A 54345-nucleotide genomic window follows, 5' to 3' on the forward strand; every position below is an offset into this window, starting at 1 on the left:
GTCGCCCATGCGCTGAGTGGGGCCCGTGCCGGACACGGACCAGCCTGGCGGCGGACCGCCCGGTCGATCGGGTACACCGGGTCGCGGCTGCACGACGGGCCGATCGCCAGCGAGCTCGCACCGTGGGTGGGCACCTGCCCCGCCGGCCACGAGCACTACCGCTACCGGACACCGACCCGGCCCCTGGCCTGTGCGAAGTGCTCCCGCCGGTTCGACGAGCGCCACCTGATCACCTGGGCCCGCCAACAGGAGCGTCAGACGACCCATTAGCCCGGCCGGATGCACCCCTTCCGGACCCGGCAGCACGATCCGCAGGTCACCCATTAGCCTGGCCCGATGCACACGGGGCAGCACATCCGCACGGACTCGGGCTCGTCGTGGTTCTTCGACGCCGGACGGATCGCGCTCGACTTCGCGCACACCGGCGGCTTCGCCGACGACCCCGACGGCCGCCGCCCCCGGTCGCGGCTCGGCGAGCTCCTGATGACGCCAGCCGACCTCGACGAGTGGCTCAGCGAGCACACCGAGCCCATCGACGTCGGCGCGAACGCCCGCGAGCTCCAGGACGCCCGCGCCCTCCGCGCGGCGATCGGCCGCCTCGCGGTCGCGGCTGCCCCGGGACCGGCCCCGTCGGCGGCGGAGCGGGCCGCCGTGGCAGCCGGGCTCCGCGCCGGCACGGGCAGGACGCGTCCCGCGCCGGACGACATCGACACCGTCAACCTGTTCGCCGCCCTGCCGGACGTGCCGCCGAGCCTCCCGGGTGGACGACGCCGCGCCGGCGCCAACCGGGTCCGGCTCACCCAGGCCCTGTCGAGCGTCGCCCGCGACGCCGTCGCCCTGTTCACCGAGGTCGGCTTCGACGACGTCGAGGCCGACGGCCGGCCCACACGGCTGAGCCGGTGCTCGGCGCCGGACTGCGGGCTGGTGTTCTACGACTCGTCGCGCGGCGGCACCCGTCGCTGGTGCGCGATGCAGCGCTGCGGCAACCGCGCCAAGGTCCGCGCACACCGCGCCCGTCGCGCGGCCGCCTGACCCGTCGCGCGGCCGCCTGACCCGTCGCGCGGCCGCCTGACCCGTCGCGCGGCTGCCTGACCGCCTACGCCTCCGGTGCGCGCCAGGTGATCGTCGCGTCGCCCTCGAGGCCCTCGTCGACCGGTGCGGCGCGCAGGTAGCTGACGGCCTCGACGGTGCTGCCCTCGGGTGCGAGGAGGACGGCACAGACGTCGGCCGTGCCGTCGGAGGTGAGGGCCTTGGCGATCGCGGAGCGGTCGAACGGGCAGGCGTCCTGCAGGACGGCGTTCCGGTCGGCCGCGTCGAGCTCGGGTCCGGCCTGCAGCCGGTCGTCGGCGCGGAGCCCCCAGGCGTCGTTGGCCAGGTCACCGACGGCATCCGTGTCGAAGGTGCCCCGTTCGGTCCGGACGGTGAAGTGGGCGAGGTAGGCGTCGTCCCCCTTCGGGTCGAGCCCGAACTGGTCCATCGCCCGGGCGGTCACGCGCTCGACCTTCGTGGCCCGGATGTCGAGCTGGCCGTGGAACGCGGAGCCGTTGAGCTTCGTGGTCACGGAGTCACCGATGTCGTGGCCGCCCTGGGCGCACCCGGCGAGCGTCATGGCGGCGGCGACGGCGAGCGCACCCGCCGTGGTCAGTCGTGCTGCGGTCCCCTGCATGGTCGTCCACCGTAGTCAGCCGGGAGGCCCGGGGCACGTCCTCGACGACGAGCTCGGCTGTCCGTCGGGTTGCGAACCACCGAATTCCTGGATTCGGTCCCCCGAATCCTCTGGCATGCTCGGCAGCATGACCGACATCGTCACCCCGCGCCGCGCCCCCGCCGGCGGTCCGCGGAAGCGTGCGGCCGGCCTGACGCTCCTCGGGCCGGCGTTCGTCGCCGCGATCGCCTACGTCGACCCGGGCAACGTCGCCGCGAACCTCACCGCGGGGGCGCAGTACGGCTACCTGCTGCTCTGGGTCCTCGTCGCCGCGAACGCCAGCGCAGTCGTGGTGCAGTACCTCTCCGCCAAGCTCGGGGTGGTCACAGGCCGGTCGCTGCCGGAGCTGCTCGGGCTGAAGATGCGCCGGACCCCGCGGCTGCTGTTCTGGGCACAGGCCGAGGTGGTGGCCGCCGCGACCGACGTGGCCGAGGTCATCGGTGGAGCACTGGCCCTGCACCTGCTGTTCGGCCTGCCGCTCGTCGCCGGGGGCGTCATCACCGGGGTCGTGTCGATGGCGATCCTCGTGCTGCAGAACCGGCGGGGTGCCCGCACGTTCGAGGTCGTCGTCACGTCGATGCTCGCGATCCTGACCGTCGGCTTCTGCGCGGGACTGCTGTTCGCGCAGGTGTCACCAGGTGAGCTGGTGTCCGGCCTGGTCCCGCGCTTCGAGGGCACGCGGTCGGTGATGCTCGCCGCGTCGATGCTCGGCGCGACGGTGATGCCGCACGCGGTGTACCTGCACTCGGCCCTCGCCCGCGACCGGCACGGCGACACCCCCGCTGGGCCGGAGCGCCGCCGGGTCCTCGTCGCGACGCGGTGGGACGTCGCGTTGGCGCTCATCGTCGCGGGCGGCGTGAACGTCTGCATGCTCGTGCTCGCCGCGGCGACGCTGCCGGGGGTGGAGGACACGGACACGATCCCGGGCGCCCAGGCCGCGATCACCGCCAACGTCGGGCCGGTCGTCGGGGTGCTCTTCGCGGTGGGGCTGCTGGCGTCGGGGCTGGCGTCGACATCGGTCGGGTGCATGGCCGGCGCGGAGATCATGCACGGACTGCTGCACGTGCGGGTCCCGCTGCTCGCCCGGCGCCTGGTGACCCTGGTGCCGGCGCTCGTCCTGCTGGCCGTCGGTGCCGACCCGACGATGCTGCTCGTGGTGAGCCAGGTCGTGCTGAGCTTCGGCATCGCCTTCGCCCTCGTCCCGCTCGTGGTCTACACGTCCAGGCGGAGCGTCATGGGCACCGACGTCAACGCCGCGACCACCCGCGTCGTGGCGTGGGTGATCGCGGCGGTGATCGTCGCGTTGAACGTGGCCCTGGTGGTGCTCACGTTCGTCGGCTGAGCCGGGGGCTACTCGACGACGCGGACGCCCTTCCAGAACGCCACGTAGCCGCTGTAGTCCTTGCCGACGCGGTCGAACGACGACGGGATCGGGGTCGGGTACGACCAGGCGTTGTCCTTGAACGACTGCCCGTCGACGTTCACGGTGTAGTACTGCGTGTCGCCCTTCCACGGGCAGTGGTACTGCGTGTCGGTCTCGGTGAAGAGCTCGGTCTTCACGCTCGACGGCGGGAAGTACCAGTTGCCCTCGATCTTGATGAGGTCGTCCTCGGATGCCTCTGCGATGACGGTGTCGCCGACGACTGCCTTCATGATGTGCTCCTCGTGCCGTGCCCGCGATCCGGTGACCGCTGGCGTGATGGTGGGAACGCTACGCCGCGCCGGTGTGTTCCCCGGGCCGGACGCTCAGGAGCTCCGGCCCCGCGGCGAGCGCCGCGTGCACCCGCTCCGGTCCGAGCTCCCGCGCGGCCTCGGACGCGGACACCAGGTGTCGGACGGCGCGCCGGAGCCCGGTGAACGCGGCGCACGCGGCCGCGGCCTCCGGCGAGCAGTGGTCGATGCCGACCGCCGTCAGCGCGTCCACGACGGCGCCGGCACCGAGCAGGTCCTCGACGGCGAAGCCGGGCGCCTCCGGCACGTCGACGGACTCCCCGGCCGCCTCGGCGGCGTCGTCCCCGACGGGTGTCGGAGCGGTGCCGGCGGCGATCACCGCGACGACGCAGCGGTCGCCCAGTGCGGCCTGGAGGCTCGTCACGCGGTCCGCCACCGTCGTCGCGTTGCCGAGGTGGCCGAGCACCACCTCGGCCCCGGCGGGCACCGCGCGGCGCAGGGCCCGGTGGGTGCCCACGTCATCGGCGCCCGGCGTCGGCAGGACGTCCGTCCACACGACCAGGTGCGCCCCGCTCGCGACCCGACGGGCATCGGCGATGCCCCAGCCGAAGCGGACCTGGTACTGCTGCTGGCCTCGTTCACGCACCTCGTCACGATAACCGCTGTGGAGGACCTGTCCCTTTCCACAGGTGCTGCGCTCTGGAGCCGTTCGTCAGGAGGGCCGCCAGTACGATCGACTCCCATGGAGATCGCCCCCGCACCGACCCTGACCGGTGACCGCGTCACGCTCGAGCCCCTCGGCCCGGAGCACGCGGACGACCTCCGCGCGGCGGTCGGCGACGGGGACCTCTGGCGCACCTGGTACACCGCGATCCCGTCCCCGGCGCAGGTCGACGACGAGATCGAGCGCCGTCTCGCGGAGCAGACCGCGGGCCGGATGGTGCCGTTCGCCGTGCGCGACCGACCCACCGGGCGCGTGGTGGGCTCGACGACCTTCATGGCGATCGACACCGCGAACCGTCGGGTCGAGATCGGGCACACCTTCCTGGCCAGGTCGGCCCAGCGCTCCGGGATCAACACCGAGTCGAAGCTGCTGATGCTCTCGCAGGCGTTCGACGTGTGGCAGTGCATCGCGGTCGAGTTCCGCACGCACTGGCACAACCAGCAGTCCCGCGCCGCGATCGCCCGGCTCGGCGCCAAGCAGGACGGCGTGCTCCGCAACCACCAGATCGGGCGCGACGGCACCCTCCGCGACACCGTGGTCTTCTCGATCACCGCGTCCGAGTGGCCCACCGTCCGGCTGTCCCTCGCCGAGCGTCTCCGGCAGCACGACCGCGCCGAGGGCTCCCGCCGTCGGTCCGCCCGGCACGCCTGACCTGCACGGCACGCCTGACCCACTCGCACGCCTGGCCCGCACGGGCCGGCAGCAGGGCCGCGGCGTACGGTCGGCGTCATGCACGTCGGTCTCCGCCTCGTCCTCGACGCCCCGGTCGCGTCCGTCCGTGACGCCCTGATGGCCCCGGCGGTGATGGTGGGCGTGACCAAGCCGTTCCTGGTCTACCGCTCGCTCGCACCCGAGGGCTTCCCGCGCCGCTGGACCCCTGGGCAGCCGCACCCGATCGCCGCGAGTGCCTTCGGCGTCGTGCCGAGCGGTGCGAGCCACGTGGACATCGACCGCTACGAGGTCGACGGTGTCCCCGTGCAGCGCGACAACGGTGGTGGCACGAGCGGCCTGTTCGCCCGGATGGACATGCGGCACCGGATGGCCGCGACGGAGCTCCCCGACGGGAAGACCCTGTTCGTCGACCGGCTGGACTACCGGATGCGCCCGGCGCTGCTCGGCGCCGCGCTCTGGCCCGGCATGTGGGTCATCTGGCAGTGGCGGGCGATCCGGATGCGGGCGCAGGCGCCGTCCTGGCCGCCGGCCTGAGACCCACGCCACCCGGGGAACGCCGACGGCCTGGGACCGACGTCGGACCAGCCCGGCCACGTGCCGGACAGGACCGGACACGCCGACCGGACCCGGGCCTCCCGTCTGCCCTGGTGCCCGGCAACGCGACGGGCGTAGCCTCGACCCTGTGAGCCAGACGCGCCCCCAGGAGCCGACGACCGACGACCGCGTGCACAGCACGATGGCGACCGTGGACTGGCGGCGCATGACGTTCGACCTGTACCGCCGGGTCCGTGCGACAGCCGACCCGGAGACCGCGCACGCGATGTGGCGCGAGACCCGTGACGCGATGTTCGCCGAGCACCCCGCCAGTCCGCTGCTGGACGAGGACGCCCGCGACTTCGAGGAGCTCCCCGTGCCGGCCTACGACCCGGAGTGGCGCTTCCGGGCCCGCATCGAGACCGCCGAGCCGCAGGTGCTCGACGTCGAGACGGGCACCGACGGCATCGTGCACTTCGACCGTCTCGGCGTGGTCTCCCTGCCCGGCATCGGCACGCTCGACGTCTGGTCGCACGGCGGCTACGCGGGCGGTGTCTTCGTGCCCGTCAAGGACGCCAGTGCCGGCAAGGCGCGCGGCACGTACGGCGGCGGGCGCTACCTGCTCGACACGATCAAGGGCGCCGACCTCGGTGGGGACGACGGCGAGCTCGTGCTCGACTTCAACTTCGCGTACAACCCCTCGTGCGCGTACGACCCGGCCTGGGCGTGCCCGCTCGCGCCCCCCGGCAACACCGTCGCGGTGCCGATCCCCGTCGGCGAGCAGTACGACTTCTAGGAGCTCCGGACATGTCGACGACGAGCCTCGTGGCACTCGACCCCGGCGGCCGCATCCCGCCGTTCGAACAGGTGCGCTCCCAGATCGCGGCGCAGATCACCGCCGGCTACCTGGTCGACGGCCAGCGGCTGCCGAGCGTGCGGTCGCTCGCGGACGACCTCAAGCTCGCGCCCGGCACGGTCGCGAAGGCGTACCAGCTGCTCGAGGAGTCCGGGCTCGTGCAGACCGCACGGGGAGCCGGCACCCGGGTGGTCCGGCCGGCAGCGGTGCCGGACGAGGTCGCCGCGGCGATCCGCGGCGTGGTCACCGAGGCCCGTGCAGCCGGGCTCTCCGCCGACCAGGCGGCAGCGGCGCTCCGGGACGCCTGGCCCGCGTAGGCAGCACGGCCTCACCGTCCCGTCGACTGCTGCTGCGCTCAGCAGTGGTCGAACACGTACGCCGGGTCGCCCTTCGGCACCAGGTCGCGGTCGCGCAGGATCGTCATCGCGGGTCGGTCCCGCATCGCGCACACCGACGACCACGAGGGCTTCAGCGTGTCCGCGTACTCGACGTCGATGACGCGCTTGCCGTAGACGTCCGTGTACGCCGAGCACTCCCGGTACTGCACGCACTCCTCGGCGACCGCGAAGTCGAACCCGGCGGTCCGCTTGCCGGCCGTGCCGAGCTGCGGGGTGTTCTTCTGCGCTGCCGCCATCCCCTCGCGGTGCACCGCCGCGACGAGGGACGTCGCCAGCGCGACGTTGTCCGCCCGCGTCAGCGCGCCCTTCGACCGGGTCCACGAGTCGAGGTTGTCGAACTCGACGGCGTCGAAGCCCCGGTCGGCACAGCGGGTGATCGCCTTCCCGATGACCTTCGTGACCACGGCACGCTTCGCCGCGGTGCGGGTGTCGAGGAGCATCTCGTCCGGCCAGCCCGGGTCGGACACCGGCTTGCCGGCCGCGGTGCGCAGGATCGCGGACGGGTGCTGTTCCTTCCACATGGCAGCGTCGCCGGGCTGCGTCTGGAAGCCGTTGACGTAGCAGATGCCGTAGGTGCCCTTCGCCGGGCGCTCGGTGCTGTCCCGCTCGACGACGGTCACGCCGGCGGGCGGCGCGTAGGCCCCACCCAGCTGGTAGTCCGGCACGCCCGAGGTCGGGAGGTCGCGGTGGCCGTCACCTGCGGCCGTGCCGGTGTCGGCCGCGCAGCCGGCGGTGCCGACCAGGGTGACGAGGAGGACGGCGGGCAGCAGGAGGGAACGGAGGCGCACGACGTCCAGGGTCCCACGGGGGACCTGCTCTTCCGCCGGGTCCCGTCGGAGCGCTACACTGGCTGTACTCGAGGCGCCGATCGCCTCGTGCGTCGTACGGACGCCCCCGAAACCTCCCGGTCGAACTCGACCGATGCGTATCGCGCACCACCGCTCCCCCGGAACCCGTCCGGGTGGGACACCGGTGCCAGGCTCTCTGCTGCGGCGACAGTGCCCGCACCTCCACGTCCTCTCCAGCAGAGGACACGGCCGCTCCCCGAGCGGACGACGGACGCGGACATGCTCCCGCCCGCGCGCCGATCGAGCGCGCACCACGGCCGAAACCGGCCCGAAAGGTCGTCATGACCAACCCCATCGAAGACATCCGTTTCTCCGACCTCGGCGTCCCCGCCCCCATGGTCGACGTGCTCGTCAGCCAGGGCAAGGAGAACGCCTTCCCGATCCAGGCGGACACGCTCCCCGACTCCCTCAAGGGCAAGGACGTGCTCGGCCGCGGTCGCACCGGCTCCGGCAAGACCATCGCGTTCGCGATCCCCCTCGTCGCCCGTCTCGCGGCGAACCCGCAGAAGCGTCGCCCCGGCCGCCCCCGCGCCCTGGTGCTCGCCCCGACCCGTGAGCTCGCGACGCAGATCGACGCCGTGCTCGCCCCCCTCGCCAAGGCGATGGGCCTCACCACCACGACGATCTTCGGCGGCGTCTCGCAGGGCCGTCAGGTCGACGCGCTCCGCAGCGGCGTCGACATCGTCGTCGCCTGCCCGGGCCGCCTCGCCGACCTCATGCAGCAGGGTCACGCCCACCTCGACGCGATCGACGTCACCGTCCTCGACGAGGCCGACCACATGGCCGACATGGGCTTCCTGCCCGGCGTGACGAAGATCATGCAGGCCACGCCCGAGCGCGGGCAGCGCATGCTGTTCTCCGCGACGCTCGACAACGGCGTGGACAAGCTCGTCAAGAAGTTCCTGCACAACCCGGTCATGCACTCCGTCGACGACGAGTCCAGCCCCGTCGAGGCGATGACCCACCACGTGTTCGAGGTCGCCGACGCCGACGGCAAGAAGGACCTCGTCCAGACCCTCGCCTCGGGCACCGGTCGCCGCATCCTCTTCATGCGCACGAAGCACCACGCCAAGCGCCTGGCGAAGCAGCTCTCCTCGCAGGGCATCCCCGCGGTGGACCTGCAGGGCAACCTGTCGCAGGGTGCCCGTGAGCGCAACCTCGCCAAGTTCTCCGCCGGTGAGGCCCTCGTCCTCGTCGCCACCGACGTCGCCGCCCGCGGTGTGCACGTCGACAACGTCGAGCTCGTCGTGCACGTCGACCCGCCGACCGAGCACAAGGCGTACCTGCACCGCTCGGGCCGTACCGCCCGCGCCGGTTCGTCCGGTGACGTCGTCACCGTGGTGATGCCCGCCGAGCGTCGCGACGTCGCACAGATGATGCGCAAGGCCGCGATCTCCGTCGCGCCGCAGCAGGTCACCCCGCGGTCCGCGCCGGTGCTCGAGCTCGTCGGCGAGATCGCCCCGCTCCGTCACGAGGACCCGGCCGCCGTCCAGCAGCAGCAGCCGCAGCGTCGGCAGCAGTCCTCCGCGGGCGCGTCGTCCGCCGGTCGTGGCCGTGGCCGCGGTGGCCGCTCGGGAGGCTCGGCTCCGGCCGCGCAGTCCAGCTCGGCCGGCAACGGCTCGGGTTCGGGTCGTCGCGGTGGCCGTGCCACCGAGGGCTCGTCCGCCTCGTCCGCCGGCTCGACCGGTCAGCGTCGTTCCGGTGGCGCCCCCCGTCGCGCCGGCAGCGACTCGCCCCGCGGCGGGTCCGCCCAGGTCTGGTCCTCCGACGGTGGCTACGCCCCCGGGCGCGCAGCCGGCACCGAGTCCAGCGGCAACCGCCGTGGTGGCTCGCGCCGTGCCTCCCGTCCGGCCGGCACCGGCCGCTGACCCACGCTGAGTCGGGGCGTTCAACCCCCCGCGAAACACCGGTGTTCGGTGGTCGCGCCGCGGATCTCCGCGGCGCGACTGCTGAACACCGGTGTCTTGCGTCGGGGGGGGCGAGTCCAACCTGGGTGGGGACTGCGAACGCATGTCCGCAGAGCGCGTAGGTTCCTGGTCATCGGCGGGCGCGCAAGCGACCACCGGTGGTTTTGTCCGACGACGGAAGGAGCCGCCACATGGCAGGCATCGACGACATCAAGAACGCCGCTGAGAAGGCGGCCGGCAAGGTCAAGGAAGCCGTCGGCAACACGACGGACAACGACCGCCTGAAGGCCGAGGGTCAGACCGACCAGGCCAAGGCCTCGACCAAGCAGGGTGCGACCGACGTCAAGGACGCCGCGCACGGCGTGGCCGACAGCTTCAAGGACAACAAGTAGGACCAAGCCGGTCTCGACAGACCGCGCTGCGAAGCCCCCGGGACCATCGGTCCCGGGGGCTTCGTCGTGCCTGGGGCTAGAGCAGGGCGCCGACCGAGGCGAGCCCGGCGCGCATCAGGGCGCCGCGGCCACCCTCCATCTCCTCGGACACCGCGATCGAAGCGGCCTCCATCGGGCTCATCCACGTCAGCTCGAGGGCGTCCTGCCGCGGCTCGCACGTCCCGGTGACGGGGACGACGTACGCCAGGGAGATCGCGTGCTGGCGCTCGTCGGTGTAGACCGAGGCACCGGGGAGCGGGAAGTACTCCGCCACGGTGAACGGCGCCGGGTTCGACGGCAGCTGCGGGAACGCCATCGGCCCGAGGTCCTTCTCGAGGTGCCGGAACAGCGCCGTGCGGATCGACTCGCCGAACATGACGCGACCGGACACGAGCGTGCGGGCGATCGACCCGCTCGGGGCCACGCGGAGCAGCACGCCGACCTCGGTCACGACGCCGAGTCCGTCGGTGCGGACGGGGATGGCTTCGACGTAGCAGATCGGCAGGCGACGGCGGACCATCGCGAGCTCCTCGTCGGACAGCCAGCCGGAGTCAGGATCGGGATCGGGGGTGCGCGTCGAGGCCATGCTCCGTGTCTACCAGGCGGCGGGGCGAAGCAGGTGGAAGGGCGCGGGGTCGTGGAGGGACACCGGGTGCGCGTCGCTACTGTCGGCTGCATGATCGACCCCGACCTCGTCCAGTGGACCCGCCCGACCGGTGACCGCGCCGGCACACCCCTGCTCGTCGCGCTGCACGGCGTCGGCTCCGACGAGCACGACCTGCTCGCGCTCGCGCCGGCCCTGCCGCCCGCGTGGACGATCGCCTCGCTGCGGGCGCCGCTGCCGTGGGGCGGCGGACACAGCTGGTACCCGCTCGGCACGCCGGGGTCGCCGGAGCTCGGACCCGTCGACGCGGCGGTCGAGGAGGTCCTCGGCTGGGTCGACGGCGTCGCGGCCGACCACCCGCGCATCGGGCTGCTCGGCTTCTCGCAGGGCGGGTCGATGGCGCTGCAGCTCCTGCGCGCCCGGCCGGCGGGCTTCGCGTTCGCGGTGTCGCTGTCGGGCTTCGTCGTGCCGGGCGTCACCGACTCCCGGGACGAGGCGGTCGCGGCCGTCCGGCCCCGCGTGTTCCTCGGTCACGGTGACCTCGACCCGGTGATCCCCGGTGACGCCACCGCGCGCACCGCGGTGTGGGCAGCGGAGCACACGGACGTGACCGTCCGTGCCTACGAGGGGCTGCCACACGCGGTGTCGGCCGCGGAGCTGGCCGACGTTTCCGCCTTCATCGGCGGCTGACGGCGTCGCCGCCACGTGACAGACGGGAGGCTCCCCACCAGCTGGTGGGGAGCCTCCCGTCCGTCGTGTGGCACGGCTCAGTCGGCGAGGATCTGCAGGAGGTCCTTGCGGAGCTGGTCGACCTTGGCCGCGGCGGCCTTGACCTGCTCGTCGGTCGCACTGGTGCGGTACATGTGCAGGACGCCCATGGTCTTGCGGAGCGCCTCGACGAACTCGCGCTGCGAGTCGGGCATGCCGGGCGTGGACTCCCACGCGGCGGCGATCTCGTCGGCCTTGGCCGCTGCCTCGGCCCGGCCGGCGTCGGTGAGCTCGAAGAGCGTCTTGCGACCGTCGCCGGTCGAGACGACGAGGTCCTCGTCGACGAGCTGCTGGAGCGTCGGGTAGACCGAGCCGGGGCTCGGCTTCCAGGCGCCACCGGTGCGCTCGGCGATCGTCTTGATCACGGCGTAGCCGTTCTGGGGGCCCTCGGCCAGCAGGCCGAGGATGGCGAGGCGGACGTCGCCGCGGCGGCGGCGCTCCCGGCCGAAGCCGGGACCGCCGAACCCGGGACCGAAGCCCATGCCGGGCCCGAAGCCGCCGCGGCCGCCGAAGCCCGTCGGGCCGGGCCCGAAGCCACCGCGCCCGCCGTGCTCGCCGCGGTCGCGGCCGGGGAAGCCGACGCCGTGGTGCGCGCGCCCGCCGCCGAAGCGGGGGCCGCGCGGTCCGGAGCCACGCTGGTCGTGGCGGTGGTCGTGCATGTTCTCGTGGTCGTCCATGGGGTGCATGGTGACTCCTCTCGAGGGTCGTGACGGAAGTGGGCTCGCGATCCGTTCCGAACTGTTCCGGCACTGTCGCGATGTAGTAACGATAGATCGGTACCTATCGCTCTGTCAAGCGTCTGGTCTGTCTGGTGCTCGTCGGCTCCTTGTCGGGGTCTTGTCGGTGGCGGCGGGCAGGATGGGACGGACCATGACGGACGTCCTCGAGCGCTTCTCCCCCGCCACCGCTGCGTGGTTCCGCGGTGCGTTCAGCGCACCGACCGCGGCACAGTCCGGTGCGTGGGACGCCATCTCGACCGGCCGGCACGCGCTCGTCGTCGCCCCGACCGGCTCCGGCAAGACGCTCGCATCGTTCCTGTGGTCGATCGACCGCCTCATCAGCTCCACGGACCACCCCGAGCCGAAGCAGCGCACGCGGGTGCTCTACATCTCGCCGCTGAAGGCCCTCGGCGTCGACGTCGAGCGGAACCTCCGCAGCCCGCTCGTCGGCATCACGCAGACGGCTCGCCGGCTCGGACTCGAACCGCCGGACGTCACGGTCGGCGTCCGGAGCGGTGACACCCCGTCGTCCGACCGACAGAAGCTGCTGCGGCTGCCGCCGGACATCCTCATCACCACGCCCGAGTCGCTCTACCTGATGCTGACGTCGAAGGCGCGGGAGACCCTGCTGAACGTCGACACCGTCATCGTCGACGAGGTCCACGCCGTCGCGTCCTCCAAGCGCGGGGCGCACCTGGCCGTCTCGCTCGAACGGCTCGACGACCTGCTCGACAAGCCGGTGCAGCGCATCGGGCTGTCCGCCACCGTTCGTCCGGCGGAAGAGGTCGCCCGGTTCCTCGGCGGCCGCGCTCCGGTCGAGATCATCGCCCCGCCGGCACAGAAGACCTTCGACCTGCGTGTGGTCGTGCCGGTCGACGACATGTCCGAGCTCGGGTCGCCGCCCGTCGGCTCGGACTCCTCGGACGCGCCGTCGAACGGGTCGATCTGGCCCCACGTGGAAGAACGCGTGGTCGACCTGATCGAGGAGCACCGGTCGACGATCGTGTTCGCGAACTCGCGGCGGTTGGCCGAGCGCTTGACCGCCCGGCTGAACGAGATCCACGAGGAACGCGTGGTGGCCGCCGCGGGTGACGGCGTCCTGGTCCCCGCCGGGGCGTCACCCGACGACGTCGGGCTGCCGGGTGGGCGGGCGCAGTCACCGGGGCGGGCATCGGCCCACGCCCCCGTGCCGCAGCAGACCCGGCCGCCAGCGGAGATGATCGGCTCGTCCGGCCAGACCGCCGGCGCCGTGCCCGTCCTCGCCAGGGCCCACCACGGCTCCGTGTCCAAGGACCAGCGCGCCATCATCGAGGACGACCTGAAGTCGGGCCGCCTGCGGTGCGTGGTCGCGACGAGTTCGCTCGAGCTCGGCATCGACATGGGCGAGGTCGACCTGGTCGTGCAGGTCGAGGCCCCGCCGTCGGTCGCCAGCGGCCTGCAGCGCGTCGGCCGCGCCGGGCACCAGGTCGGGGAGATCTCCCGAGGAGTCCTCTTCCCGAAGCACCGCGCCGACCTCGTGCACAGCGCCGTCACGGTCGAGCGCATGGTGTCCGGGCAGATCGAGTCGATCTCGGTGCCCGCGAACCCCCTCGACGTCCTGGCGCAGCACACCGTCGCCGCCGGTGCCGTCGACACCCTCGACGTCGAGCACTGGTTCGAGCTCGTGCGCCGCAGTGCGCCGTTCAGCGGCCTGCCCCGCTCGGCGTTCGACGCCACGCTCGACCTGATCACCGGGCGGTACCCGAGCGACGAGTTCGCCGAGCTCCGTCCGCGCCTGGTCTGGGACCGCGTCCACGGCACGCTCACCGGACGTCCCGGTGCACAACGCCTGGCCGTGACGAGCGGTGGCACGATCCCCGACCGCGGCATGTTCGGCGTGTTCATGGTCGGCGAACGGGCGTCCCGCGTCGGCGAGCTCGACGAGGAGATGGTCTACGAGTCCCGCGTGGGCGACGTCTTCGCGCTCGGTGCCACCAGCTGGCGCATCGAGGAGATCACGCACGACCGCGTCATCGTCAGCCCGGCGTTCGGGCAGCCCGGCCGGGTGCCGTTCTGGAAGGGCGACGGCATCGGGCGTCCCGCCGAGCTCGGGCGCGCGACCGGCGCCTACATCAGGGAGGTCGAGTCCGCCTCCGACGCCGATGCCCGTGCCCGGGTCTCCGCCGGCGGGCTCGACGAGCGTGCCGTGACGAACCTGCTGACCTTCCTGCGCGAGCAGCGGGCAGCCACCGGACACGTGCCGAACGACACCACGCTCGTGGTCGAGCGCTTCCGCGACGAGCTCGGCGACTGGCGCCTGATCCTGCACTCCCCGTACGGCATGCAGGTCCACGCGCCGTGGGCCCTCGCCGTGGCCGCACGACTCCGCGAACGGCATGGCATCGACGGCGACGCGATGGCCGCGGACGACGGCATCGTGGTGCGCATCCCCGAGACCGACGCCGAACCCCCTGGGGCCGACCTGTTCGTCTTCGAGCGGGACGACCTCGAGGCCGTGGTCACGGACGAGGTCGGCGGGTCGGCGCTGTTCGCCGCCCGGTTCCGTGAGTGCGCCGCCCGCGCGCTGCTGCTCCCCCGCCGCGACCCCGGCCGACGCTCCCCGCTGTGGCAGCAGCGGCAGCGGGCGTCCCAGCTGCTCGAGGTCGCCCAGAAGTACCCGACCTTCCCGATCGTGCTCGAGACCGTGCGCGAGGTCCTGCAGGACGTCTACGACGTGCCGGCGCTGCTCGGCATCGCGGACGAGATCGCCCGGCGCGGCATCCGGCTCGTCGAGAGCGAGACCGCGACGCCGTCCCCCTTCGCCCGCTCGCTGCTGTTCGGGTACGTCGCCGCCTTCATGTACGAGGGCGACTCCCCGCTGGCCGAGCGCCGGGCCGCGGCGCTCTCGCTCGACTCGACGCTCCTCAGCGAGCTGCTCGGTCGCGCGGAGCTCCGTGAACTGCTCGACCCGGCCGTGATCGCGTCGACCGAGCAGGACCTGCAGCGACTCTCGCCGGACCGCCGCGCACGGGACACCGAAGGCCTGGTCGACGTCCTGCGCCTGGTCGGTGCGATCGACCTCGACGAGGCGGTCGACCGGAGCTGGCTCGCCACCGACTCCGATCGTCCGGCGGCTCGGGACACCCTCCGCACCACGCTCGAGGCACTCGAACGCGACCGCCGGGTCCTGTCGTTCTCCCACGCCGGAGCCACCCGCTGGGCCGTGATCGAGGACGCCGCCCGGCTCCGCGACGCCCTCGGGGTCCCGCTGCCGATCGGCGTCCCCACCGCGTTCATCGAGCCCGTCGCCGACCCGCTCGGCGACCTGGTCGGCCGCTACGCCCGGTCGCACGGGCCGTTCGCCGCGCAGGACGCCGCCTCGCGCCTCGGGCTCGGCATCGCCGTCGTGCAGGACACCCTGCGTCGTCTGGTCGCCGACCGTCGCCTGGTCGAGGGCGAGTTCCGCCCGGACCGCCAGGGCGCCGAGTGGTGCGACGCCGAGGTGCTGCGACGGATCCGCACGCGGTCGCTCGCAGCGCTCCGACACGAGGTCGAACCGGTCTCCTCGGACACCCTCGCCCGGTTCCTGCCCGCGTGGCAGCACGTCCGGACGCCCGGCACCCGCGGTGGTCTGCACGGGATCGACGGCGTGCTCCAGGTCATCGACCAGCTCGCCGGGGTCGCCCTGCCCGCCAGCGCGTGGGAGTCGCTCGTCCTGCCTGTCCGGGTGTCCGACTACGCGCCGAGCATGCTCGACGAGCTCACCGCCACCGGCGAGGTCCTGTGGTCCGGGGGTGGCACGCTGCCCGGCAACGACGGCTGGGTCCGGCTGCACCTGGCCGACACCGCCGCGACGACGCTCGCCGAGCCCTCGGGCGACGAGACCACCGAGCTGCAGCGCGACGTGCTCGGCGCCCTGGCCGGTGGCGGCGCGTACTTCTTCCGGCAGCTCGGGCAGGCCGTCGGCAGCACCGACGACCAGGCCCTGACGACGGCGCTCTGGGACCTGGTCTGGGGCGGACAGATCACGAACGACACCTTTGCGCCGCTGCGGGCGATGCTCGGCGGACGCGCCAAGAGCACCACCGCGCCGCGCACCCGGGCCTACCGCGGACGTCGTCGTCCGACCCTGCCGACGCAGTCCGGACCGCCGAGCGTGGGCGGCCGCTGGTCGTTGCTGCCGCTCGCCGAGGCCGACGCCACCGTGCGTGCGGCAGCCACGGCGGAGCAGCTGCTCGAGCGGTACGGCGTGGTCACCCGCGGCGCCGTGCAGGTCGAGGGCGTCCGGGGCGGCTTCGCCGGCGTGTACCGGGTCCTGGCACGGTTCGAGGAGTCGGGTCGAGCGCGCCGCGGGTACTTCATCGAGGGGCTCGGAGCGGCGCAGTTCGCGACCAGCCCCACGATCGACCGCCTGCGCACCTACGCCAGGGACCTCGACGAGGACGAGCGGGCGAACCCCGACCGGGTGCGTGAGGTCATCACCCTGGCGGCGACCGACCCGGCGAACCCGTACGGGGCGTCGCTGCCGTGGCCGACGGACGGGGACACGGCGGACCCCGACGGCACCGAGCCTGCCGCCGGTGCCGCCGTCGCCGTTCCTCGCGCTTCCGCTGAACCGGTCGCGAAGACGGCGCGCGGGCACCGACCCGGGCGGAAGGCCGGTGCGCTCGTGGTGCTCGTCGACGGCGAACTCGGCGTCTACGTCGAGCGCGGCGGCAAGTCGGTGCTGACGTTCACCGAGGACCCGGCCGACCTCACCGCGGCCGCGACCTCCATCGCCACGACCGTCCGGACCGGGCTCGGCAAGCTCTCGGTCGAACGGGTCAACGGCGTCTTCGTGCTGGAGTCCCCGTTCGGTGACGCCCTGCGCGCTGCCGGCTTCACCGCGACACCCCAGGGGGTGCGACTCCGTGCCTGAGGGCGACACCGTCTACCGCGCCGCGCACCGCCTGCACACGGCGCTGGCCGGCAAGGTCCTGACGCGCAGCGACTTCCGCGTGCCGGCGTTCGCCACGCTCGACCTGGTCGGCCGCACCGTGGACGAGGTCGTCCCCCGGGGCAAGCACATCCTGCACCGGATCGGCGACCTGACCGTGCACTCCCACCTGAAGATGGAGGGCCGCTGGGACGTCTACGCGCCGGGCGACCGCTGGCGCCGCCCGGCCCACCAGGCCCGGGCCGTGCTCGACGCCGAGGACGTCTCGACCGTCGGCTTCACCCTCGGGGTGCTCGAGGTCGTGGCACGCGACCAGGAGTCCGAGATCGTCGGGCACCTCGGACCGGACCTGCTCGGGCCCGACTGGGACCCCGCCGTCGCCGAGGCGAACCTGGTCGCCGATCCCGCACGACCGATCGGTCTCGCGCTGCTGGACCAGCGGGTGTTCGCCGGCCTCGGCAACGTCTACCGGAACGAGCTCTGCTTCCTCCGTGGCGTCCTGCCCACCCGCCCGGCCGGAGAGGTCGAGGACCCGACGCGGATGATCGCCCTGGCGCACCGGCTCATCCTGACGAACCGCGACCGCAGCGCCCGCGTGACGACGGGCGTCGACCGGCCCGGCCGCCGCTTCTGGGTCTACGGTCGGGACCGCAAGCCCTGCCTTCGCTGTCGGACGCCCATCCGCCGAGGTGAGCTCGGCGAGTCCGACCTGTCGCTCCGCGACACCTACTGGTGCCCGCGCTGCCAGTCCTGACGGTTCCGTCGACTCCGGCCGGGATCAGACGGCGGCGGGCCGGTCCGCGACGGGACGACGACGGAGCTCCGCCCGCCTGATCACCGGCGGCTCGTACTGCTGGTCGAGCCGCCCGACATCGGTGCCCGGCGGGACGATGGCGTCGATGCGGTCGAGCACCTCGTCGGAGAGCACGACGTCGGCACCGGCGAGCAGGTCGTCGAGCTGCTCCATCGACCGCGGGCCGATCAGTGCGCTCGTGACGCCCGGGTGGGCGATCGCGAACGCCAGGGCCAGGTGGGTCATCCGGATGCCGGTCTCCTCGGACAACGCCACGATCTGCTCGACGGCGTCGATGCGCCGCTCGTCCTGGTTGTGGCGGAACATGCCGACGCGCGCCAGGTCGCTGTCCTGGCCCTTCCGGAACCGCCCGGTCAGCATCCCACCGGCGAGCGGGCTCCACACGAGCGTGCCCATGCCGTGGCGCTGGGCGACCGGCAGGACCTCGCGCTCGATGCCGCGGTTGAGGATCGAGTAGGTCGGCTGCTCCGTGCGGAAGCGCTCCAGGCCCCGGCGTTCCGACGTCCACTGTGCCTCGACCTGCATCGCCGCGGGGAAGTCCGACGTGCCGATCATCCGCACCTTGCCGCTCCGGACCAGGTCGGTGAGGGCGGACAGCGTCTCCTCGAGGTCGACCGTGTCGTCCGGTCGGTGCGCTTGGTACAGGTCGATGTGGTCCGTCTGGAGTCGGCGCAGGGAGTCCTCGACGGCACGCATGATCCACCGGCGCGAGTTGCCCTGCCGGTTCGGGTCGTCGCCCATCGCCCCGTTGAACTTCGTGGCGAGGACGACGTCGTCGCGCCGGCCCTTGAGTGCCTTGCCGAGGAGCTCCTCCGACCCGCCCTGTGAGTAGCGGTCAGCGGTGTCGATGAGGTTGATGCCGGCGTCGAGCGCGCGGTGCACGATGCGGATCGAGTCCTGTTCGTCGCCGTTGCCGATGCGGCCGTCGGTGCCGAGCATCATGGCTCCGAGGGCGAAGGGACTGACCTGGACACCGGTCGTGCCGAGGGTGCGGTACTGCATGGGTTCCTCCTGTCGATGGCGTCCCGAGTCGCCGTGCCGTATCGTGGGCCGAACTGGAACGTCCTTCCGGAACTATACGGAACGCTGTTCCGTTTGTGCAAGACCCCGTTGTCCGACCCGTCGACCAGGAGCCCCATGCGCGCCGACGCCCGCCGCAACCTCGACGCCCTGACCGACGCCGCGAAGGCCGTGTTCGCCAGCGACGGTGTCGATGCCCCCGCGAAGGTGATCGCCGATCGCGCCGGTGTCGGTGTCGGCACGCTCTACCGACACTTCCCGCAGCGCTCCGACCTGGTGGTGGCGGTCTTCCGGAACGCGGTCGAGGCCTGTGCCGATGCGGCCGACGACCTGGCCGCTGCCCATGCACCCGACGCGGCCCTCGCGCTGTGGCTCCAGCGCTTCACCGAGTTCGTCGCGACGAAGCGGGGCCTCGCCGCCGCACTGCACTCCGGCGACCCCGCGTTCGAGGCGCTGCCCGCCTACTTCATCGGCCGACTGGGTGACGCCCTGACGCGGCTGCTCGACGCCGCTGCGGCCGCCGGCACCATCAGCGCCGACGTCGACGCCCCGCAGCTCCTCCGCGCCGTCGGGGACCTGTGCCACGGCTCGCCCAGCCCGGAGCAGAGCCAGCGCATGGTCGCCCTGCTCGTGGACGGCCTGCGCTACCGCGCCACCGCCTGACGTCCGCCGGACACCGGCGGGTGCAGCCGCTCGGCCGCGGTCGCCCGCACCGCGTCGGTCACCCGTTCGAGCAGCGGGGACGCCAGGTTCCACCGCTGCCACCACAGCGCGACGTCGGCCCGACGCCCGGGCGTGAGCTCGACCAGGGCGCCCCGCTCCAGGGCGTCCAGGCACTGGGCCTCCGGCAGGAGCCCCCACCCGAAGCCGAGCGTCACCGCGCGGGCGAAGTCCGCCGACGTCGGGACGAAGTGTCGAGGACCCCGGGGAGCGTGCCCGACGACCCGGCGCAGGAAGCCCTGCTGCAGGTCGTCGTCGTGGTCGTAGTCCACGAGCGGCACCCGGTCGAGGCGCTGCAGCATCCGCCGCTCGGAGTCGGCGCCGTCGAGGTACCGGTCGACGAACGCGGGCGAGGCCACCGCCCGGTAGCGGTCGACGCCGAGCGGCACCGACGAGCAGCCCTGCACGGGGTCGGACTCCGCCGTGACCGCCGCCATCACCGTGCCGGAGCGCAGGAGCTCGGCCGTGCGGTCCTGGTCCTCGCGGTGCAGGTCGAAGACCACCTCGGTGTCACGACGGACGATCGCCAGGGCGTCGAGGAACCACGTGCCGAGCGAGTCGGCGTTCACCGCGAGCGGGATCGACGGGACGCGGTCACCGTCGTCCGTCGCCGCTCCGCCGAGATCACGTGCCGTCTCCTCGTCGAGCAGGCGGACCTGCCGGGCGTGCCGCAGCACGACGGCTCCGTCGGGCGTCGGCACGATCGGCGTCGTCCGCTGCAGCAGCACTCGTCCGACGAGCTGCTCCATCGCCTTGACCCGCTGCGAGACCGCCGACGGGGTGATCGACAGCGCGCGAGCCGCGGCGTCGAACGTCCCGAGGTCGACGGCCGTCAGGAGCGTCTCGAGGTGTTCGCGCTGGAAGCGGAGCATGAGCAGAGCTTACGGCGCGACAGGAACGTGAGCTGTTCTGAACGCGCGGGATCTCCTACGGTCGGCCTGTGACCGTCCTCCTCCCCGCGCTCTCCGGCCTCGGCACCGGACTCGCCCTCATCGTCGCGATCGGCGTGCAGAACACGTACCTGCTCCGGTTGGCCGTCACCGCGCGCGTCCGGGTGGTGGCGGCAGCGGTGCTGGTGTGCGCGGTGTCGGATGCGCTGCTCATCCTGGCCGGGGTGCTCGGCGTCGGGGCCGTGGTGGAGCGGTTCCCCGCGGCGCTCGTCGTGATCCGGTACGTCGGGGCCGCGTTCCTGCTGACGTACGGGGTGCTGGCGGCGCGGCGGGCGCTTCGCCCGTCGGGCGATGCGATCCGGGTCGCGGCCGAGGACGACGGGGTCGCCGTGGTGGGGGTGGGAGCGGACAGGGCGGCGACGACCGTCGTGAGCACGTCGACGCCGCAGACGGCGGGGCGGGGTCAGGCCGAGCCTCCAGGCCGGACCGGCCAGACCGACCGGACCGACCGGACCGACCGGGCCATCCCCGCCGCCCCTGTCATGCGCACCGCGGTGCTGACCATGCTCGTCTTCACGTGGGCGAACCCGCACGTCTACCTGGACACGCTGGTGTTCCTCGGGTCCGTGGCGAACCAGCAGGGCGTCGACGACCGCTGGTGGTGGACGGCCGGCGCGGTGGCCGCGAGCTGCCTGTGGTTCGGCGCACTGGGGTTCGGCGGACGGCTGCTCCGACCGCTGTTCGCGCGGCCCCTGACCTGGCGCGTGTTCGACGGGTGCGTGGCCGTCGTCATGCTCGTGTTCGGCGTGCTGCTGGTCGTCGGCGCCTGACGGCGCGCGCCGCGCCGGGCCGTGCCGTGCCGTGCCGGGCCGCGCCGGTGGGATGCCGGGGGTGCAAAACACCGGTGTCTGCCGTTCGCGCCGCGGGAGATCGCGGTTCGAACGACGAACACCGGTGTGTTGCGACGCCCGCCGGCCCCTACTGCTCCCGGCGACCCACCCGGCTGTGGCTGCGGCTGTACCCGAAGTAGATCGCGAAGCCGACGACGAGCCAGACGATGAAGCGCAGCCAGGTCTCGACCTCGAGGTTGAGCATGAGCCAGAAGCAGAGCACGGCGGACAGGATCGGGATCACGGGCGACCACGGCACCCGGAAGGACCGCGGTGCGTCCGGGCGCGACTTCCGGAGCACGATGATGCCGATCGACACGAGCACGAACGCCGAGAGCGTGCCGATGTTGATCAGGCCCTCGAGCTTCTCGACCGGCGTGAACCCGGCGAGCACCGCCACCACGATGCCGGCGATGAGCTGTACCCGGACGGGCGTCTGCGTCTTCGGGTTCGTGACCGAGAACCAGCGGGGCAGCAGCCCGTCGCGGCTCATCGAGAAGACGATGCGGGACAGACCGAGGAGCAGCACCATCACGACGGTGGTCAGGCCGATGAGCGACCCGATGGCGATGATGCCGGCGGCCCAGGGCAGTCCGACGATGTCGAAGGCCGAGGCCAGGGACGGGGCGTCCTCCTGCGCGAGCTGCTTGTACGACACCATGCCCGTGATGACGATGCTGACGCCGACGTAGAGCAGCGTCACGATGCCGAGGCCGATGAAGATGCCGCGGGGCAGGGTCTTCTGCGGGTTCTCGGTCTCCTCGGCGCTGGTGGCGACGACGTCGAAGCCGATGAACGCGAAGAACACCAGCGACGCGGCGGCGAGCAGCCCGAAGACGCCGTACTGCGCGGGCTCGGACCCGGTGGCGAACGACACGAGCGACTGGGTCCAGACGCTGCCCTCGGCACCCTTCGCGGGCTCGGCGGCGGGGATGAAGGGCGTGAAGTTCGCGGCCTTGACGAAGAAGGCGCCGACCACGATGACGAAGAGGACGATCGCGACCTTGATGACGGTGATCACGGCGGACACGCGGCTGGACAGGCGGGTGCCGAACGCGAGCAGCGCGGTGAAGACGCCGACGATGAGCACCGGGCCCCAGGTGAAGGCGACCGGGCCGATCGCGATGGTGCTCGGGAGCGTGATGCCGAACACGTCGAACGCGGTGCTGAGGTAGATGCCCCAGTACTTCGCGATCACGGCGCTGGCCGTCAGGGTCTCGAGGATGAGGTCCCAGCCCACGATCCACGCGAGCAGCTCGCCCATCGTGGCGTACGTGAACGTGTACGCCGATCCGGCGACGGGGATCGTCGAGGCGAACTCGGCGTAGCACATGATCGCCAGGCCGCACGTGACGGCGGCGAGCAGGAACGACACGATGACGCCGGGCCCGGCGAAGTTCGCGGCGGCGTTCGCACCGACCGAGAAGATGCCGGCACCGACCGCCACGGCGATGCCCATCGCGGCGATGTCGAAGGTCTTCAGGGAGCGCTTGAGCGAGCGGCCCTGTTCGTCGGCGTCGGCCAGCGAGGCCTCGATCGACTTCGTACGGAGCAAGGATGCCATGGGGTCGTTCCCGTCATCGGCTGGCGTGGGACCCGGGAAGCGTAGTGGTGTACCAACTCGGGGCGCAAACAGGTGACACGGACGGGATCGTGCGTGGCCGCGGTCCGGCCGGTGGCCGTCGGCACCCGGACGGGAGGCCCGGCCCGGCTCAGACGGACCGGCGCCAGTCAGTCAGGAAGCGGGCTCCGGCGTGGTCGTGGATGACGCCGTCGGGAGCGGTGAGGACCGGGTACGGCGTCGCCGGGACCCCGTCGGACGGGCGGACGTCGACGTGGGCCACGTCGTGGCCGTTCGCGTGCAGCCAGTCGGCCATCGCGTAGTCGCTGCGGGAGTCGCCCATCGTGCGCCACGTCAGCGGGAGCTCGCCGTCCTCGGCCAGGAGCTCGAGGGAGCGCTCGGCGCCCATGTCCTTGCCGCTGCGGTCGGACTCGACGTCGGTGGAGATGATCGTCGGGTCGATCCGCCACTGCACGGCGCCGGACGCGTCGGGGCGGACGTCGTCGAGTCGGCGCACGCCGAGGCCGCGCCGCACGAGCGCCGCCATCGCCTTCGCGTCGAACTCGGGCTGTCGTGCCAGGTAGGCGTCGTTCGGGACCTCGACGCGCTGCTCGATCGACACCATCGCGCGCTTGGTCTCGTCGAAGAACACCAGGTCGGCGTACTCGTCGCGGACCAGCTCGCGCATCTCGTCGGCGTAGTCACGCGGGAGCGCCAGGTCCTCGGCGACCGTGACGTCGCCCATGCCGTCCTCGTACTGCGGGCCGATCGAGCACCAGACGGCACCCTTCTCGCACACGGCGTGCACGCGGCCGCCGGGGGCGAGGCCACCGGCGAGCAGGGGGCCGACGACCTGTTCGCGGATGAAGGCGTCGCTCCGACCGGTGTTGAACACGACCGGGATCCCCTCGGCGGCGAGCGCGATGAGGTCGTCGATGATGCTGGGGATCGCGATGGTGCGGGAGACGGGACTGGCGATGGGGCCGTCGACGTCCAGGAGGAGTCCGAGTCGGGGTGCGCTCACAGGTCCATCCTCGCAGCACCGTGGGCCGTGGTGGGCGTCCGCCGCGGGGTCAGTGCTGCGCCGTCCGGACGCGGTCGAGCAGGGCGGCGAGGGCCTCGGCGTCGGGGACGTGGCCCTGCCCGGGGACGACGGTGTGGTCGGACCCCGGGATCGCCTCGGCCGCGGCACGGGCAGCGGGGCCCATCCAGTCCGGGGACTCGGTGCCCGAGGCGACGAGCACGGGGACACCGACCGAGGAGAGCACCCGCTCGGGGATCGCGAGGCCGTTCAGCATGCGGACGTCCCGCGGGAGCACGTGCGCGTCGACGAGCAGGGCCCGCCACAGCGCCGGCTTCAGGCGGACGCCGGCGATCTGCCCCATCGGGATGCCGAGCACCTGCGCCAGGAACGCCCGCACGGCGGCACCACGGCGACCGGCCGCGACGTGTTCGTCGAGCGTGTCCGCGAAGACGACGTCCTCGGCGTGCGGGTCGACGCTCGCGCGGTACGGCGGTTCCCACAGCAGGGCGCCGTCGAGGGGGACGCCGGCCGCGATGCCGTGCAGCACCACGCCCACGCCGACGCAGACGCCGAGGCCGGTGACCGGTCCGTCGACGCTCTCGACGACGGCACGGAGGTCGTCGGACTCGCGCTCGATCGTCCACGGGTCGGTGTCGCCGCTCGCGCCCCGGCCACGACGGTCGTACGTGATGACCCGGTGCCGCTCTGCGAGGACGCGGGAGACGGCCTGGATGTACGGGGTGCCGCGGTGGTCGAAGGCTCCGGCCGCCACGACGACGGCGGGGCCGCTGCCTGCCTCGGTCACCGCGATGGGTGTGCCGTCGGCGGAGGTGACCGTTCGGTCGACGGGAGCGTGCATGGGGTCCTTCGAGGTGTGTCGACGAGGCTGCGTCGGGCCCTCGACTGGGCCGTGCGGATGTCGGTGGTCCGAGTGTGACAGTTCGCAAACGGTACGTCTCCCCCCGCTTCCAGGGGCAGACGCACCGCTCGGCCCCTCGACGCGGGTGGTGCCGCGGGCTCAGTGCTGGACGAGCGCGGTGGTGCCCACGGCCTCCCGTTCGAGCAGGGAGCGCTTGACGTCGAGCCCCCACGCGAAGCCGCCGAGCGAGCCGTCGGACCGGAGGACCCGGTGGCACGGCACGAACAGCGCGGGGGCGTTCCGGGCGCAGACGCTCGCTGCCGCCCGCACGGCGTCCGGTCGGCCCATCGCCGCGGCGAGCTCGGTGTAGGTCAGCGTCGACCCCGCGGGGATCAGGCGGAGCTGCCGCCAGCCCTCGGTCGAGAGCTCGGTGCCGACCTGGCGTACCGGGACGTGCATCGCCGGGTCGATGTCCCCGGCGTAGAAGGCGTCGACGGCCTCGGCTGAGGACACCGTGCCCGTGGACACGTGCGCGGGCCGGTGCTGCGCGGGGATGCGGGCCAGGATGCGGTCGAAGGAGTCCGTCCAGCCCGAGGCGAGCACGCGCCCCTGCACGTCTTCGAGCACGGTGAAGGACCCGTCTGGGGTGTGGAGTGTGGAGATCACGGCGTCGGTCATGGGGTGTCCTTCCGGGAGTTCGTGTGGGCGACACGAGCGGCCACCGTGGCGCGGTCGACGATCGGCCGCCAGCAGTGCATCGTGAGGTAGCTCCGCCAGGGCGCCACCTGCTCCGACCATAGGGAGAGCTCACGCGCCCCACCGGGCAGCCCGAGTTCCTGTGCACCGTTCCGCACGGCGAGGTCGCTGTGGAGGAACACGTCGGGGTGGTGCCGGACGCGGAGCGCGACGTAGTCCGCCGTCCACGGCCCGATGCCCTTGACGGCGAGGAGCCCGCCGCGGAGTTCGTCGAGCGACTGTCCACCGTGCACGACGAGCGACCCGTCGGCGAGCGCCGCCGCGACCCGGATGATCGTGTCCACGCGGGCGGCCGGCCCACGCAGGACCTCGTGTCCCGACGCCGCGATGACGGCGGCGGTCGGGAAGAGGAGCCCGTCCGGGGCGATCGCCGTGGGCACCGGAGCTCCCAGTGCCGCGACCAGCCGGGTCTGCGCCGTGCGCGCGGCCGCGACGGACACCTGCTGGCCGATCAGGGTGCGGAACACGATCTCGTGCGCGTCCACCGCCCCCGGCAACCGGAGTCCTGGGACACGGGCGACGGCAGGGGCCAACGCGGGCACCGCGCCGAGGACGGTGTCCACCGCGACCGGGTCGGCGTCCAGGTCGAACAGCGCCCGGACCCGCGCGACGAGCGTCGGCAGGTCGCCGAGGTCCGTGACCCGGATGGTCAGGTCGATGCCGGCCCTGGGGCCGGCTGCGTCGGGGAGGGCGGCCGACGCGCGGAACCAACCAGGGCCTCCCGGCAGGTCGACGAGCCGTTCGTAGGCGGTGACGACACCGGCATCGGAGGTGACCACCCGCTCCAGTCCGGCGAGCGCGTGCAGTGCGTGCCAGTCGAGCAGGCCCTGCGCGTCGAACGGTGCCCGCGCCGGCAGGTGCACGTGCAGGCCGCCGTCGGGGGCGGAGAGCGCGCGGCGCCGGGCGCGGAGTTCCGTCGGGGTGAGGGCGAAGACCTCGCGCACGGTGTCGTTGAACTGGCGGACGCTCGTGAAGCCGGCGGCGAACGCGACGTCGGCGATCGGCAGGTCGGACGAGGTGAGCAGCGTGCGCGCGGTCTGTGCGCGGTGCGCGCGGCTGAGGGCCTTCGGTCCGGCGCCGAGCTCCTCCGTCAGGATGCGGCCGAGCTGTCGTTCGGAGTAGCCGACGCGGGCGGCGAGGCCGGGCACGCCCTCTCGTTCGACGACGCCGTCGAGGACCAGGCGCATGGCGCGGCCGGCGACGTCCTCGCGCAGGTCCCACTCGGGGCTGCCGGGCGTCGCCTCGGGCAGGCAGCGCTTGCACGCGCGGAAGCCCGCGAGGTGCGCCGCCGCACTCGTCCGGTAGAAGGTGACGCCCGTCGAGCGCGGGGTGCGCGCGGGGCAGCTCGGCCGGCAGTAGATGCCCGTCGAGTGCACGGCGGTGACGAACTGGCCGTCGAACCGGGCGTCGCGCGAGGCGGCGATGCGGTGGCGCTCGGCGTGCAGCGCGTCGGGGTCGTGGGTGGCCATGCCGTCAGCCTGACACGGGCCACCGTCACGCAACTGGCGGGAATCGGACGGCGTGGTGGGAGGCCGGCGGGTCCTCCGCGTGCACTGCGGACGGGAGGCTCGGCTAGCGTCGTGCGCATGGCTCCCGGTCCCGACGCGGTCACCCCCGCCGTGCTGGGGCACGTCACGCAGGTCGAGGTCGCGATGCTCCAGGTGTCCCGACGGCACCGCTACGAGGGACGGCCCGCCGACGGGGCACTGCCCGCGGACGAGGACGAGCTGCGCGACCGGGTCGAGCTGCGCGCGGGCCTGGGGATCGTCGGCGACCGGTACTTCGCCGCGCGGGCGCACGTGCACGCCTCGGTCACCGTGATCGGGCTCGAAGCGCTCGAGGACGTCGGCCGTGCACTCGGCGTCGACCTCGACCCGACGCGGACCCGGCGCAACGTGTACCTGCGCGGCGTCGACTTCGAGGCGCTCCGTGGGGAGCCCTTCTCGCTCGACGCCGGCCACGGCCCCGTGCTGTTCCGCGGGTACCGCCCGGCGAACCCCTGCGCCTGGATGGACCACGAGATCGCCCCGGGTGCCTTCCGGGCGATGCGGGGACGGGGCGGGGTGCGGTGCGACCCGGAGTCCGACGGCGTGCTCAGCCTCGGTCCCGCGGTGCTCCGCACGGCCCGCCCCGTGCCGGTCCCTCCGGCGCGCTAGGCGGAGGTGCCGGTGAGCGACGCCTCGATCGCGTCGACGAACGCCGGCAGGTCGTCCGGCGTGCGCGACGTGATCAGGGTGCCGTTGGTGTCGTCCACCTGGACCTCCTGGTCGACCCACTCGGCGCCGGCGTTGCGGACGTCGGTCTGCAGCGACGGGTAGGACGTGATCGTGCGGCCCTGCAGGACACCGGCCTCGACCAGGGTCCACGGACCGTGGCAGATCGCGGCGACCGGCTTGCCGGCCTCGGCGAAGCTCGTCGCCAGGCGCACGGCGGACTTGTCGAGCCGCAGGTTGTCGGCGTTGATGGTGCCGCCGGGGATGACGAGGGCGTCGAAGTCGCCCGCCGAGACGGTCGCGAGCGTGGTGTCGGGGTCGAGCGTCGTGCCCGGGTCCTTGTCACCGACCAGCGTCTGGATGGTGTCGGTCTCCTGGGCCGCGACGGTCACCGAGGCTCCGCGCGCCCGGAGCTGGTCGACCGGGACGACGATCTCGTCCTGCTCCACGCCGTAGTTCGTCGCGATGACGAGGATCTTCTTGCCGTCGAGGGTTGCCATGACTGCTCCTTCCACGGACCGGGGTCTCCGGCCGCGGGATCCAGCGTGCTCGGCGACGCTGGACACCGGCACAGCCCTGCGCTTCGTGCACACCATCGGTGCGTGGCTCGGTCGTCCCGCGGCGGGACCGCTGTCAGCCGCGGATGCGGAACGCGGTTCCCTCGGGCATGACCTCCACGCCGTCGAAGCCGTGGACGCGCGGGATCCCGACCGTGACGTCGGCTTCGAGCGGCCCGACGACGACCGTCGTGGCTCCGGAGGCGATCGCGGACTCGACACCCGCAGGGGCGTCCTCGAACGCCAGGCAGTCCGTCGCCGCCAGGCCGAGGAGCTCGGCACCGCGGAGGTACCCGTCGGGGTGCGGCTTGCCGTTCGCGATGTCCTCGGAGGTGACGACCACGTCCGGCACGGTGACGCCGGCGGCACGCATCCGGTTGAGGGCGAGGTCACGCGGCGCACTCGTCACCAGCGCCACGGGGACGCCGGCGTCGACCAGGCGTTGCAGGAACGCCGCTGCGCCGGGGACCTCGACGATGCCGTGGGTGTTCTCGACCTCGTCGGCGACGAGCTCGTCCGCCAGCCGGCGCTGCTCCGCGGGGTCGAGGTCGGGCAGGAAGTGCGCGACGGTGTCGATCGTCTGTCGCCCGTGCGAGAACGCCAGGATCGTCGACGGTGCGAGGTCGTGCGCTGCGCCGAAGCGGCCCCACGCTCCCTCGACGACCGAGGTGGAGTCCACGAGCGTCCCGTCCATGTCGAAGAGGACCCCGGACGCCACGATGTCGATCACGTGCCCGACCCTACCGGCCAGCACACCACCGGGAACGGGCGGCCCACCTCACCGCGAGCGGACGTACCGCGTCAGCAGCAGGTCGCCCTCGCCGCGCAGCACGTGCGCCAGCCGCATCCGCCGCAGCTCCGGCGAGGACCCGCGCACGATGCGGGGCCCCTCGCCGCCCTCGAGCGACGGGTCCACCGACAGGCACAGCTCGTCGACGAGGTCCGCCGCCACCAGGGACCCCAGGAACGACGGCCCGCCCTCGCAGTGGATGCGCCCGAGACCGCGGGACACCAGGGCCTCCCGCACGAGCCGGACGTCGACCGAGTCCGTCCCGCAGGACACGACGTCGGCCACGGCGGACAGGGCCTCCCGGGCGGCGGGATCGGCAGCATCAGAGGTCAGCACCAGCGGACGCACGGGTGCGTCGGTGAAGACGGACGACGCCGGGTCGAGCGAGAGCGACCCGGTGACGATCGCGAACACGGGGTGGTCCGGCAGGCCGTGCTCGCGGCGCCAGGCGACGTCGGCGTCGTGCAGGCGCATGGGCCCGTAGCCCTCGTCGCGGACGGTGCCGGCGGCGACGAGCACCACGTCCGCGATGCGGCGGAGCAGGTCGAACACCCGCAGGTCGTCCGGCCCGCCGAGCGACCCGGTGACGCCGGCGGCCGATGCGGCGCCGTCCAGCGTGCTGACGAAGTTGACCCGGATCCAGCCGGCGGCCGACGCCTCGGAGCCGGTCCGGGCCTCCAGGCCGACACCCGGACCAGCCACAGCCGGAGCCGGCGCCGCGCTGTACAGGGCGACCAGGTCGTCGTCGGACAGGTCCGCGACGGACGGGGGCAGCAGGTTCACGTGTTGTGCCTCGATTCCAGGGGTGCGCGCCAGCCGAGGGTGGCCTCGACCATCCGCATGGCGTCGACGGACTCGACGACGTCGTGCATCCGCACGATGCGGGCGCCGAGCATCGCGCTGACCGTCGCCACGGCCAGGGACCCCGACAACCGTGCGCCGCGGGGCCGACCGAGGGACTCCCCGACGAAGTCCTTGTTCGAGACGGCCGCGAGCACGGGGTAGCCGAGCGCGACGACCTCGGGCAGACGGCGGGTGAGCTCGAGCGTGTGCACGGTGTTCTTGTTGAGGTCGTGGCCGGGGTCGACGATGATCCGCGCGTCGGGGACGCCGGCGGCGAGCGCCCGGTCGACGCGTTCGCGCAGGAAGCCGACGACGGATCCGGTGACGTCGTCGTAGACGGGCGGTGTCGGGAGCCGCTGGCGGGGCGGGGCCGTTGAGTGCGTGATGACGATCGTGGCGTCGGAGTCGGCGACCACGTCGGCCATCCGCGGGTCGGACAGCCCGGTGGTGTCGTTGACGACGCTCGCGCCGGCGGCGATCGCGGCGGCCGCGACCTCGGGGCGGAAGGTGTCGACGCTGATGACGACGTCGGACTGCTGGGCGAGCTGCTCGACGACGGGCACGACGCGGTCGATCTCGTCCGAGGCGGGCAGCTCCGGCCCCGGCGCGAACTTCACGCCGCCGATGTCGACCCAGTCAGCGCCCTGCTCGGCGGCGAGGACGGCGGCCTCGACCGCGCGGTCGAGCGCGAACGTGGCGCCCTTGTCGTGGAAGGAGTCGGGGGTGCGGTTGACGATCGCCATCACGGCGATGCGGTGGTCGAAGTCGATGGTGCGACGGCCGATGGTGCGGACCGGGTCGCGCAGGTCGGGCACGACCCAGCCGGGTGACGAGCCGGCCTGGAGGCTCGTGGCGCGTCGGTCTGGCGTCATGCGTCCGCCTCGGGCTGGCGTGCGGCGGCCTGGGCGTCGTGGTCGGCGCCGGCGGCGTGGTCGGCGTCGGCGTCGGCGTCGGCGTCGGCGCCGGTGCCGGCTCCGAATCCGCTCCCGGCTCCGGCTCCGCTCCCGGCTCCGATCAGGGCGATCGCCTCGGCCCGCCCGGTGGCCTCGGCCAGGGAGCCGCTCGCGGCGACCGTCACCGTCGTCGAGCCGGTCTGCCGTTCGCCGCGGGTCGTCACGCACTGGTGCTGGGCGTCGAGCACGACGAGGACGCCCTGGGCGTCGAGCCCGTCCTGCACCGCCCGCACGACCTGCTCGCCGAGACGCTCCTGCAGCTGCGGGCGCGACGCGAGGGCGTCGACGACCCGGGCCAGCGTGCCGAGGCCGATCAGGCGCTCGCCCGGGGCGTAGGCCAGGTGCGCGACGCCGAGGAACGGCAGCATGTGGTGCTCGCAGACGGACCGGAACCGGATGTCGCGCACGACCACGAGCTGGCCGCGCTCGTCGGCCTCGGCCGGGACGGTGCCGTCGCGGGCGATCGCGGCGGCGTCCTCCCCCAGGCCGGCGAAGAACTCGGCGTAGGCGTCTGCCACCCGCTGCGGTGTCCGTGCGAGTCCGGGACGGTCGGGGTCCTCCCCGATGCCGGCGAGGAGCTCGCGCACGGCGGCCTCGATGCGTGCACGGTCCATGCGGTGGTTCACGGACCCCATCAAACACCAGTCCCCCGACGCTGCCAGGTTCCTTTAAACTTCGTCAGTGAGCGCCACGAAGACCACCGAACCGCCCCGGAACCGCGTCGCGTCCGGCCTCGACCGCTTCTTCTCCGTCACGAAGCGTGGATCGACCATCCCCCGCGAGGTCCGCGGTGGCCTCGTCTCCTTCGTCACGATGGCGTACATCGTCATCCTCAACCCGCTCATCCTGGGTGGCTTCAGTGCCGACCAGGCCGCGAAGGACGTCACCGGCGGCTGGCTCGAGAACGCCCAGGTCGCCGCGGCCACCGGCCTCGTCGCCGGCATCATGACCATCGCGATGGGCATGATCGCGAACCTGCCGTTCGGCATCGCCGCGGGCCTCGGGATCAACTCGTTCCTCGCCGTCAGCGTCGTGCACCAGGTCACCTGGGCCGAGGCGATGGGGCTCGTCGTCATCAACGGCGTGATCATCGTCATCCTGGCGTTGACGGGCATCCGGACGATGATCTTCACGGCGGTGCCGGCGCAGCTCAAGGCCGCGATCACGGTCGGCATCGGCCTGTTCATCGCCTTCATCGGCCTGGTCGACTCCGGCTTCGTGCGCTCATCGGGCCTGGCGTCGCCGCCGCTGCAGCTCGGCGAGGACGGCTCTGTCGGGGCCCTCCCCACGATCGTGTTCCTCATCGGCCTGGTCATCATCGGCACGCTCATGGCGCGCAAGGTCAAGGGAGCCCTGCTCATCGGCATCATCGCGACGACCATCATCGCGATCATCCTGCAGGCGGTCTTCCACGTGCCGACCTCGGTCGACTCCAAGACCGGCTGGAACCTCAACGCCCCCGGCCTGCCGAGCGCACTGTTCGCCCTGCCCGACCTGTCGCTCGTCGGACACTTCGACTTCGGCGCCTTCAGCCGCATCGGCCCGCTCGCCGCGTCGATGCTCGTCTTCACGCTGGTCTTCACGAACTTCTTCGACGCGATGGGCACGATGACCGGGCTGGCGAAGGCCGCCGGGGTCGCGAAGCCCGACGGCACCTTCCCCCGCCTCCGCTCGGCGCTCGTCGTCGAGGGTGCCGGTGCGATCGCCGGTGGTGGCGCCTCGGTCTCGTCGAACACCGTCTTCATCGACTCCGCTGCGGGCATCGGCGAGGGTGCCCGCACGGGAATGGCCTCCGTCGTCACCGGCCTGCTGTTCCTGGCGTCGATGTTCCTGACGCCGCTGACCCAGGTCGTCCCGCTCGAGGTCGCCGCCGCCGGGCTCGTCGTCGTCGGTGCGCTCATGGTCGCGCAGGTCAAGGACATCGACTGGACCGACTTCGGGTCGGCGCTGCCGGCGTTCCTGACGATCGTCGTGATGCCGCTGACCTACTCGATCGCGAACGGCATCGGCGTCGGCTTCATCAGCTGGGTGCTCATCAAGGCGCTGTCCGGCCGCGGCCGCGAGGTCTCCTGGCTGCTCTACGTCGTCGCCGCGGGCTTCCTGCTGTACTTCGCGCGCGGGCCGCTGGAGTCGGTGCTCGGCGTCGGCTGACGCCGGGCGGTGGCGGCTGCGGCTGGCGACGGGCGGTGGCGGGCGCGGGGGTCCCGGACCGCAAAACACCGGTGTTCGTCGGACGAACCGCGGATGATCGCGGCGCGGAACACGAACACCGGTGTCTTGCAAGATCTGTCCGGCGCCGGGCGTCCGGCCGGGAGGCTCGGGGCTACTCCGGCAGGTCGGCCGGCGTCGCCTCGTGGTGGCGCCGGGCGCGCGTGCGCCGGTCCTCCTTCATGCCCGCCTCGAGCAGGTGGCGGCGGCCCCCCGCGAGGTCGTCCCGCGCGGTGCGCTCCAGGTCCTTGGCGAGCGCGTAGTATCCGTCGTCGTAGTCCTCGACGATCTGGAACGTCCACCGGCCCTCGATGACGTTCCGCCCGATCAGCTCCGTGTCGATGCGGTCAGCGAGCTCGGTGTGCCCGGCCTTCCGGAGCTGCTCGACGGCGTCCCCGAAGCCGAGGTCCGCCTTGCCCGTCAGGCGGTGGAACCCGTAGAGGTAGCCGCGAGCGTGCTCGAGCACCTCGAGCGCCGCGGAGAGCGTCCCGAGTGCCTCGACGGTCTCCTCGGACACCCCCTCTGGCACCTGGTGGGCGGCGTCCGGTCCCTGTCCGTCGTTCGTCATGTGACCCCGTCTACACGAGCAGTCCCGGAACCGCTCCCGGGATCCGACGGCGGTTGCAGGAGCCTCGACCGACGCCTACCATTCGAACACACGTTCGAATGAGGAGGACCCGATGATCGTCGTCGACGCAGCCACCACGGTCTGGTGGACCCAGGGGATGCCGGTGCGCATCGTGTGGCAGGGACGCCGCTGGCGCGTGTCCGACGTGCCGACACGACTCACCGTGACCCCGTCCGACCTGCCCACCGCCATCACCCACGCGCCCGAGCGGACTGCGGGGTGGCGCTTCCAGGTCACCGCCGAGGACGGCGAGACCCTGGTGGTCGACATCGTGCCCGACGGTGGCGGTTGGACGGTCGCGCGGACGTGGTCGTGACGCCGACTCGAGGTCCCGACGGGCCTCAGCGCGCCGACGTCGACTCGGTGGACGTCACGGCGCTGGTGGGCTGCTCTGGTCGCTCGGCTCGCTCTGGGCGCTCCGGTTGCCCCGGTCGCTCGGCTCGCTCCGGTTGCCCCGGTCGCTCCATCAGCCGCCAGGCCCCGCCCGTGAGCGGCGCGAGCGTCACGACCGTGTAGACGGCCACCACCACGCCGAAGGTCGCCGAGACGCCGATGCCCTCGGCAGCGAACCCGGCGAGCAGGCCGCCGAGCGGGATGCCGGCCCACGAGCCCGCCCCGAGCAACCCGAACACCCTGGCCCGCATGTGCACGGGGATCCGCTCGAGCTCGACCGCCCCGAGGATCGGGTTGAGCGACCCGGCCGCCAGACCGGACACCGCCGACGCCGCCAGCATCCACGGCAGCCCGAGCCCGAGCGCCGGCACGGCCAACGACGGTCCGCCGGCCAGCACGAAGCACAGCACGAAGGTGATCCGCCGTGGAACGCGATGGGCAACGTACCCGAACGCCACGGAACCGAGGAACGCCGCCCCGCCGAAGGTGCCCGTCACGAAGCCCAGCGCCTGCGCCCCGCCGAGACGTTCGTCGGCGTAGAGCGGCAGGAGCGTGGTCGACCGCGCCGCATCGAGCAGGTTCGTGACGAGGACGAGCGCGATGACGAGTCGGAAGAACGGATCGCGGACGCAGAACCGGAAGCCCTCGGCGATGTCGCGCCAGTACCCGGCGGACGGGACGGTTCCGTCATCACCCTCGGTCGCTGGGACGACCGACGCCTGCCGCACGAACAGCGCGGTCAGGACCGCCGCCCCGCCGAACGCGAGTGCCGTGCAGGCGAGCGCCGGCAACGGGCCGAGCAGCGCGACGAGCACTCCGCCGACGGGTGCACCGACGAGCACGGACAACCGGGCCGAGGCCTCGAAGTGCCCCACCGCTCGCTCGAGCGGCACGCCGGCCTCGGTCGCGAGCCCCGGCAGCAGCACCCGTCGGGCGGACTCCCCCGGCAGGTCGAACAGCCCACTGACGAAGACCAGCGCGAGCAACGCCCAGAACGGCAGCCCGACGGTCCATGCGAGCACCGGCATCGCGAGCAGGGTCAACCCGCTGACCACGTCCGAGCCGATGCTCGACCGCACGAACCCCACCCGTTCGATCAGCGCGCCGCCGAAGGGACCACCGAGGACGATCGGGACCGTCGCCATGAACGCCGCGATGCCGACGTCGGTCGCCGAGCCTCCGCGGGCGAGCACGGCGAACGGGACGCTGACGGTCGTGACGACGTTGCCGATGCGCGAGACGACCTGGACGGCGAGGAGGGCCCGCAGCCGCCCGCGCGGCGTCATGCGCGAGGCCGTCGGTACGCCTGGACGAGCACGGCGACCTGCTCGGAGCCGTCACCCTCGACGTGCTCGGCCCCGATCTCGCGGTACCGCTCCAGCACCTGCCACAGGTCGGCGCTCAGCTCTTCGAGCTCCGGCACGGTCAGCCGCATCACCCGGTCCGAACTGCTGCCCGCCGCGACCCACTCCCGCCCGAAGGTCGCCGCCTGGTCGACGTAGGCCTCGTAGTTCGCGGCGTACGTCCGCGCGACGGCTCGGTCCAGGGCGCTGACCGCGAGGGTGCGCTCGGGGTCGTCGAGCGCGTCCTCCAGCGACCACGACGAGGACCGGTGCACGGAGCGCCACCACCGCTCGCGGCGGTCCACGCCGAGGTCCGTCGCCGGCTCGATCAGGCCAGCCGTCGCGAGTCGACCGCAGTGGTAGCTGATGGTCCCGGGTGCTTCGTCGATCAGCTCACCGAGCATCGCGGCGGTCTTCGGGCCGTCGGTGCGCAGCAGCCCGAGGATGCGCAGGCGTGTGGGGTGCGCCAGGGCCCGCATGTGCGCCGGGTCGTCGATCCGTCCGTCGTCGTCCATCTGCCCACCGTAGAACCACAAGAGGTGTTGCGCAAGACATGTTGTGCAGTTGTCGGCGCAGCCGGGTCGTACCCGCGGTACGGTCGCGACATGACCCGGTGGATCGCGCTGCTGCGCGGCGTGAACGTGAACGGCATCACGATCCGATCGGCCGACCTCCGGACGCTGTTCGAGGAACGTGGGCACACCGACGTCCGCACGGTGCTGGCGTCGGGCAACGTCGTGTTCTCGTCCGAGATGCACGAGGCCGAGCTCAAGGTCGACGCCGAGCAGGCGCTCCGCGACCGCTTCGGGTACGACGCCTGGATCGTGCTCGTCCCGCACGATGCCCTCGCCGCGCTCGTCAGCGCGTTCCCCTTCGAGTCGTCGGCCGACCGGCACGACTACGTGCTCTTCGGATCGGACGACGCTGCGCTGGACGACCTGCTCGCCGACCTCGTGCTCGACGACACGGTCGAACGGGTCGCACGCGGCGACGGTGTCGTCTACTGGTCGTGTCCGAAGGGCTCGAGCACGGACACGGTCTTCGCGAAGCGGGCCGGCGCCGCACGCTTCAAGCGCACGACGACGACCCGCAACACGAACACCCTGCGCAAGCTCCTCTGAGCGTCACTTCGTCTGGTTCGGGTGATGCGTGTGCACCGCGATCACCTGCACGACCCGAGCTTCTTCGTCCACGGTGAACCAGATGCGTGCGCCCCGCTTGAGCTCGTGCTGCCGTCGGACCCACTCACGCCCCGAGTGCACGACGACGCCCAGTTCCCCGCGGAGTGCATGGCAGGCGAGGTCCTCGGTCAGCGGATCCGTCGTGAGCCGCTCCCACGCGCCGGCCAGGGCGTTGCGCTGCGTCGCGAGGACGTCACGCCACCCGTGCTCGGCAGCACGTGTGACGAGGACGATGGTGTACTCCGTGGTGCGGACCGGCCGCGCCACGCCAGATCGGCGCGCGGCCATCAGTCACGGCTTCTCGGCCACGACCGGCGGGTCGAGCAGGGTCGGCTCCGAGGTGTCCCACCCGGCGGCGATGGCCTCTGCCGAGTTGCGCCAGGCTTGCATCTCCAGCAGCAGCTTCCGGGGCTGCCGGAGGGAGAACGAACCGCGGGCCACCTCGACGATCTCCGTGGCGAACCGCTGCTGGTCAGCACGGCTCAGCAGCTTCAACCAGGGGTAGGGGATCGCCAGGCGGTCGTGCAGCGGCAGCGACTCGTTGACGGTGACCGCGGCGATGAGCTGTGCAGCGATGTCGAGGACGGCCTCGTCGTCGTCGGACCGTTCCTTCGTCGTCAGGACGAGCGGCGCACCGTCTCGTCGGGTGACCTCGAGTGGTTCCTGCTCAGCGGCAGCGAAGACGTCCTTCGCGTGGCGTGACAGGTCGGACGACTGCACGGAGCGCCGGCGGCGAACGGGAGCGAGGAGCGTCATGACACCACCGTATTCAGAACGTGTTCTGAACACAAGGGGAGAGGCCGTGTGAGACCTCGCACTGCCCAGGTCAGGACTGCGCGGGCTGCCCGTTGCTCGCCATCGTGCCGCCGTCCACGGGCAGGATCGCCCCGGTGATGAACGACGCCTCGTCACTGGCCAGGAAGAGCACGGCCGCCGCGACCTCCTCCGCACGACCACCGCGGCCGAGGGCGATGCGCTCGGCGAACTCCTGCTTGAGGGCCTCGTCCTCGGCCTGCTCCTGGGTCATGTCCGTCCAGATCAGGCCCGGCGCGACCGCGTTCACCCGGACGCCGGCGTGGCCGTTGTCGAGCGCGGCGGCCTTCGTGAAGTTCGACACCCCGCCCTTCGCCGCGTTGTACGGGCTCATGCGCCAGTCAGCGCCCTGGCCCGACACGGACGAGGTGTTCACGACCGACCCCTTCGTCTCGCGGAGGAACGGCAGCGCTGCCCGGGTGCCGTAGAACACGCTCGACAGGTCGGTCTCGATGACCCGGTGCCACTCGTCGGTGGAGATGTCGGTGACGTCGCCGGAGGTGAAGGTGCCCGCGTTGTTCACGAGGACGTCGACCCTGTCCCAGCGGTCGAGCGCCGCGGCGACGACGGTCTCCCAGTCCTCGGGCGAGGCGACGTCCGCGCGCAGGACGACGACGCGGTCGGTCGGCAGGTCGTCGCCGACGGCTCGGACCTTCTCCTCGACGCTGTCCACGAGGACGACGGAGGCCCCCTCGTCGACGAACGCCCTCGCCGTGGCCGCACCGATGCCGGAGCCGGCTCCCGTCACGATCGCGACCTTGCCCTCGAACCGCTTGCCCATGGTGGATCCTCTCGTTGCACGTCCGTGCCCGGGAGGGACGCCATCGGCCCGAGGGGCACAGCAGACCACCGTGCCCGCACCGGCCTGGACACGTGGCCAGGCGAGTGGACCGCCGGGGCCGCGCCGGGCCTCCACGCTGGACCGAGCCGCGCACCGTGGTGCGCGACCCGGTCCGGAGAGCCGCTACGCGGTGGTGTCGTCCGCGTCGAGGTCGCGCTCGAGCGAGATGGTCGGGATCGACGCCGTGATCACCGAACCGTCCGCGCGGAGCGTGCCCTGGATGTCGCTCGTCGTCGGGGCGTGCCCGGACATGCGCGGCCCGTGGTGCGGGATCGGCACGACGGTCGGGGCGCCGGTCTCGATGTCGTACGGCTGGTTGTGCACCCAGGCCGTGAAGCCGGACCCGGTCTCGACCGTGAACGTCATGCGCTCCTGCTCGAGGTCGACGCGCACGCGCGAGCCGTGCACCGTCAGGCGGTAGGTCAGGCGCTCCCACTGCTCGGGCAGCCGCGGGTTGAACGACATCTTGCCGCCGTGGTCGCGCATGCCGCCGAAGCCGTTGACGAGCCCGCCCCAGATGCCGCCGGTCGACGCGATGTGCACGCCGTCGGTGGTGTTGCCGTGCAGGTCGGCGAGGTCGACGTAGAGCGCCGTGTGGAAGTACTGCTCCGCGAGCTCGTGGTAGCCGACCTCGGCCGCCATGATCGACTGCACGACGGCCGACAGGGTCGAGTCACCGGTGGTGAGGGCGTCGTAGTAGTCGAAGTCGCGACGCTTCTCCGCCGGGGTGAACTCGTGGCCCTGCAGGAACAGCGCCAGCACGACGTCGGCCTGCTTGAGCACCTGGAACCGGTAGATCACGAGCGGGTGGTAGTGCAGCAGCAGCGGACGCTTGGACTCCGGCGTCCGCTCGAGGTCCCAGAGTTCCTTGTCGAGGAACTGGGCGTCCTGCGGGTGGATGCCACGGTGCGGGTCGAAGGGGATCTCCATCGACTCGGCGGCGTGCTCCCAGTCGACGATCTCGGACTCGTCGAGCCCGGTGCGGCGGACCATGCGGGCGTACTCGCCCGGGTCGTCGACGCTGAGCTGGCGGCACGCGTTGACCGCGAACCACAGGTTCGCCCGGGCCATCACGTTCGTGTACATGTTGTCGTCGACGACGGTCGTGTACTCGTCCGGACCGGTGACGCCGTCGATGTGGAACTTCTGGTCGCCGTTCGAGCGCCAGAAGCCGAGGTCCTCCCACAGCCGGGCGGTCTCGACGAGGATGTCGATCGCGCCGCGCTTCAGGAACTCGGTGTCCCCGGACGCCCGGACGTACTGCATCAGCGCATGGGCGATGTCCGCGTCGATGTGGTACTGCGCGGTGCCGGCGGCGTAGTACGCGCTGGACTCCTCGCCGTTGATCGTGCGCCACGGGAACAGGGCGCCGTGCTGGTTCAGCTCACGGGCGCGGGCCCGCGCGGAGTCGAGCATGTTGTAGCGGAACCGCAGCGCGTTGCGCGCGACGATCGGCGCGGTGTAGCTGAGGAACGGGAGGACGTAGATCTCCATGTCCCAGAAGTAGTGCCCGCCGTAGCCGGAGCCGGTGACGCCCTTGGCCGCGATGCCGTGGCCGTCGGTGCGCGCCGTCGCCTGCGCGAGCATGTAGAGGTTCCAGCGCACAGCCTGCTGGATCTCCGGCTGCCCGGCGATCTCGACGTCGCTGCGCGCCCAGTAGTCGTCCATCCACACGCGCTGCTTGGCGAAGGTCTCCTCGACCGTCTCGGCGTGGGCGCGGTCGAGCGTGCGGTCGCAGCGGTCGGCGAGTTCGCGCGCCGGGACGCCACGGGAGGTGTGGTAGACGATGTTCTTGGTCAGGCGGATCGGCTGGCCGGCCTTGGCCTGCACCCGGTACACGTGCTTGGCGAGGTCATCCTCGATCGAGGAGGACTCGTCCCACGTGTTCTCGGTCTCGAGCCGGTGCTCGACCCCGACGCAGATCGTCATGCCGGAGCTCTTGGCCTGGTACCCGAGCAGCGAGCGGGTCGCGGTGTTCCGCTTGAGGCGCGGTTCGAGCACGCGCTCACTGAAGGTCTCCGCCTTGCGGGGGTCGAACGCCGACGCCGACGCAGCCGCACGCATGCCGGCGTGGTACTCGTCGACGACGTCCTGGCGGTTGAGGATCTGGCTGGACAACAGGATCGAGGCGTCGTGGTCGAGCATCGTGACCTCGTAGTCGACGACTGCGAGGTGCCGGTCCGTGAACGACACGAGGCGACGCGACCGGATCAGGACGCGCTTGCCCGACGGCGTGGACCACTCGGTCTCGCGCAGCAGGAACCCGCCGCGGAAGTCGAGTCGACGCGTGTGCCGCAGGATGTCGGCCTCGGCGAGGACGAGGGGCTCGTCGTCCACGTACAGCCGGATCACCTTGGCGTCGGGCACGTTGATGATCGTCTGGCCGGTCTTGGCGAAGCCGAAGGCGTCCTCGGCGTGCCGGATCGGCCAGGTCTCGTGGAAGCCGTTGACGTACGTGCCGTACTGCACGCCGCCGCGGCCCTCGTCGAGGTTGCCGCGCAGCCCGAGGTAGCCGTTGCCGACCGCGAAGTTCGTCTCCGCGACGCCCTGCTCGTCCGGGGTGTACTCGGTCTCGACGAGCGCCCACTCGTCGACCGGGTACCGGACGCGGTCGAGGGGGTCCGAGGTGATGGGGTTCATGGGGCTCCGTGGGAGGGGAGGTGGTCAGGGGACGGCCTGGAGGCGCGGATCGCGCCGGTGGTCCGCCTACGTCGTCGGGACGGCCGGCTCAGTCGGCCCGGCCGGCTCGGGCAGCTCGGCGATGAGGTCGGCGAGGTCCGTCACGACGACGTCCGCGCCGTGCTCGCGCAGGGCGTCGGCACCAGCGCCGCGGTCGACGCCGACCACCAGGCCGAAGGAGCCGTTCCGGCCGGCGGCCACCCCGCTCGTGGCGTCCTCGACCACGACGCACTCGGCGGCGGTCAGGCCGAAGCGGCTGGCGGCGTCGAGGTAGGTGTCCGGCGCGGGCTTGCCTGCGAGGCCGTCTTCCCGCGCCACCATGCCGTCGATGACGACCGGGAAGCGCTCGAGGATGCCAGCGGTCCGGAGCACCGACTTGGCGTTCGCGGAGCTCGACACCACCGCGACGGACAGGCCGGCGTCGATGGCGGAGACGAGGAAGCGCAGCGACCCCGGGTAGGGCTCGACACCGTGCTCGGTCAGCTCGGCGGTGAACTCCGCGTTCTTCCGGTTGCCGAGCCCGCAGACGGTGTCCTGGTCGGGGTCGTCGTCCGGGGTGCCCTGCGGCAGCTCGATGCCACGGGCGTCGAGGAGCGAGCGCACGCCGTCGTAGCGCGGCTTGCCGTCGATGTACGCGAAGTAGTCCTGCTCCGTGTACGGCGCGACGCCGTGCGCGGCGAGGTACGGCGTGAACAGGCGGCTCCAGGCGCGCATGTGCACGTCGGCGGTGGGCGTGAGGACGCCGTCGAGGTCGAAGAGGAGTGCCCGCGCATCGGCGAGGCGCACGGGGGCGGACCGGTCTGACGACGTCATGGACACACCTTCCAGGGAGTCGTGTCGAACGAGTGGTGCGCCCGAGTCTAGGACCGCTCCAGGTGCCGCGTGGCACTCGGCGCCGCCCCTGTGGAGAGAGTTCACCGACGGTGGAGGACGTGCTCCTGACTGTGAGGGCGCGGAGAGGACAACCGGTTCGCTCATCGTGACGAAGGGGACACGATGACCGACACCACCGACCGCGCCGTCGACGGGCAGGGCTCCAAGCTCCGCCAGGCGATCACCGGGCCGCTGCTCTACCTGTTCATCCTCGGGGACGTCCTCGGCGCCGGCATCTACGCGCTGATGGGCACGCTCTCGAAGGACGTCGGCGGAGCGCTCTGGGCACCGCTGCTGCTGGCGCTGCTGCTCGCCCTCCTGACGGCTGGGTCGTACGCCGAGCTCGTGACGAAGTACCCGAAGGCCGGTGGCGCCGCGATCTTCGCCGAGCGCGCCTACAAGGTGCCGATCGTGTCGTTCCTGGTCGGGTTCTGCATGCTCGCCGCCGGTGTCACGAGCGCCGCTGGCCTGTCGCTCGCCTTCGCCGGGGACTACCTCGGCACGTTCGTCGACCTGCCCCCGGTGCCGACCGCCATCGTGTTCCTGGCGCTCGTCGCGTGCCTGAACGCCCGCGGGATCTCGGACTCGCTGAAGAGCAACGTCGTCATGACGGTCATCGAGGTGTCCGGCCTCGTGATCGTCATCGTCGCGGTCGCCGTGATGATGAGCGGCGGTGGCGGCGACGTCTCGCGCATCGGGGCGTTCCCGTCCGAGGCGAACCCGGCGCTCGCCACGCTGAGCGCCGCCATCGTCGCCTACTACTCGTTCGTCGGCTTCGAGACCTCCGCCAACGTCGCCGAGGAGGTCCGCGAGCCGCGGAAGGTCTACCCGCGGGCCCTGTTCGGCGCCCTGGCCACCGCCGGCGTCGTCTACGTGCTCGTCGGCCTGGCGAGCGCGATCGCCCTGCCCTCCTCCGAACTGCAGGAGTCGTCCGGCCCGCTGCTCCAGGTCGTGGCCGCCACCGGAGTGCCGATCCCGGACTGGGTGTTCAGCCTGATCGCCCTCGTCGCCGTCGCGAACGGCGCGCTGCTGACGATGATCATGGCGAGCCGCGTGACCTACGGCATGGCCGAGCAGCGCCTGCTGCCCACCGTGCTCGGGAAGGTCCTGCCGAACCGGAAGACGCCATGGACGGCCATCAGCGCGACGACCGTCGTCGCGATGCTGCTGACGCTCGTCGGCGACGTCGGCACCCTCGCCGAGACCGTCGTGCTGCTGCTGCTCTTCGTGTTCATCAGCACCAACGTCGCCGTGCTCGTCCTGCGCCGCGACCGCGTGGAGCACGACCACTTCCGGGTCTGGACCTTCGTCCCCGTCCTCGGTGTGCTGTCGTGCATCCTGCTGCTCACCCAGCAGAGCGGGCAGGTGTGGCTGTACGCGGCGATGCTGCTCGCGGTCGGCGTCGTGCTCTACCTCGTGGCGCGGGTCAGTGGAGGCCGGAAGCGCGGAGACCGTCGACCCACCGCGTGACGGCGGCGGCGATCTCGGCACGGGCCTGGGCACGCGGGATCGTCGCCGTGCGGTCGCCCGGCTGCGCGCCGTACGCCCCGAAGTCCGCGTGGTTGACGCCCTGCAGCTCCGTCATCGTCGCGCTCGCCGGCAGCCGCTCGCGGGCGGCGTCGACCTTCGCGGGCGTGGAGAGCCCGTCGCGGGACCCGGAGAGGCTCAGGACGTCCAGGTCCGACCCGGACAGGTCGTTCGCGCAGTAGCTGCCGAACAGCAGCAGGCCGGCGACCTCGGGGCTGTCGGCGAGCTGGCACGCCCGGACCCCGCCGAGGGAGTGCCCGCCGACGGCCCAGGTGTGGACCGACGGCACGTGGGCCTCGAACGTGGCGAGCGGCCGTGGGTCGAAGAAGGCCAGGTTGAGCGTCGGCTTCGTGATGACGACCGTCGTCCCGGCGGCGACGACCTGCCGGAACGACGCCATGTAGGCGTACGCGTCGACCTTCGCACCGGGGACGAACACGACGCCGACGCCGTTCGCGCTGCCCGTCGGCGTCATCACCACGGCGTCACCGGCGTCCCGCACGGCCACGCGGTCGTCACGCCAGACCTGCAGCGCGGCGGCACGGGTGCCCTGCATCACGATGTTCGCCCACACGAGGAAGACCACGACCAGGACGAGCACCACCGCCACGGTCCAGGTGGTCCATCGACGTGCTCGGCTCATCGTGTCTCCTCGGTCCGGTGTGCGGTGATCGTGAACGGTCCGTCGTCCGCGACCGCCCGGACGACCACGTCGACCCAGCCGGCAGCGGCGACGTCGGCCGCCAGGGCGTCGTCGGTCCGCTGGACCGTCACGGCGAGCACCCCGCCGGGACGGACGGCCACGAGCGCACGGCGGAGCACCCCGCGGAGCTCCGTCCGCCGCACGTGGCGCAGCAGTCCGGTCGCGAAGACGGCGTCGAACGGTCCGCCGAAGACCCCGGTCCGGACGTCGAGCACACGCGCACCGTGGCCGTCGGCCCGCAGCTCGTCGACGAAGGTCCTGGCCCCGTCCGTGCGCTCGACACGGAACCCGGCGGCTTCGAGGGCGAGGGCGTCCCGCCCGGCCCCCGACCCGAGTTCGAGCACGTTGGCGCCTGGTCGGACCAGCCCGGCCAGCACGTCGACCAGCCCGGAGGCGCGTGGGGCCGCCGGTGGGCCCGCCAGCACCCGGAGCATCACGACCTCGTGACGGCCGTCCGGCAGGGCGTCGCCGGGCACGGCCGATGCGGTGAAGCCGAGGCGTTCGTACGTCCGTCGGGCACGCGCGTTGTCGGGCATCACCGCGAGCTCGAGCACGGCGGCCCCGGTCTCGGCGGCCCAGCGGACGAGGGCGTCGACGAGGGCGTCCGCGACACCGCGGCCACGCGCGGCGGGGTCGACCCACATCGAGATCAGCTCGGCACGGTCGCCCTCGCCGGGGACCCCGCTCGCCATGCCGACCGCGTGGTCGCCCTCGTACGCGACCAGGTCGAGGGCGCCCGGGATCGACAGCCGGGCGCGCCAGCGGTCCTCCGGAGCGTCCGACCAGTCGGCGAGCCGTGAGCCGAAGGCCTCGGGCGCGTCCGCGAGCGCCGCCAGCCGGACCGGCCGCCACCGCTGCCAGTCGTCGGCGGTCATGGCCCGCAGGGTGATCGTCACGCTCCGACGCTAGCGCTCCCCGAGCCGGACCGGCAGTCGGGCCGACGGCGACGCTGCGGAGGAGGGCGAGCCTCCCGTCCGGACGCCGCTCGCAGCCGCGCGCCCACACGACGACGGCCCGACGTCCCCGGCCTGCAGCCGGGGCCCGTCGGGCCGGTCGTGGTGGGGGTGGGTCAGGCCGTGATGGCCGCGCGGATCTCCGCGGCGGCAGCACCGACGTCCGACGCGCTGTAGATCGCGCTGCCGGCGACGGCCACGCGTGCGCCGGCCTCCTGCACGGACGCGACGGACGAGGCGTTCACGCCACCGGCGACGGAGAACGGCACGCCGGACTCCTTGCCGGCGTCGAGGAGCTTCGAGAAGGTGAAGCCCTCCTCTGCCTGCTCGTCGAGACCGGCGTGCATCTCGACGAACTCGGCGCCCATCTCGGTGACCTCGCGGGCACGGGCGGCCTTGTCGGACACGCCGATCAGGTCGACGACGATGCCCTTGCCGTGGGCCTTGGCGGCCTTGACGGCACCGGCGATGGTGCTGTCACCGGCGACACCGAGCACGGTGACCAGGTCGGCGCCGGCGGAGAAGGCGATGTCGGCCTCGAGCTCACCGGCGTCCATCGTCTTGAGGTCGGCGAAGACGATCTTGTCCGGGTGGGCTTCCTTGATCGCGGTGACGGCGGAGAGGCCGGCTGCCTTGATCAGCGGCGTGCCGAGCTCGATGATGTCGACGTGCGGCGCGGCCGCGGCGGCGAGCTCGAGGGCCTTCTCGGTGGTCAGGGTGTCCATGGCGAACTGGAGCTGCATGAGTGTGCCTTTCAGTGGTTCATTCGAGGTTGGCGTGACGGGGCCAGAGGTCGTCGGCGGACTGCCCGCCCCTGGTCCACAGGGTGTGGAAGAGCGCGTCGCCGAGCAGGGCGACGCCCTGCTCGAACAGGCTGCCGGCGTACTGCGCGGACGCGGTGCCGGAGCGGTCGGTCTTCGTGGCGGCGGGGAGCACGAGCGTGACCGCGGCCAGCTCGGCGAGGGGCGAGTCCGCCGTGGTGGAGACCGCGATGACGGATGCCCCGACCTCGACGGCCTTCTGCCCCGCTGCGACGATCCCGGCGGTCGTGCCGGAGCCGCTCGCGACGAGCAGCACGTCACCCGGGCGGATCGCCGGGGTCGTGACCTCGCCGACGACGTGCACGTCGAGTCCGAGGTGCATCAGCCGCATCGCGGTCATCCGGAGCGCGAGTCCGGAGCGACCGGCACCGTGCACGAAGACACGGTCGGCGCCCTCGACCAGGTCGACGGCCTGCGCGAAGGGCGCGGGGTCGGCCGATCGGAGTGCCGCGGCCAGGTCGTCGAGCTCGCGGACGACCAGGTCGAGCGCGTCGGGGACGGTCGGTTGTGCCATGCAACCCACACTGGCCCTCCGCCCCTGGACGGACCGCTACCCGACACGGCGGGGGTCCCACCCGATCGGGTGGCCCCACCCACACGGATGGGAGACCCGCGTAGGTTCGGTGCGTGGACGACACAGCAGACACCGCCCTGGAGGCCCGGGTCGACCCCGGCGGACGGCTGGCAGCCGCGGAGCACGCCAGGACCGTCGCCGAGCAGGCCGACCGGCACGCCCTCACGCTGGAGTCGGTGCTCGCGGTGCTCCGGTCCTCGCGGGTCGGGGACGCAGCGGCTCGGGCAGAGGCCGTCGAGATCGCCTCGGCCGCCCTCGTCGAGCTGCGCACCGCGACCGACCTGCAGCGCGGAGCCCTGCTCGAACCGGTGACCGGGGCGTTCTCCCGGCTCCGCGCCGACCTCCGCCCGCTCGTGCGCTTCGGCGACCTCGACGTGCAGTTCGTCGAGCCGCCGGCCACCGGTCGCGCCCTGCCCGGTGACGTCGCGCACGCGGCCAGGGCGATCGTGCGGACGGCGGTCCTCGCGCTCGCCGACGAGGGTCGGGCGCAGCGGGTCCGCATCCAGTGGGACTGCGACGGCCGGAACCTGCTCATGCAGCTCCGCGACGACGGCGCCGGCACGCTCGACACCCATGACGACGCGATGCGGCCGATCGCCGAACGGGTCGCGGCCCTGGACGGACGACTCCGGGTCGACTCGACGCCGGCGTGGGGGTCGGTCCTCGACATCTCGCTCCCCCTCGACCCGCCGGCCGGGCAGGTCGACGTGGCCGACGACGCCGACCTGACCCCACGGGAGCGCGACGTGCTCCGGCTCGTCGTCACCGGCGTCGGCAACCGGGAGATCGCCGACGGGCTCGGCATCACCGTCAACACGGTGAAGTACCACGTGGCGAACCTGCTCCGGAAGCACGGCGCCCGCACCCGCGCCGAACTCGCCGCCGCTGCCGGCGCCCGCTCGTGACGAGCGCCGTGCTGCCTCAGGGCGTGAAGCGGTAGCCCATCCCCGACTCGGTGACCAGGTAGCGGGGGTGTGCGGGGTCCGGCTCGAGCTTCCGCCGCAGCTGCGCCATGTAGAGCCGCAGGTAGCCGGAGTCGTTGCCGTGCGTCGGACCCCAGACCTCGGTCAGGAGCATCTCGCGGGTCATCAGCCGGTCGGGGTTCGTGACCAGGACCTCGAGCAGCCGCCACTCGGTCGGGGTGAGCCGGATCGCGGGCCCCTCGGTCGACGTCACCTGCTTCGCGACGAGGTCCACGAGCAGCGGACCGATCGCGATCGACGGGGTCTCCTCGGACGCGACGACCCGCCGCCGACCGAGCGCCCGGAGCCGTGCGAGCAGCTCGTCCATCTGGAACGGCTTCGTCACGTAGTCGTCCGCGCCGGCGTCGAGCGCGTCGACCTTGTCCGCCGAGTCCGTCCGCCCGGACAGCACCAGCACGGGCACCTGCGTCCACGCGCGGATGCCCTGCAGGACCCCGATGCCGTCGAGCCTGGGCATGCCGAGGTCGAGCATCACGATGTCCGGGCGCTCGGTGATCACCGCGTCGATGGCGGCGCGGCCGTCCCGGGCGGTGACGACGTCGTACCCGCGGGCGGTCAGCGTCACGCCGAGGGCCCGGACGAGCTGCGGGTCGTCGTCCGCGATCAGGACCTTCATCGGGCTACCACTCCCAGGTGTCCGGCGATCGGCAGCCGCACCACCATGGTGAGCCCGCCGCCCGGGGTGTCGTCGACCTCGATGGTGCCGCCCATCCCCTCGGTGAAGCCCCGTGCCAGTGCCAGTCCGAGCCCCAGCCCGGTGTCGTTGTCGGTGTCGCCGAGCCGTTGGAAGGGCTGGAACACGTCGTTCCGCTGCACCTCGGGGATGCCCGGTCCGTGGTCCGCGACACGGAGCTCGACCCCGCCGCCGAAGGCGCTCGCCGCCACCCGGACGCTCGTGCCCTCGGGGCTGTAGCGGACGGCGTTCGCGAGCAGGTTCACGATGACGCGCTGCAGCAGCACGGGGTCGGCCAGCACCGGCGGCAGGTCCGCCGGCAGGTCGAGGTCGACGTCGTCCGGCCCGAGCTCCAGTTCGTCGAGGGCCGGCGCGACCACGGTCTCCAGCGGCAGCGGCACGGGTGTGACCGCGAGCACCCCCGCCTGCACCCGCGAGACGTCGAGCAGGTCGCCCAACAGCACCGCGAGCTGACCGAGGCTCTCGTCGGCGGTGGCGAGCAGGGCCTCCCGGTCGGTCTCCGACAGGCGGATGTCGCTGGCACGGAGGGTCTGCACGGCGGCCGAGGCGGCCGCGATCGGCCGGCGCACGTCGTGGCCGACGGCCGCGAGGATGGCGCTCCGCACCCGGTCCGCCGCCGCGATCCGCTCGGCGTCCACCGCGGTGCGGGTGAGTGCCCGGTGCTCCAGGGCGGCGTCGATCTGCTGCTCCACGACCCGCAGCAGGCGGCGCTGGGTCGGGTCGTCGGGTGCGCCGGCGAACTCCAGGACGGCTCCGGACGGGAGGCTCGTGGTGGCGTCCGGCGCGTCGTCGAACGTCCCCGACGTGGCCGGCACGACGTCGCCCTGGCGGACGCGCAGCCCCGTGAAGCCGAAGGCCTCGCGGGTGCGGTCGACGAGTGCCTGCAGGGCGTCGTCGCCGCGCAGGACGCTGCCGGCGATCCCGACGAGGAGCCCGGACTCCGCCGCGGCCCGACGAGCCGTCCGGGAGCGGCGCGCGGACCGGTCCACCACGAAGCTGACGAGCACGGCGCTGATGACGTACATCACCAGGGCGACGAGGTGCCACGGCTGCTGCACGGTGACCTGGTGCAGCGGTTGGACGAAGAAGAAGTCGAGGCTGAGCCCCGAGAGCACGGCCGCGAACACCGCCGGCAGCATCCCGCCGACCAGCGCGACGACGAGGACGAGCAGCTGGTACGCCAGGACGTCGACCGTGATCGAGTCCGGGTCGTCGGTGAGGCTGAGCGCCCAGGTGAGCAGCGGCCCCGCGACGAGGGCGAGCACGAACGCGGCGACCACGCGGCCTCGGGACAGGCTGCCGCCGAGCTTGGGCAGGGCGATCCCGCCGCCGGCGCGCTCGTGCGTGACCACGTGCACGTCGATGTCGCCGGACTCCTGGATCACCGTGTTGCCGATGCCCGGACCGGTGACGGCCGCGGTCGCACGGCTGCGGCGGCTGACCCCGATGACGATCTGCGTCGCGTCGATCGACCGGGCGAAGCGCACCAGCGTCGAGGGCACGTCGTCGCCGACTACCTGGTGGTACGTCCCGCCGAGCTGTTCGAGCAGCGCCCGCTGCTTGCCGAGCGCACCGGGGTGGCGTTCCCGCAGCCCGTCGTTCGTCGTGACGTGCACCGCCGCGAGCTCCCCGCCCGCCGACCGCGCGGCGATCCGGGCTCCGCGGCGCAGGAGGGTCTCGCCCTCGGGCCCGCCGGTGAGTGCGACGAGGACGCGCTCGCGGGCCTCCCACCGGTGGTCGATCCCGTGTTCGGCGCGGTAGCGCTTGAGCGCGTCGTCGACCTCGTCGGCCAGCCAGAGCAGGGCGATCTCGCGCAGGGCGGTGAGGTTGCCGAGGCGGAAGTAGTTCGACAGCGCGGCGTCGATCCGGGCGGCCGGGTAGACCAGCCCGTCGGACAGCCGCTCGCGGAGGGCCTGCGGCGACAGGTCGACGACCTCGATCTGGTCGGCGGCGCGGACCACGGCGTCCGGGACGGTCTCCCGCTGGACGGTGCCGGTGATCTCGCGCACGACGTCCCCGAGGGACTGCATGTGCTGGATGTTCACCGTCGAGATGACGTCGATGCCCGCGGCGAGCAGGGCTTCCACGTCCTGCCAGCGCTTCTCGTGCGGGCCGCCGGGGGCGTTCGTGTGGGCGAGCTCGTCGACCAGGGCGACGTCGGGCCGGCGTGCGACGACGGCTGCGAGGTCCAGGTCGTCGAGCTCGACGCCGCGGTGCTGTTCGGTGCGGCGGGGCACGACCTCGAGCCCGTCGACGAGCGCGGCGGTGGCGGCGCGGCCGTGGGTCTCGACGACGGCGACGACCACGTCACGGCCCTCGGCACGCAGGCGGCGCCCCTCTTCGAGCATCGTGAAGGTCTTGCCGACGCCGGGTGCGGCACCGAGCAGGACCCGCAGCTTCCCTCGCTTCACGTGCTCATCCTCTCGCGTGCTGCCGTGGTCGTGGTGGTGGTGCGGGCGGGCCCCTTCGCAGAACACCGGTGTTCGTCGGTCGCACCGCGATTTCCCGCGGCGCGGAGGATGAACACCGGTGTCTTGCAGAGGGGGTGGGGGGTTACGGAAGGGGTCCCCGGGTCAGGACAGCGTCGCCAGGGCCAGGTTCAGCTCCAGGACGTTGACCGCGGGGCCCCCGAGGACGCCGAGCTGGCGGGACTCGGTGTGCGCGGCGACCAGGGCACGGACCCGCGACTCGGACAGCCCCCGGGCCTCGGCCACCCGGGCGACCTGCAGGCGGGCGTACTCGGGGCTGACGTCCGGGTCGAGGCCGGAGCCCGACGCCGTCACCGCGTCCGCGGGCACGTCGGCGGCTGCGACCCCGTCGGCCTTCGCGACCGCCGCACGACGCTCCTCGATGGCCTTGGTCAGGTCGGGGTTGCTCGGCCCGAGGTTCGACCCGGACGAGGCACCGGCGTCGTACCCCTCCTCGCCGGCCGCCGACGGACGGGTCTGGAACCAACGGTCGGCGTCCTTGCCGCTGACCGCCTGCCCGATGAGGGAGGAGCCGACGACCTTCCCGGACGCGTCGGTGACCATCGAGCCGTTGGCCTGGTCGTGGAAGGCGACCTGCCCGACGCCGAACACCGCGAGCGGGTAGGCGACGCCGAGCACGACGGTGGCGAGGACGGTGAGGCGGACGGCCACACCGAGTGAACGGACGGAACTGCGTGGTGATGCCATGGTGTTCAGAACCCCGGGATGAGACCGACGACGAGGTCGATCAGCTTGATGCCGATGAAGGGGACGATGACGCCGCCGAGCCCGTAGACGAGCAGGTTGCGGCCGAGGATCGACGACGCCGAGGCTGCGCGGTACTTGACGCCACGCAGGGACAGCGGGATGAGCGCCACGATGACGAGCGCGTTGAAGATGATCGCCGACAGGATCGCCGACGCCGGGCTGTGCAGGCCCATGACGTTGAGCGCAGCGAGGCCCGGGAACACGGCCTGGAACATCGCCGGGATGATCGCGAAGTACTTCGCGACGTCGTTGGCGATCGAGAACGTGGTCAGTGCCCCGCGGGTGATGAGCAGCTGCTTGCCGATCCGGACGACGTCGATGAGCTTCGTCGGGTCCGAGTCGAGGTCGACCATGTTGCCGGCCTCCTTCGCCGCGGTCGTCCCGGTGTTCATCGCGACGCCGACGTCCGCCTGCGCCAGGGCCGGGGCGTCGTTCGTGCCGTCGCCCGTCATCGCGACGAGGTTGCCGCCCTCCTGCTCCCGGCGGATGAGCGCGAGCTTGTCCTCCGGGGTGGCCTCGGCGAGGTAGTCGTCGACACCGGCCTCGGCGGCGATCGCCTTCGCGGTGCGGGGGTTGTCGCCGGTGATCATCACCGTGCGGATGCCCATCGACCGCAGCTCGCCGAAGCGCTCCGCCAGACCGTCCTTCACGACGTCCTTGAGGTGCACGACACCGAGCAGCGCGACCGCGCCGGACGCCGATCGCCGACCGACCACGAGCGGGGTGCCGCCCTGGTCGGAGATCTCCGCGACCGTGGCGTCGACGGCCGCGACGAGACCGGCATCGGAGGTGTCAGCCCACGCCAGCACTGCTGCCGCGGCACCCTTGCGCACCGAGGAGCCGTCGGGCAGGTCGACGCCGGACATGCGCGTCTGCGCGGTGAACGGCACCTCGACCCCGCCCTCGGGCAGGGGCGTCGTGATCCCGGCAGCGCTCGCCAGGTCCACGATCGACCGGCCCTCGGGCGTGCCGTCGGCAGCGCTCGACAGTGCGGCGGCCGCCATCAGCTCGGCCTCGGTCACCCCGGGCACGGGCACCACGCGGGAGGCCCGGCGGTTGCCGTACGTGATCGTGCCGGTCTTGTCGAGGAGCAGCGTGGTGATGTCACCGGCGGCCTCGACCGCGCGGCCCGACATCGCGAGCACGTTGTGCTGCACGAGCCGGTCCATGCCGGCGATGCCGATCGCGGAGAGCAGGGCGCCGATGGTGGTCGGGATGAGGCAGACGAGCAGGGCGATGAGCACCGTGATGCTGACCGTCGCACCGACCATGCCGGCGATGGGCTGCATCGTCAGGCAGACGATGACGAAGACGATCGACAGCGACGCGAGCAGGATGTTCAGCGCGATCTCGTTCGGCGTCTTCTGCCGGGCAGCGCCCTCGACGAGCCGGATCATCCGGTCGATGAAGGTCTCACCGGGGGTCGAGGTGATGCGCACCACGACGCGGTCCGACAGCACCCGGGTGCCGCCCGTGACGGCGCTGCGGTCACCACCGGACTCGCGGATCACCGGCGCGGACTCCCCCGTGACGGCGGACTCGTCGACCGAGGCGATGCCGTCGATCACGTCGCCGTCACCTGGCACCACCTCGCCGGCGACCACCACGACGACGTCGCCCTTGGCGAGGTCGACGGACGCGACGTCCTCCGTGGCGTTCACGACGGCCGCCGGGTCGGCAGCGGAGTAGTCGATGACGCGGCGCGCGCTCGTGGTCGAGCGGGTCTTCCGCAGGGTGTCGGCCTGGGCCTTGCCCCGGCCCTCCGCGACGGACTCCGCCAGGTTGGCGAACACGACGGTCAACCAGAGCCAGACGGCGATCGCGATGGTGAAGGAGGACGGGACGGGCGCGGCGGACTCCGCCGAGCCTCCAGACCGGGTGAAGGGCTCGACGACGGCGGTGACCGTCGTCAGGGCCGCGCCCACCTCCACGATGAACATGACGGGGTTCTTCCACATGAGCCGCGGGTCGAGCTTGCGGAACGCGCCCGGGAGGCCCGCCACCAGTTGACGGGGCCCGAAGGCGGATGAGCGGGTGGCCGGCCGGGAGGCCGCGGTCACCTCCGGTTCGGAGGTCTCGATGGTCATCGAACCAGTCCTTCTGCGAGGGGTCCCAGTGCGAGCACCGGGAAGTACGTGAGTGCGGTGACGATGACGGCGACGCCACCGAGCAGGCCGATGAACAGCGGCCGGTGCGTGGGCAGGGTCCCGACCGTGGCGGGGACCTTCTCCTGCTTGGCGAGCGACCCGGCGAGCGCCAGGACGAAGACCATCGGCACGAAGCGACCGAGCAGCATCGCGACGCCGAGCGCGGAGTTCATCCACGTCGTGTTCGCGGTCAGACCGCCGAAGGCCGAGCCGTTGTTGTTGCCGGCGCTGGTGAAGGCGTAGAGCAGCTCGGACAGGCCGTGGTTGCCGGGGTTGAAGACCGACGTGCCGAGGACCTGCTCGCGGACGCCGGGGATGACGAGCGAGAGCGCCGTCCCGAGCAGGACCACGGTCGGGGTGACCAGGATGTAGAGCGCGGCGAAGGTCATCTCCTTCGCGCGGATCTTCTTGCCGAGGTACTCCGGCGTGCGGCCGACGAGCAGCCCGCCGATGAACACCGTGATCACGGCGAGGACGAGCATGCCGTACAGACCGGACCCGACGCCGCCGGGGGTGACCTCGCCGAGCATCATGTTCAGCATCGCCATCATGCCGCCGAGCGGGGTGAAGCTGTCGAACATGGCGTTCACGGCCCCGGTCGAGGTGGCGGTCGACGTCGTGCCGAACAGCGTGGAGCCGAGGATGCCGAAGCGGACCTCCTTGCCCTCCATCGCGGCACCGGCAGCGTGGGTGGCCACGCCGCCGCCGGCGAGTTCGGCGATCGACATCGCCGACAGGGACACGAGGAAGATCGCGCCCATCACGGCGAGGATCGCGTAGCCCTGGCGGTGGTCGCCGACCATCCGGCCGAAGGCCCGCGGCAGGGAGAACGGGATGACGAGCATGAGGAAGACCTCGAGGAGGCTCGTCCACGCCTGCGGGTTCTCGAACGGGTGCGCTGAGTTCGCGTTGAAGTAGCCGCCACCGTTCGTGCCGAGGAGCTTGATGGCCTCCTGCGAGGCGACGAAGCCGTCCGGGATGTGCTGGGTGCCGCCGGTCAACGTCGTGACGTCGGTGCCGGCGCCCCAGGACTGGATGACACCGCCCGCGACCAGGACGAGTGCGAACACGAAGGACAGCGGCAGGAGCAGCCGGCCCGTGCCGCG

Annotated in this window: 54 protein-coding genes and 1 pseudogene (2 of these 55 only partly in view); 20 read left to right on the plus strand and 35 right to left on the minus strand. The window is 72.6% G+C overall.

Annotation, left to right across the window (positions count from 1 at the left end):
* Both ITJ68_RS00310 and ITJ68_RS00315 read left to right on the plus strand, forming a co-directional pair.
* Positions 1 to 270: the 3' portion of a SprT-like domain-containing protein gene (locus ITJ68_RS00310; protein ID WP_194659384.1), read on the plus strand. It extends 201 nt beyond the left edge of the window; 270 of the gene's 471 nt are visible here — the last part of the coding sequence; the start codon falls outside the window, past its left edge; it ends in the stop codon at positions 268 to 270.
* A gap of 66 nt (positions 271 to 336) precedes the next feature.
* Positions 337 to 1032, plus strand: a complete 696-nt coding sequence (locus tag ITJ68_RS00315; RefSeq protein WP_194659385.1) for a CGNR zinc finger domain-containing protein — start codon at positions 337 to 339, stop codon at positions 1030 to 1032.
* Between the two features lie 64 nt (positions 1033 to 1096).
* Here ITJ68_RS00315 and ITJ68_RS00320 read toward each other — a convergent pair whose 3' ends face one another.
* Positions 1097 to 1666: a hypothetical protein gene (locus tag ITJ68_RS00320; RefSeq protein WP_194659386.1), complete on the minus strand. Its 570-nt coding sequence runs from the start codon at positions 1664 to 1666 to the stop codon at positions 1097 to 1099.
* A gap of 127 nt (positions 1667 to 1793) precedes the next feature.
* Here ITJ68_RS00320 and ITJ68_RS00325 point away from each other — a divergent pair, with 127 nt between their 5' ends.
* Positions 1794 to 3047, plus strand: a complete 1254-nt coding sequence (locus ITJ68_RS00325) for an Nramp family divalent metal transporter (protein ID WP_194659387.1) — start codon at positions 1794 to 1796, stop codon at positions 3045 to 3047.
* 8 nt (positions 3048 to 3055) lie between these two features.
* On the opposite strand, the gene ITJ68_RS00330 is transcribed toward ITJ68_RS00325, so the two are convergent.
* Entirely contained in the window at positions 3056 to 3358 is a 303-nt protein-coding gene (locus tag ITJ68_RS00330) for a DUF427 domain-containing protein (protein WP_194659388.1), read from the minus strand.
* 58 nt (positions 3359 to 3416) lie between these two features.
* Positions 3417 to 4022, minus strand: a complete 606-nt coding sequence (locus tag ITJ68_RS00335; RefSeq protein WP_194659389.1) for a hypothetical protein — start codon at positions 4020 to 4022, stop codon at positions 3417 to 3419.
* A gap of 96 nt (positions 4023 to 4118) precedes the next feature.
* Here ITJ68_RS00335 and ITJ68_RS00340 point away from each other — a divergent pair, with 96 nt between their 5' ends.
* The 4 genes from ITJ68_RS00340 to ITJ68_RS00355 all read left to right on the plus strand — a co-directional run bounded on the left by ITJ68_RS00340 (position 4119) and on the right by ITJ68_RS00355 (position 6479).
* Positions 4119 to 4751: a GNAT family N-acetyltransferase gene (locus ITJ68_RS00340; protein ID WP_194659390.1), complete on the plus strand. Its 633-nt coding sequence runs from the start codon at positions 4119 to 4121 to the stop codon at positions 4749 to 4751.
* Between the two features lie 78 nt (positions 4752 to 4829).
* A complete protein-coding gene (locus tag ITJ68_RS00345) occupies positions 4830 to 5306 on the plus strand; it encodes a hypothetical protein (protein ID WP_194659391.1) in 477 nt (158 codons plus the stop codon).
* Positions 5307 to 5532: 226 nt separating this feature from the next.
* On the plus strand, positions 5533 to 6102 hold the full coding sequence (locus ITJ68_RS00350; RefSeq protein ID WP_194660134.1) for a DUF1684 domain-containing protein: 570 nt from the start codon (positions 5533 to 5535) through the stop codon (positions 6100 to 6102).
* Between the two features lie 11 nt (positions 6103 to 6113).
* Positions 6114 to 6479: a GntR family transcriptional regulator gene (locus tag ITJ68_RS00355; protein ID WP_194659392.1), complete on the plus strand. Its 366-nt coding sequence runs from the start codon at positions 6114 to 6116 to the stop codon at positions 6477 to 6479.
* Between the two features lie 38 nt (positions 6480 to 6517).
* On the opposite strand, the gene ITJ68_RS00360 is transcribed toward ITJ68_RS00355, so the two are convergent.
* Entirely contained in the window at positions 6518 to 7348 is an 831-nt protein-coding gene (locus ITJ68_RS00360) for an endo alpha-1,4 polygalactosaminidase (RefSeq protein WP_194659393.1), read from the minus strand.
* A 341-nt stretch (positions 7349 to 7689) separates the two neighbouring features.
* Here ITJ68_RS00360 and ITJ68_RS00365 point away from each other — a divergent pair, with 341 nt between their 5' ends.
* Positions 7690 to 9276, plus strand: a complete 1587-nt coding sequence (locus tag ITJ68_RS00365; RefSeq protein ID WP_194659394.1) for a DEAD/DEAH box helicase — start codon at positions 7690 to 7692, stop codon at positions 9274 to 9276.
* A gap of 230 nt (positions 9277 to 9506) precedes the next feature.
* Complete coding sequence (locus ITJ68_RS00370; RefSeq protein WP_194659395.1) at positions 9507 to 9707, plus strand: CsbD family protein; 201 nt, start codon at positions 9507 to 9509, stop codon at positions 9705 to 9707.
* Positions 9708 to 9783: 76 nt separating this feature from the next.
* On the opposite strand, the gene ITJ68_RS00375 is transcribed toward ITJ68_RS00370, so the two are convergent.
* Positions 9784 to 10332 carry an NUDIX hydrolase family protein gene (locus ITJ68_RS00375; protein WP_071276854.1) on the minus strand — a complete coding sequence of 183 codons (549 nt, stop codon included), beginning with the start codon at positions 10330 to 10332 and terminating at the stop codon, positions 9784 to 9786.
* A 90-nt stretch (positions 10333 to 10422) separates the two neighbouring features.
* Between ITJ68_RS00375 and ITJ68_RS00380 the strand changes: the two genes are divergently transcribed.
* Complete coding sequence (locus tag ITJ68_RS00380) at positions 10423 to 11040, plus strand: alpha/beta hydrolase (protein WP_194659396.1); 618 nt, start codon at positions 10423 to 10425, stop codon at positions 11038 to 11040.
* A gap of 77 nt (positions 11041 to 11117) precedes the next feature.
* On the opposite strand, the gene ITJ68_RS00385 is transcribed toward ITJ68_RS00380, so the two are convergent.
* Entirely contained in the window at positions 11118 to 11795 is a 678-nt protein-coding gene (locus ITJ68_RS00385; RefSeq protein WP_194660135.1) for a PadR family transcriptional regulator, read from the minus strand.
* 193 nt (positions 11796 to 11988) lie between these two features.
* Between ITJ68_RS00385 and ITJ68_RS00390 the strand changes: the two genes are divergently transcribed.
* Together ITJ68_RS00390 and ITJ68_RS00395 are read left to right on the plus strand one after the other, a co-directional pair.
* Positions 11989 to 16734, plus strand: coding sequence for an ATP-dependent helicase (locus ITJ68_RS00390; protein ID WP_194659397.1), 4746 nt, complete (start codon positions 11989 to 11991; stop codon positions 16732 to 16734).
* Positions 16727 to 17506: an Fpg/Nei family DNA glycosylase gene (locus tag ITJ68_RS00395; RefSeq protein ID WP_194659398.1), complete on the plus strand. Its 780-nt coding sequence runs from the start codon at positions 16727 to 16729 to the stop codon at positions 17504 to 17506. Before ITJ68_RS00390 ends, ITJ68_RS00395 begins: the two co-directional genes overlap by 8 nt.
* 24 nt (positions 17507 to 17530) lie before the next feature.
* Here the strand turns inward: ITJ68_RS00395 and ITJ68_RS00400 are convergent, their stop codons facing one another.
* A complete protein-coding gene (locus ITJ68_RS00400; RefSeq protein WP_194659399.1) occupies positions 17531 to 18568 on the minus strand; it encodes an aldo/keto reductase in 1038 nt (345 codons plus the stop codon).
* A 135-nt stretch (positions 18569 to 18703) separates the two neighbouring features.
* On the opposite strand from ITJ68_RS00400, the gene ITJ68_RS00405 reads away from it, so the two are divergent.
* Positions 18704 to 19249, plus strand: coding sequence for a TetR/AcrR family transcriptional regulator (locus ITJ68_RS00405; RefSeq protein ID WP_194659400.1), 546 nt, complete (start codon positions 18704 to 18706; stop codon positions 19247 to 19249).
* On the opposite strand, the gene ITJ68_RS00410 is transcribed toward ITJ68_RS00405, so the two are convergent.
* Positions 19231 to 20178, minus strand: coding sequence for a LysR family transcriptional regulator ArgP (locus tag ITJ68_RS00410; RefSeq protein WP_194659401.1), 948 nt, complete (start codon positions 20176 to 20178; stop codon positions 19231 to 19233). The genes ITJ68_RS00405 and ITJ68_RS00410 overlap by 19 nt on opposite strands.
* 68 nt (positions 20179 to 20246) lie before the next feature.
* Between ITJ68_RS00410 and ITJ68_RS00415 the strand changes: the two genes are divergently transcribed.
* A complete protein-coding gene (locus tag ITJ68_RS00415; protein WP_194659402.1) occupies positions 20247 to 21026 on the plus strand; it encodes a LysE/ArgO family amino acid transporter in 780 nt (259 codons plus the stop codon).
* A gap of 148 nt (positions 21027 to 21174) precedes the next feature.
* Here the strand turns inward: ITJ68_RS00415 and ITJ68_RS00420 are convergent, their stop codons facing one another.
* The 5 genes from ITJ68_RS00420 to ITJ68_RS00440 form a co-directional block, all read right to left on the minus strand.
* Positions 21175 to 22650: an APC family permease gene (locus ITJ68_RS00420; protein WP_194659403.1), complete on the minus strand. Its 1476-nt coding sequence runs from the start codon at positions 22648 to 22650 to the stop codon at positions 21175 to 21177.
* Positions 22651 to 22798: 148 nt separating this feature from the next.
* On the minus strand, positions 22799 to 23671 hold the full coding sequence (locus ITJ68_RS00425; RefSeq protein ID WP_194659404.1) for a hypothetical protein: 873 nt from the start codon (positions 23669 to 23671) through the stop codon (positions 22799 to 22801).
* Between the two features lie 49 nt (positions 23672 to 23720).
* Positions 23721 to 24530 (minus strand): alpha/beta fold hydrolase, encoded by an 810-nt coding sequence (locus tag ITJ68_RS00430; RefSeq protein WP_194659405.1) that lies wholly within the window; start codon positions 24528 to 24530, stop codon positions 23721 to 23723.
* Between the two features lie 159 nt (positions 24531 to 24689).
* Entirely contained in the window at positions 24690 to 25208 is a 519-nt protein-coding gene (locus ITJ68_RS00435; RefSeq protein WP_194659406.1) for a methylated-DNA--[protein]-cysteine S-methyltransferase, read from the minus strand.
* Positions 25205 to 26755, minus strand: a complete 1551-nt coding sequence (locus ITJ68_RS00440) for an AlkA N-terminal domain-containing protein (protein ID WP_194659407.1) — start codon at positions 26753 to 26755, stop codon at positions 25205 to 25207. The genes ITJ68_RS00435 and ITJ68_RS00440 overlap by 4 nt, the downstream gene beginning before the upstream one ends.
* Positions 26756 to 26872: 117 nt before the next feature.
* Here ITJ68_RS00440 and ITJ68_RS00445 point away from each other — a divergent pair, with 117 nt between their 5' ends.
* Entirely contained in the window at positions 26873 to 27442 is a 570-nt protein-coding gene (locus ITJ68_RS00445; protein ID WP_194659408.1) for an MOSC domain-containing protein, read from the plus strand.
* Here ITJ68_RS00445 and ITJ68_RS00450 read toward each other — a convergent pair.
* The 5 genes and pseudogenes from ITJ68_RS00450 to folE all read right to left on the minus strand — a co-directional run.
* Positions 27439 to 27999 (minus strand): type 1 glutamine amidotransferase domain-containing protein, encoded by a 561-nt coding sequence (locus tag ITJ68_RS00450; protein ID WP_194659409.1) that lies wholly within the window; start codon positions 27997 to 27999, stop codon positions 27439 to 27441. The genes ITJ68_RS00445 and ITJ68_RS00450 overlap by 4 nt on opposite strands.
* Before the next feature lie 133 nt (positions 28000 to 28132).
* Positions 28133 to 28786, minus strand: a complete 654-nt coding sequence (locus tag ITJ68_RS00455; protein ID WP_194659410.1) for an HAD-IA family hydrolase — start codon at positions 28784 to 28786, stop codon at positions 28133 to 28135.
* Between the two features lie 48 nt (positions 28787 to 28834).
* Positions 28835 to 29629, minus strand: coding sequence for a pyrimidine reductase family protein (locus ITJ68_RS00460; protein WP_323743171.1), 795 nt, complete (start codon positions 29627 to 29629; stop codon positions 28835 to 28837).
* Positions 29626 to 30561, minus strand: coding sequence for a dihydropteroate synthase (gene folP / locus ITJ68_RS00465; RefSeq protein ID WP_194659411.1), 936 nt, complete (start codon positions 30559 to 30561; stop codon positions 29626 to 29628). The genes ITJ68_RS00460 and folP overlap by 4 nt, the downstream gene beginning before the upstream one ends.
* 128 nt (positions 30562 to 30689) lie before the next feature.
* Positions 30690 to 31256, minus strand: a pseudogene (gene folE / locus ITJ68_RS00470) (GTP cyclohydrolase I); the annotation flags it as partial.
* 67 nt (positions 31257 to 31323) lie between these two features.
* On the opposite strand from folE, the gene ITJ68_RS00475 reads away from it, so the two are divergent.
* On the plus strand, positions 31324 to 32793 hold the full coding sequence (locus ITJ68_RS00475; protein ID WP_194659412.1) for an NCS2 family permease: 1470 nt from the start codon (positions 31324 to 31326) through the stop codon (positions 32791 to 32793).
* A gap of 172 nt (positions 32794 to 32965) precedes the next feature.
* On the opposite strand, the gene ITJ68_RS00480 is transcribed toward ITJ68_RS00475, so the two are convergent.
* Positions 32966 to 33418 carry a hypothetical protein gene (locus ITJ68_RS00480; RefSeq protein WP_194659413.1) on the minus strand — a complete coding sequence of 151 codons (453 nt, stop codon included), beginning with the start codon at positions 33416 to 33418 and terminating at the stop codon, positions 32966 to 32968.
* A 112-nt stretch (positions 33419 to 33530) separates the two neighbouring features.
* Between ITJ68_RS00480 and ITJ68_RS00485 the strand changes: the two genes are divergently transcribed.
* The gene (locus ITJ68_RS00485; protein ID WP_194659414.1) at positions 33531 to 33794 is read left to right on the plus strand and encodes a hypothetical protein; all 264 of its coding nucleotides are present in this window, start codon (positions 33531 to 33533) and stop codon (positions 33792 to 33794) included.
* 25 nt (positions 33795 to 33819) lie between these two features.
* On the opposite strand, the gene ITJ68_RS00490 is transcribed toward ITJ68_RS00485, so the two are convergent.
* Together ITJ68_RS00490 and ITJ68_RS00495 are read right to left on the minus strand one after the other, a co-directional pair.
* Complete coding sequence (locus ITJ68_RS00490; RefSeq protein ID WP_194659415.1) at positions 33820 to 35157, minus strand: MFS transporter; 1338 nt, start codon at positions 35155 to 35157, stop codon at positions 33820 to 33822.
* On the minus strand, positions 35154 to 35729 hold the full coding sequence (locus ITJ68_RS00495) for a winged helix-turn-helix domain-containing protein (protein ID WP_194659416.1): 576 nt from the start codon (positions 35727 to 35729) through the stop codon (positions 35154 to 35156). Before ITJ68_RS00495 ends, ITJ68_RS00490 begins: the two co-directional genes overlap by 4 nt.
* A 90-nt stretch (positions 35730 to 35819) precedes the next feature.
* Here ITJ68_RS00495 and ITJ68_RS00500 point away from each other — a divergent pair, with 90 nt between their 5' ends.
* The gene (locus tag ITJ68_RS00500; RefSeq protein WP_194659417.1) at positions 35820 to 36335 is read left to right on the plus strand and encodes a DUF1697 domain-containing protein; all 516 of its coding nucleotides are present in this window, start codon (positions 35820 to 35822) and stop codon (positions 36333 to 36335) included.
* Between the two features lie 3 nt (positions 36336 to 36338).
* Here the strand turns inward: ITJ68_RS00500 and ITJ68_RS00505 are convergent, their stop codons facing one another.
* The 5 genes from ITJ68_RS00505 to ITJ68_RS00525 all read right to left on the minus strand — a co-directional run bounded on the left by ITJ68_RS00505 (position 36339) and on the right by ITJ68_RS00525 (position 41541).
* Complete coding sequence (locus ITJ68_RS00505) at positions 36339 to 36683, minus strand: hypothetical protein (protein ID WP_194659418.1); 345 nt, start codon at positions 36681 to 36683, stop codon at positions 36339 to 36341.
* A gap of 3 nt (positions 36684 to 36686) precedes the next feature.
* On the minus strand, positions 36687 to 37151 hold the full coding sequence (locus ITJ68_RS00510; RefSeq protein ID WP_194659419.1) for a prevent-host-death protein: 465 nt from the start codon (positions 37149 to 37151) through the stop codon (positions 36687 to 36689).
* A gap of 70 nt (positions 37152 to 37221) precedes the next feature.
* Entirely contained in the window at positions 37222 to 37989 is a 768-nt protein-coding gene (locus tag ITJ68_RS00515; protein WP_194659420.1) for an SDR family NAD(P)-dependent oxidoreductase, read from the minus strand.
* A 183-nt stretch (positions 37990 to 38172) separates the two neighbouring features.
* Complete coding sequence (locus ITJ68_RS00520; RefSeq protein ID WP_194659421.1) at positions 38173 to 40689, minus strand: glycoside hydrolase family 65 protein; 2517 nt, start codon at positions 40687 to 40689, stop codon at positions 38173 to 38175.
* Positions 40690 to 40755: 66 nt separating this feature from the next.
* Positions 40756 to 41541 (minus strand): HAD family hydrolase, encoded by a 786-nt coding sequence (locus ITJ68_RS00525; protein ID WP_194659422.1) that lies wholly within the window; start codon positions 41539 to 41541, stop codon positions 40756 to 40758.
* 183 nt (positions 41542 to 41724) lie between these two features.
* On the opposite strand from ITJ68_RS00525, the gene ITJ68_RS00530 reads away from it, so the two are divergent.
* Positions 41725 to 43071, plus strand: a complete 1347-nt coding sequence (locus ITJ68_RS00530) for an APC family permease (RefSeq protein ID WP_194659423.1) — start codon at positions 41725 to 41727, stop codon at positions 43069 to 43071.
* Here ITJ68_RS00530 and ITJ68_RS00535 read toward each other — a convergent pair.
* The 4 genes from ITJ68_RS00535 to hxlB all read right to left on the minus strand — a co-directional run bounded on the left by ITJ68_RS00535 (position 43028) and on the right by hxlB (position 46119).
* On the minus strand, positions 43028 to 43771 hold the full coding sequence (locus ITJ68_RS00535) for an alpha/beta hydrolase (RefSeq protein ID WP_194659424.1): 744 nt from the start codon (positions 43769 to 43771) through the stop codon (positions 43028 to 43030). The two genes, ITJ68_RS00530 and ITJ68_RS00535, sit on opposite strands and share 44 nt — an antisense overlap.
* Entirely contained in the window at positions 43768 to 44727 is a 960-nt protein-coding gene (locus tag ITJ68_RS00540; protein ID WP_323743172.1) for a bifunctional GNAT family N-acetyltransferase/class I SAM-dependent methyltransferase, read from the minus strand. Before ITJ68_RS00540 ends, ITJ68_RS00535 begins: the two co-directional genes overlap by 4 nt.
* Positions 44728 to 44900: 173 nt before the next feature.
* A complete protein-coding gene (gene hxlA, locus ITJ68_RS00545; RefSeq protein ID WP_071276907.1) occupies positions 44901 to 45527 on the minus strand; it encodes a 3-hexulose-6-phosphate synthase in 627 nt (208 codons plus the stop codon).
* A 19-nt stretch (positions 45528 to 45546) separates the two neighbouring features.
* Positions 45547 to 46119 (minus strand): 6-phospho-3-hexuloisomerase, encoded by a 573-nt coding sequence (gene hxlB / locus ITJ68_RS00550; protein WP_194659425.1) that lies wholly within the window; start codon positions 46117 to 46119, stop codon positions 45547 to 45549.
* A 113-nt stretch (positions 46120 to 46232) separates the two neighbouring features.
* Here hxlB and ITJ68_RS00555 point away from each other — a divergent pair, with 113 nt between their 5' ends.
* Positions 46233 to 47084 carry a LuxR C-terminal-related transcriptional regulator gene (locus ITJ68_RS00555; RefSeq protein WP_194659426.1) on the plus strand — a complete coding sequence of 284 codons (852 nt, stop codon included), beginning with the start codon at positions 46233 to 46235 and terminating at the stop codon, positions 47082 to 47084.
* A gap of 16 nt (positions 47085 to 47100) precedes the next feature.
* On the opposite strand, the gene ITJ68_RS00560 is transcribed toward ITJ68_RS00555, so the two are convergent.
* The 5 genes from ITJ68_RS00560 to kdpA form a co-directional block, all read right to left on the minus strand.
* The gene (locus tag ITJ68_RS00560) at positions 47101 to 47778 is read right to left on the minus strand and encodes a response regulator (protein WP_194659427.1); all 678 of its coding nucleotides are present in this window, start codon (positions 47776 to 47778) and stop codon (positions 47101 to 47103) included.
* The gene (locus ITJ68_RS00565; RefSeq protein WP_194659428.1) at positions 47775 to 50267 is read right to left on the minus strand and encodes an ATP-binding protein; all 2493 of its coding nucleotides are present in this window, start codon (positions 50265 to 50267) and stop codon (positions 47775 to 47777) included. The genes ITJ68_RS00560 and ITJ68_RS00565 overlap by 4 nt, the downstream gene beginning before the upstream one ends.
* 162 nt (positions 50268 to 50429) lie before the next feature.
* Positions 50430 to 51032: a potassium-transporting ATPase subunit KdpC gene (kdpC, locus tag ITJ68_RS00570; protein ID WP_194659429.1), complete on the minus strand. Its 603-nt coding sequence runs from the start codon at positions 51030 to 51032 to the stop codon at positions 50430 to 50432.
* 5 nt (positions 51033 to 51037) lie between these two features.
* Positions 51038 to 53179 (minus strand): potassium-transporting ATPase subunit KdpB, encoded by a 2142-nt coding sequence (gene kdpB / locus ITJ68_RS00575; protein WP_194659430.1) that lies wholly within the window; start codon positions 53177 to 53179, stop codon positions 51038 to 51040.
* A protein-coding gene (gene kdpA / locus ITJ68_RS00580; protein WP_194659431.1) for a potassium-transporting ATPase subunit KdpA crosses the window boundary here: on the minus strand, positions 53176 to 54345 show its 3' portion. Its footprint extends 519 nt past the window's final position; 1170 of the gene's 1689 nt are visible here — the last part of the coding sequence; the start codon falls outside the window, past its right edge; the stop codon is at positions 53176 to 53178. Before kdpA ends, kdpB begins: the two co-directional genes overlap by 4 nt.

The sequence above is a fragment of the Curtobacterium sp. VKM Ac-1395 genome, from assembly GCF_015350975.1.
Lineage (GTDB): Bacteria > Actinomycetota > Actinomycetes > Actinomycetales > Microbacteriaceae > Curtobacterium.

Excerpts from the sequence above, each read along its gene's own strand:
- ITJ68_RS00480 (WP_194659413.1), bottom strand. The coding sequence starts at position 33,418 with ATGACGAACGACGGACAGGGACCGGACGCCGCCCACCAGGTGCCAGAG.
- ITJ68_RS00315 (WP_194659385.1), top strand. The coding sequence starts at position 337 with ATGCACACGGGGCAGCACATCCGCACGGACTCGGGCTCGTCGTGGTTC.
- hxlB (WP_194659425.1), bottom strand. The coding sequence starts at position 46,119 with ATGGCACAACCGACCGTCCCCGACGCGCTCGACCTGGTCGTCCGCGAG.
- kdpC (WP_194659429.1), bottom strand. The coding sequence starts at position 51,032 with ATGGCATCACCACGCAGTTCCGTCCGTTCACTCGGTGTGGCCGTCCGC.
- kdpB (WP_194659430.1), bottom strand. The coding sequence starts at position 53,179 with ATGACCATCGAGACCTCCGAACCGGAGGTGACCGCGGCCTCCCGGCCG.
- ITJ68_RS00430 (WP_194659405.1), bottom strand. The coding sequence starts at position 24,530 with ATGCACGCTCCCGTCGACCGAACGGTCACCTCCGCCGACGGCACACCC.
- ITJ68_RS00445 (WP_194659408.1), top strand. The coding sequence starts at position 26,873 with ATGGCTCCCGGTCCCGACGCGGTCACCCCCGCCGTGCTGGGGCACGTC.
- ITJ68_RS00530 (WP_194659423.1), top strand. The coding sequence starts at position 41,725 with ATGACCGACACCACCGACCGCGCCGTCGACGGGCAGGGCTCCAAGCTC.
- ITJ68_RS00380 (WP_194659396.1), top strand. The coding sequence starts at position 10,423 with ATGATCGACCCCGACCTCGTCCAGTGGACCCGCCCGACCGGTGACCGC.
- ITJ68_RS00365 (WP_194659394.1), top strand. The coding sequence starts at position 7,690 with ATGACCAACCCCATCGAAGACATCCGTTTCTCCGACCTCGGCGTCCCC.
- ITJ68_RS00400 (WP_194659399.1), bottom strand. The coding sequence starts at position 18,568 with ATGCAGTACCGCACCCTCGGCACGACCGGTGTCCAGGTCAGTCCCTTC.
- folP (WP_194659411.1), bottom strand. The coding sequence starts at position 30,561 with ATGACGCCAGACCGACGCGCCACGAGCCTCCAGGCCGGCTCGTCACCC.
- ITJ68_RS00345 (WP_194659391.1), top strand. The coding sequence starts at position 4,830 with ATGCACGTCGGTCTCCGCCTCGTCCTCGACGCCCCGGTCGCGTCCGTC.
- ITJ68_RS00375 (WP_071276854.1), bottom strand. The coding sequence starts at position 10,332 with ATGGCCTCGACGCGCACCCCCGATCCCGATCCTGACTCCGGCTGGCTG.
- ITJ68_RS00485 (WP_194659414.1), top strand. The coding sequence starts at position 33,531 with ATGATCGTCGTCGACGCAGCCACCACGGTCTGGTGGACCCAGGGGATG.
- ITJ68_RS00525 (WP_194659422.1), bottom strand. The coding sequence starts at position 41,541 with ATGACGTCGTCAGACCGGTCCGCCCCCGTGCGCCTCGCCGATGCGCGG.
- ITJ68_RS00325 (WP_194659387.1), top strand. The coding sequence starts at position 1,794 with ATGACCGACATCGTCACCCCGCGCCGCGCCCCCGCCGGCGGTCCGCGG.
- ITJ68_RS00490 (WP_194659415.1), bottom strand. The coding sequence starts at position 35,157 with ATGACGCCGCGCGGGCGGCTGCGGGCCCTCCTCGCCGTCCAGGTCGTC.
- ITJ68_RS00340 (WP_194659390.1), top strand. The coding sequence starts at position 4,119 with ATGGAGATCGCCCCCGCACCGACCCTGACCGGTGACCGCGTCACGCTC.
- ITJ68_RS00405 (WP_194659400.1), top strand. The coding sequence starts at position 18,704 with ATGCGCGCCGACGCCCGCCGCAACCTCGACGCCCTGACCGACGCCGCG.
- ITJ68_RS00370 (WP_194659395.1), top strand. The coding sequence starts at position 9,507 with ATGGCAGGCATCGACGACATCAAGAACGCCGCTGAGAAGGCGGCCGGC.
- ITJ68_RS00515 (WP_194659420.1), bottom strand. The coding sequence starts at position 37,989 with ATGGGCAAGCGGTTCGAGGGCAAGGTCGCGATCGTGACGGGAGCCGGC.
- ITJ68_RS00450 (WP_194659409.1), bottom strand. The coding sequence starts at position 27,999 with ATGGCAACCCTCGACGGCAAGAAGATCCTCGTCATCGCGACGAACTAC.
- ITJ68_RS00410 (WP_194659401.1), bottom strand. The coding sequence starts at position 20,178 with ATGCTCCGCTTCCAGCGCGAACACCTCGAGACGCTCCTGACGGCCGTC.
- ITJ68_RS00500 (WP_194659417.1), top strand. The coding sequence starts at position 35,820 with ATGACCCGGTGGATCGCGCTGCTGCGCGGCGTGAACGTGAACGGCATC.
- ITJ68_RS00330 (WP_194659388.1), bottom strand. The coding sequence starts at position 3,358 with ATGAAGGCAGTCGTCGGCGACACCGTCATCGCAGAGGCATCCGAGGAC.
- ITJ68_RS00435 (WP_194659406.1), bottom strand. The coding sequence starts at position 25,208 with ATGACCGACGCCGTGATCTCCACACTCCACACCCCAGACGGGTCCTTC.
- ITJ68_RS00520 (WP_194659421.1), bottom strand. The coding sequence starts at position 40,689 with ATGAACCCCATCACCTCGGACCCCCTCGACCGCGTCCGGTACCCGGTC.
- hxlA (WP_071276907.1), bottom strand. The coding sequence starts at position 45,527 with ATGCAGCTCCAGTTCGCCATGGACACCCTGACCACCGAGAAGGCCCTC.
- ITJ68_RS00440 (WP_194659407.1), bottom strand. The coding sequence starts at position 26,755 with ATGGCCACCCACGACCCCGACGCGCTGCACGCCGAGCGCCACCGCATC.
- ITJ68_RS00505 (WP_194659418.1), bottom strand. The coding sequence starts at position 36,683 with ATGGCCGCGCGCCGATCTGGCGTGGCGCGGCCGGTCCGCACCACGGAG.
- ITJ68_RS00510 (WP_194659419.1), bottom strand. The coding sequence starts at position 37,151 with ATGACGCTCCTCGCTCCCGTTCGCCGCCGGCGCTCCGTGCAGTCGTCC.
- ITJ68_RS00390 (WP_194659397.1), top strand. The coding sequence starts at position 11,989 with ATGACGGACGTCCTCGAGCGCTTCTCCCCCGCCACCGCTGCGTGGTTC.
- ITJ68_RS00355 (WP_194659392.1), top strand. The coding sequence starts at position 6,114 with ATGTCGACGACGAGCCTCGTGGCACTCGACCCCGGCGGCCGCATCCCG.
- ITJ68_RS00495 (WP_194659416.1), bottom strand. The coding sequence starts at position 35,729 with ATGGACGACGACGGACGGATCGACGACCCGGCGCACATGCGGGCCCTG.
- ITJ68_RS00560 (WP_194659427.1), bottom strand. The coding sequence starts at position 47,778 with ATGAAGGTCCTGATCGCGGACGACGACCCGCAGCTCGTCCGGGCCCTC.
- ITJ68_RS00385 (WP_194660135.1), bottom strand. The coding sequence starts at position 11,795 with ATGGACGACCACGAGAACATGCACGACCACCGCCACGACCAGCGTGGC.
- ITJ68_RS00350 (WP_194660134.1), top strand. The coding sequence starts at position 5,533 with ATGACGTTCGACCTGTACCGCCGGGTCCGTGCGACAGCCGACCCGGAG.
- ITJ68_RS00535 (WP_194659424.1), bottom strand. The coding sequence starts at position 43,771 with ATGAGCCGAGCACGTCGATGGACCACCTGGACCGTGGCGGTGGTGCTC.
- ITJ68_RS00420 (WP_194659403.1), bottom strand. The coding sequence starts at position 22,650 with ATGGCATCCTTGCTCCGTACGAAGTCGATCGAGGCCTCGCTGGCCGAC.
- ITJ68_RS00320 (WP_194659386.1), bottom strand. The coding sequence starts at position 1,666 with ATGCAGGGGACCGCAGCACGACTGACCACGGCGGGTGCGCTCGCCGTC.